Annotated in this window: 56 protein-coding genes and 1 pseudogene (2 of these 57 cut by a window edge); 18 read left to right on the top strand and 39 right to left on the bottom strand. The window is 39.0% G+C overall.

From position 1 onward, the window contains the following. Positions 1-1,046, top strand: the 3' portion of a protein-coding gene (locus DC53_RS18025; protein WP_024596152.1) for a pyridoxal-phosphate-dependent aminotransferase family protein. The gene continues 184 nt to the left of window position 1, outside the view; 1,046 of the gene's 1,230 nt are visible here — the last part of the coding sequence; its start codon lies off the left edge, out of view; the stop codon is at positions 1,044-1,046. A gap of 14 nt (positions 1,047-1,060) precedes the next feature. Next, on the top strand, positions 1,061-2,344 hold the full coding sequence (locus DC53_RS18030; RefSeq protein WP_033028491.1) for an allantoate amidohydrolase: 1,284 nt from the start codon (positions 1,061-1,063) through the stop codon (positions 2,342-2,344). Between the two features lie 127 nt (positions 2,345-2,471). Here the strand turns inward: DC53_RS18030 and DC53_RS18035 are convergent, their stop codons facing one another. The 7 genes from DC53_RS18035 to DC53_RS18065 all read right to left on the bottom strand — a co-directional run bounded on the left by DC53_RS18035 (position 2,472) and on the right by DC53_RS18065 (position 8,089). Further along, positions 2,472-2,774, bottom strand: a complete 303-nt coding sequence (locus tag DC53_RS18035; RefSeq protein WP_004334655.1) for a hypothetical protein — start codon at positions 2,772-2,774, stop codon at positions 2,472-2,474. A gap of 44 nt (positions 2,775-2,818) precedes the next feature. Continuing rightward, complete coding sequence (locus DC53_RS18040; RefSeq protein WP_033028490.1) at positions 2,819-3,067, bottom strand: DUF1272 domain-containing protein; 249 nt, start codon at positions 3,065-3,067, stop codon at positions 2,819-2,821. Next, positions 3,061-3,423 carry a 2OG-Fe(II) oxygenase gene (locus DC53_RS18045; RefSeq protein WP_033028489.1) on the bottom strand — a complete coding sequence of 121 codons (363 nt, stop codon included), beginning with the start codon at positions 3,421-3,423 and terminating at the stop codon, positions 3,061-3,063. Before DC53_RS18045 ends, DC53_RS18040 begins: the two co-directional genes overlap by 7 nt. 223 nt (positions 3,424-3,646) lie before the next feature. Then, complete coding sequence (locus DC53_RS18050; RefSeq protein WP_033028488.1) at positions 3,647-5,185, bottom strand: OpgD/OpgG family glucan biosynthesis protein; 1,539 nt, start codon at positions 5,183-5,185, stop codon at positions 3,647-3,649. A 469-nt stretch (positions 5,186-5,654) separates the two neighbouring features. Next, positions 5,655-6,488 (bottom strand): hypothetical protein, encoded by an 834-nt coding sequence (locus DC53_RS18055; RefSeq protein ID WP_033028486.1) that lies wholly within the window; start codon positions 6,486-6,488, stop codon positions 5,655-5,657. 499 nt (positions 6,489-6,987) lie between these two features. Then, entirely contained in the window at positions 6,988-7,239 is a 252-nt protein-coding gene (locus tag DC53_RS18060; RefSeq protein ID WP_033028485.1) for a Rho-binding antiterminator, read from the bottom strand. A gap of 10 nt (positions 7,240-7,249) precedes the next feature. Then, positions 7,250-8,089, bottom strand: coding sequence for a DUF417 family protein (locus DC53_RS18065; RefSeq protein ID WP_033028484.1), 840 nt, complete (start codon positions 8,087-8,089; stop codon positions 7,250-7,252). Between the two features lie 250 nt (positions 8,090-8,339). Here DC53_RS18065 and DC53_RS22710 point away from each other — a divergent pair. Further along, positions 8,340-9,838, top strand: a pseudogene (locus DC53_RS22710) (DASS family sodium-coupled anion symporter). A 97-nt stretch (positions 9,839-9,935) separates the two neighbouring features. After that, complete coding sequence (locus tag DC53_RS18070) at positions 9,936-10,370, top strand: GNAT family N-acetyltransferase (RefSeq protein ID WP_033028483.1); 435 nt, start codon at positions 9,936-9,938, stop codon at positions 10,368-10,370. A 2-nt stretch (positions 10,371-10,372) separates the two neighbouring features. On the opposite strand, the gene DC53_RS18075 is transcribed toward DC53_RS18070, so the two are convergent. The 3 genes from DC53_RS18075 to DC53_RS21575 form a co-directional block, all read right to left on the bottom strand. Continuing rightward, entirely contained in the window at positions 10,373-11,008 is a 636-nt protein-coding gene (locus DC53_RS18075; RefSeq protein WP_033028482.1) for a trimeric intracellular cation channel family protein, read from the bottom strand. 744 nt (positions 11,009-11,752) lie between these two features. Next, positions 11,753-12,349 (bottom strand): RDD family protein, encoded by a 597-nt coding sequence (locus DC53_RS18085; protein ID WP_033028481.1) that lies wholly within the window; start codon positions 12,347-12,349, stop codon positions 11,753-11,755. 105 nt (positions 12,350-12,454) lie between these two features. Next, entirely contained in the window at positions 12,455-12,625 is a 171-nt protein-coding gene (locus DC53_RS21575) for an ATP-binding cassette domain-containing protein (protein WP_081824533.1), read from the bottom strand. 224 nt (positions 12,626-12,849) lie between these two features. Between DC53_RS21575 and xdhA the strand changes: the two genes are divergently transcribed. The 8 genes from xdhA to puuE are packed head-to-tail and all read left to right on the top strand — an operon-like array spanning position 12,850 to position 21,920. Continuing rightward, the gene (xdhA, locus tag DC53_RS18090) at positions 12,850-14,349 is read left to right on the top strand and encodes a xanthine dehydrogenase small subunit (RefSeq protein WP_007378415.1); all 1,500 of its coding nucleotides are present in this window, start codon (positions 12,850-12,852) and stop codon (positions 14,347-14,349) included. Then, on the top strand, positions 14,336-16,675 hold the full coding sequence (gene xdhB, locus DC53_RS18095; protein WP_007378416.1) for a xanthine dehydrogenase molybdopterin binding subunit: 2,340 nt from the start codon (positions 14,336-14,338) through the stop codon (positions 16,673-16,675). The genes xdhA and xdhB overlap by 14 nt, the downstream gene beginning before the upstream one ends. After that, on the top strand, positions 16,668-17,558 hold the full coding sequence (xdhC, locus tag DC53_RS18100; protein WP_033028480.1) for a xanthine dehydrogenase accessory protein XdhC: 891 nt from the start codon (positions 16,668-16,670) through the stop codon (positions 17,556-17,558). The genes xdhB and xdhC overlap by 8 nt, the downstream gene beginning before the upstream one ends. Further along, on the top strand, positions 17,555-18,055 hold the full coding sequence (gene uraD, locus DC53_RS18105; RefSeq protein ID WP_004334571.1) for a 2-oxo-4-hydroxy-4-carboxy-5-ureidoimidazoline decarboxylase: 501 nt from the start codon (positions 17,555-17,557) through the stop codon (positions 18,053-18,055). Before xdhC ends, uraD begins: the two co-directional genes overlap by 4 nt. Beyond that, a complete protein-coding gene (gene uraH, locus DC53_RS18110) occupies positions 18,052-18,402 on the top strand; it encodes a hydroxyisourate hydrolase (protein WP_033028479.1) in 351 nt (116 codons plus the stop codon). Before uraD ends, uraH begins: the two co-directional genes overlap by 4 nt. Before the next feature lie 2 nt (positions 18,403-18,404). After that, entirely contained in the window at positions 18,405-19,769 is a 1,365-nt protein-coding gene (gene guaD, locus DC53_RS18115; RefSeq protein WP_033028478.1) for a guanine deaminase, read from the top strand. Between the two features lie 5 nt (positions 19,770-19,774). Continuing rightward, positions 19,775-20,986, top strand: a complete 1,212-nt coding sequence (locus DC53_RS18120; RefSeq protein WP_033028477.1) for a urate hydroxylase PuuD — start codon at positions 19,775-19,777, stop codon at positions 20,984-20,986. Between the two features lies 1 nt (position 20,987). Further along, positions 20,988-21,920, top strand: coding sequence for an allantoinase PuuE (puuE, locus tag DC53_RS18125; RefSeq protein WP_033028476.1), 933 nt, complete (start codon positions 20,988-20,990; stop codon positions 21,918-21,920). 102 nt (positions 21,921-22,022) lie between these two features. On the opposite strand, the gene DC53_RS18130 is transcribed toward puuE, so the two are convergent. Then, on the bottom strand, positions 22,023-24,527 hold the full coding sequence (locus tag DC53_RS18130) for a S8 family serine peptidase (protein ID WP_033028474.1): 2,505 nt from the start codon (positions 24,525-24,527) through the stop codon (positions 22,023-22,025). Between the two features lie 582 nt (positions 24,528-25,109). On the opposite strand from DC53_RS18130, the gene DC53_RS18135 reads away from it, so the two are divergent. Genes DC53_RS18135 through DC53_RS18150 form a run of 4 tightly spaced genes read left to right on the top strand, consistent with a single transcriptional unit; the run spans position 25,110 to position 28,237 of the window. Then, complete coding sequence (locus tag DC53_RS18135; RefSeq protein WP_007378425.1) at positions 25,110-26,612, top strand: curlin; 1,503 nt, start codon at positions 25,110-25,112, stop codon at positions 26,610-26,612. Between the two features lie 38 nt (positions 26,613-26,650). Then, entirely contained in the window at positions 26,651-27,052 is a 402-nt protein-coding gene (locus DC53_RS18140) for a curli production assembly/transport protein CsgE (RefSeq protein ID WP_007378426.1), read from the top strand. After that, on the top strand, positions 27,042-27,464 hold the full coding sequence (locus DC53_RS18145; RefSeq protein WP_033015061.1) for a curli assembly protein CsgF: 423 nt from the start codon (positions 27,042-27,044) through the stop codon (positions 27,462-27,464). Before DC53_RS18140 ends, DC53_RS18145 begins: the two co-directional genes overlap by 11 nt. After that, complete coding sequence (locus DC53_RS18150; protein ID WP_007378428.1) at positions 27,464-28,237, top strand: CsgG/HfaB family protein; 774 nt, start codon at positions 27,464-27,466, stop codon at positions 28,235-28,237. The genes DC53_RS18145 and DC53_RS18150 overlap by 1 nt, the downstream gene beginning before the upstream one ends. A gap of 65 nt (positions 28,238-28,302) precedes the next feature. Here DC53_RS18150 and DC53_RS18155 read toward each other — a convergent pair whose 3' ends face one another. The 4 genes from DC53_RS18155 to DC53_RS18170 all read right to left on the bottom strand — a co-directional run bounded on the left by DC53_RS18155 (position 28,303) and on the right by DC53_RS18170 (position 33,036). Beyond that, a complete protein-coding gene (locus DC53_RS18155; RefSeq protein ID WP_008134135.1) occupies positions 28,303-28,992 on the bottom strand; it encodes a helix-turn-helix transcriptional regulator in 690 nt (229 codons plus the stop codon). A 96-nt stretch (positions 28,993-29,088) separates the two neighbouring features. Further along, complete coding sequence (locus DC53_RS18160; RefSeq protein ID WP_033028473.1) at positions 29,089-30,600, bottom strand: trehalase family glycosidase; 1,512 nt, start codon at positions 30,598-30,600, stop codon at positions 29,089-29,091. 14 nt (positions 30,601-30,614) lie between these two features. Continuing rightward, the gene (locus DC53_RS18165; protein WP_033028472.1) at positions 30,615-31,853 is read right to left on the bottom strand and encodes an MFS transporter; all 1,239 of its coding nucleotides are present in this window, start codon (positions 31,851-31,853) and stop codon (positions 30,615-30,617) included. Positions 31,854-32,028: 175 nt separating this feature from the next. Further along, a complete protein-coding gene (locus tag DC53_RS18170) occupies positions 32,029-33,036 on the bottom strand; it encodes a LacI family DNA-binding transcriptional regulator (protein ID WP_007378432.1) in 1,008 nt (335 codons plus the stop codon). 285 nt (positions 33,037-33,321) lie between these two features. On the opposite strand from DC53_RS18170, the gene DC53_RS18175 reads away from it, so the two are divergent. Beyond that, complete coding sequence (locus DC53_RS18175) at positions 33,322-35,574, top strand: TonB-dependent receptor (protein ID WP_033028471.1); 2,253 nt, start codon at positions 33,322-33,324, stop codon at positions 35,572-35,574. 80 nt (positions 35,575-35,654) lie between these two features. On the opposite strand, the gene DC53_RS18180 is transcribed toward DC53_RS18175, so the two are convergent. The 5 genes from DC53_RS18180 to DC53_RS18200 all read right to left on the bottom strand — a co-directional run bounded on the left by DC53_RS18180 (position 35,655) and on the right by DC53_RS18200 (position 39,754). Then, a complete protein-coding gene (locus DC53_RS18180; protein WP_033028470.1) occupies positions 35,655-36,173 on the bottom strand; it encodes a hypothetical protein in 519 nt (172 codons plus the stop codon). Between the two features lie 75 nt (positions 36,174-36,248). Next, complete coding sequence (locus DC53_RS18185; RefSeq protein WP_033028469.1) at positions 36,249-37,787, bottom strand: EAL domain-containing protein; 1,539 nt, start codon at positions 37,785-37,787, stop codon at positions 36,249-36,251. An 88-nt stretch (positions 37,788-37,875) separates the two neighbouring features. Continuing rightward, positions 37,876-38,499, bottom strand: coding sequence for a GDSL-type esterase/lipase family protein (locus DC53_RS18190; RefSeq protein WP_033028468.1), 624 nt, complete (start codon positions 38,497-38,499; stop codon positions 37,876-37,878). Continuing rightward, positions 38,499-39,008: a DsrE family protein gene (locus DC53_RS18195; RefSeq protein WP_033028467.1), complete on the bottom strand. Its 510-nt coding sequence runs from the start codon at positions 39,006-39,008 to the stop codon at positions 38,499-38,501. Before DC53_RS18195 ends, DC53_RS18190 begins: the two co-directional genes overlap by 1 nt. A gap of 272 nt (positions 39,009-39,280) precedes the next feature. After that, positions 39,281-39,754 (bottom strand): flavodoxin family protein, encoded by a 474-nt coding sequence (locus DC53_RS18200; RefSeq protein ID WP_007377069.1) that lies wholly within the window; start codon positions 39,752-39,754, stop codon positions 39,281-39,283. Positions 39,755-39,828: 74 nt separating this feature from the next. Between DC53_RS18200 and soxR the strand changes: the two genes are divergently transcribed. Continuing rightward, positions 39,829-40,311 (top strand): redox-sensitive transcriptional activator SoxR, encoded by a 483-nt coding sequence (soxR, locus tag DC53_RS18205; RefSeq protein WP_007377070.1) that lies wholly within the window; start codon positions 39,829-39,831, stop codon positions 40,309-40,311. A 533-nt stretch (positions 40,312-40,844) separates the two neighbouring features. Here the strand turns inward: soxR and DC53_RS18210 are convergent. The 19 genes from DC53_RS18210 to DC53_RS18285 form a co-directional block, all read right to left on the bottom strand. Next, positions 40,845-42,011 carry a lipase family protein gene (locus tag DC53_RS18210; protein WP_008134123.1) on the bottom strand — a complete coding sequence of 389 codons (1,167 nt, stop codon included), beginning with the start codon at positions 42,009-42,011 and terminating at the stop codon, positions 40,845-40,847. 27 nt (positions 42,012-42,038) lie between these two features. Further along, the gene (locus DC53_RS18215; protein WP_008134122.1) at positions 42,039-42,557 is read right to left on the bottom strand and encodes a DUF6795 domain-containing protein; all 519 of its coding nucleotides are present in this window, start codon (positions 42,555-42,557) and stop codon (positions 42,039-42,041) included. A 321-nt stretch (positions 42,558-42,878) separates the two neighbouring features. Then, a complete protein-coding gene (locus DC53_RS18220) occupies positions 42,879-43,145 on the bottom strand; it encodes a hypothetical protein (RefSeq protein WP_008134121.1) in 267 nt (88 codons plus the stop codon). A gap of 49 nt (positions 43,146-43,194) precedes the next feature. Then, a complete protein-coding gene (locus tag DC53_RS18225; protein ID WP_033028466.1) occupies positions 43,195-43,791 on the bottom strand; it encodes a tetratricopeptide repeat protein in 597 nt (198 codons plus the stop codon). Further along, on the bottom strand, positions 43,785-44,558 hold the full coding sequence (locus DC53_RS18230) for a ChaN family lipoprotein (protein WP_033028465.1): 774 nt from the start codon (positions 44,556-44,558) through the stop codon (positions 43,785-43,787). The genes DC53_RS18225 and DC53_RS18230 overlap by 7 nt, the downstream gene beginning before the upstream one ends. A gap of 47 nt (positions 44,559-44,605) precedes the next feature. Continuing rightward, complete coding sequence (locus DC53_RS18235; protein WP_033028464.1) at positions 44,606-45,064, bottom strand: hypothetical protein; 459 nt, start codon at positions 45,062-45,064, stop codon at positions 44,606-44,608. Next, positions 45,051-45,485: a hypothetical protein gene (locus DC53_RS21345; protein ID WP_050484116.1), complete on the bottom strand. Its 435-nt coding sequence runs from the start codon at positions 45,483-45,485 to the stop codon at positions 45,051-45,053. Before DC53_RS21345 ends, DC53_RS18235 begins: the two co-directional genes overlap by 14 nt. 55 nt (positions 45,486-45,540) lie before the next feature. Continuing rightward, a complete protein-coding gene (locus DC53_RS18240; RefSeq protein ID WP_045984406.1) occupies positions 45,541-46,173 on the bottom strand; it encodes a hypothetical protein in 633 nt (210 codons plus the stop codon). Positions 46,174-46,464: 291 nt separating this feature from the next. Beyond that, positions 46,465-47,190, bottom strand: coding sequence for a hypothetical protein (locus DC53_RS0120305; RefSeq protein ID WP_050484115.1), 726 nt, complete (start codon positions 47,188-47,190; stop codon positions 46,465-46,467). Continuing rightward, the gene (locus DC53_RS0120300) at positions 47,187-48,056 is read right to left on the bottom strand and encodes a hypothetical protein (protein WP_033028461.1); all 870 of its coding nucleotides are present in this window, start codon (positions 48,054-48,056) and stop codon (positions 47,187-47,189) included. Before DC53_RS0120300 ends, DC53_RS0120305 begins: the two co-directional genes overlap by 4 nt. A gap of 156 nt (positions 48,057-48,212) precedes the next feature. Next, complete coding sequence (locus DC53_RS18250; protein ID WP_033028460.1) at positions 48,213-48,692, bottom strand: hypothetical protein; 480 nt, start codon at positions 48,690-48,692, stop codon at positions 48,213-48,215. Then, a complete protein-coding gene (gene ssp4 / locus DC53_RS18255) occupies positions 48,692-49,603 on the bottom strand; it encodes an Ssp4 family T6SS effector (RefSeq protein WP_033028459.1) in 912 nt (303 codons plus the stop codon). The genes DC53_RS18250 and ssp4 overlap by 1 nt, the downstream gene beginning before the upstream one ends. Positions 49,604-49,745: 142 nt before the next feature. After that, on the bottom strand, positions 49,746-50,246 hold the full coding sequence (locus tag DC53_RS18260) for a hypothetical protein (protein WP_033028458.1): 501 nt from the start codon (positions 50,244-50,246) through the stop codon (positions 49,746-49,748). A gap of 11 nt (positions 50,247-50,257) precedes the next feature. Continuing rightward, positions 50,258-55,051 (bottom strand): RHS repeat-associated core domain-containing protein, encoded by a 4,794-nt coding sequence (locus tag DC53_RS0120295; RefSeq protein WP_239462832.1) that lies wholly within the window; start codon positions 55,049-55,051, stop codon positions 50,258-50,260. Next, a complete protein-coding gene (locus tag DC53_RS18265) occupies positions 55,051-55,902 on the bottom strand; it encodes a hypothetical protein (RefSeq protein ID WP_033028457.1) in 852 nt (283 codons plus the stop codon). The genes DC53_RS0120295 and DC53_RS18265 overlap by 1 nt, the downstream gene beginning before the upstream one ends. Next, positions 55,899-56,927: a hypothetical protein gene (locus tag DC53_RS18270; RefSeq protein ID WP_033028456.1), complete on the bottom strand. Its 1,029-nt coding sequence runs from the start codon at positions 56,925-56,927 to the stop codon at positions 55,899-55,901. The genes DC53_RS18265 and DC53_RS18270 overlap by 4 nt, the downstream gene beginning before the upstream one ends. Positions 56,928-56,929: 2 nt before the next feature. Beyond that, positions 56,930-57,220, bottom strand: a complete 291-nt coding sequence (locus DC53_RS18275; protein WP_033028455.1) for a PAAR domain-containing protein — start codon at positions 57,218-57,220, stop codon at positions 56,930-56,932. Positions 57,221-57,260: 40 nt separating this feature from the next. Continuing rightward, positions 57,261-57,617: a hypothetical protein gene (locus DC53_RS18280; protein WP_007377084.1), complete on the bottom strand. Its 357-nt coding sequence runs from the start codon at positions 57,615-57,617 to the stop codon at positions 57,261-57,263. 7 nt (positions 57,618-57,624) lie between these two features. Then, positions 57,625-57,671, bottom strand: partial view of a type VI secretion system Vgr family protein gene (locus DC53_RS18285; protein ID WP_033028454.1) — the 3' end only. It continues 1,831 nt past the right edge of the window; only the last 47 of its 1,878 coding nucleotides appear in the window; its start codon lies beyond the right edge, outside the window — the gene reads right to left on this strand; its stop codon occupies positions 57,625-57,627.

Raw genomic sequence — 57,671 nt, 5'->3', positions numbered from 1 at the left:
CTAAAAACGAATGGACCATGCTAATAGATGGCACATCGCGCGCAGGGATTGAAGCCGTGTTATGCTCAATTTTACGCCCAGGCGATAAAGTACTTGTGCCAATTATGGGGCGCTTTGGCCACCTACTTGCTGAAATAGCAGAACGCGTTGGCGCAAAGGTGCACACAATAGAAGTACCGTGGGGCGAAGTGTTTACGCCCGAACAAATCGAAAAAGCTATTGTTGATGTAAAACCCCATGTACTTGCTATGGTACAAGGCGATACATCCACCACCATGAACCAACCTCTTGAGCATATTGGCGATATTTGCCAAAAGCACGATGTACTATTTTATTGTGATGCTACCGCCTCTATTGTGGGTAACGAACTTCCTGCCGATGAGTGGAAACTCGATGCACTTTCGGTTGGTCTGCAAAAGTGTTTAGGCGGACCTTCTGGATCAGCGCCATTAACACTGAGCGACAAATGCGCTGATTGGATCCAAAAACGTAAAAAAGTAGAGGCGGGTATTCGTACAGCGGAGCATACCGACGGCACCGAGCCATTTGTACGCTCAAACTACTTTGATTTAGGCATGATCATGAATTACTGGGGGGAGGAGCGCCTTAACCACCACACCGAAGCCACCAGCATGCTGTATTGCGCCTCAGAATGTGCTCGCATTGTTATTGAAGAAGGCGTGGATAACTGCGTAGCGCGCCACAAATTACATGGCGATGCCATGCTAACAGGCATTCAAGCGCTCGGCTTAAATGTATTTGGTGATTTAACACATAAAATGAACAACGTACTGGGTGTGTATATACCCGAGGGCATTAATGCCGATCACGTACGCGGACAAATGCTAACCGATTTCGGAATAGAAATTGGCACCTCGTTTGGCCCATTGCATGGAAAAATTTGGCGTATTGGCACTATGGGCTACAACGCCCGAAAAGATGCTGTATTACAAACACTTGCAAGCTTAGACGCTTGCCTACATGCCAACGGTTACAAAGGCCCTAAAGGCGAAGCCGCCATTGCCGCCCTTGCTCACTATAAATAAAAAAAGGATTTAGCATGACGATTGTAAGCCCACAACACAGCCCTTTATTAGATAAAGAGCTTGCTGATGAATACGCAACACGCGCTTTATCTCGCTGTAAAACTCTCAGCGCACTATCGCAAATGCAAGGCGGTATTCACCGCGTGTACTTATCAAAAGAGCACAAAGAGTGTAACGCTGTTACTGCATCGTGGATGGTTGAGGCAGGCATGCAATCGTGGCAAGACGAAGTGGGCAACCTTTGGGGGCGGCTTAAATCATCAAACCCACATGCTAAACGTTTAATTATAGGATCGCACCTCGACACAGTACCAAACGCAGGTGCGTTTGATGGTATTTTAGGTGTACTACTGGGGATAGAAATTGCAGCGCTTGCACATAAGTTAAAGCTCGACCTGCCCTTTCATTTAGATGTAGTGGGCTTTTGCGATGAAGAAGGCACCCGCTTTGCCACAACTTTAATTGGCTCAAAAGCCCTCGCTAACGAATTTGACCCACAGTGGCTAAATATACAAGACACAAACGGCATAACTATGCGCCAAGCCATGCTGGACTTTGGTTTAAATCCCAACGACTATGCAAAGGCCGCACTAAACAAAAACGAATTACTAGGTTACTGGGAAACTCATATTGAACAAGGTCCTGTACTCGAATCGGTTAATCAGGCGTTAGGGGTTGTAACTGCAATCGCAGGAGCAAAGCGCGCCATGCTTACCCTAACAGGCCAAAGCGGTCATGCGGGTACAACCCCAATGAACTTGAGGCAGGATTCACTAGCAGGCTGCGCTGAATTAATAACCGAAATTGAAAAACTAGCAAGTAATGCTAAAAATGGCGAAGTTGCCACCGTAGGGAAAATACAGTCTCGCCCTGGGGCTACAAACGTGATTGCAGGCAAAACAACCATAAGCCTAGACGCACGCGCACAAAGCGACACCGATCTCGCTAACTTACTAAGCGCCATACAAAGCAGCGCACAATCTATAGCAAGCAAACGCAATTTAACGCTTGATTGGCAGTGGACGCATGCCGCCGATGCCGTAGCGTGCGACACCACTATCCAGCATTTGTTCTCAAGCGCATGTAAACTCAATAACCAAACATCACCTTCACTTGCCTCAGGCGCAGGGCACGATGCAATGGCAATCGCTCCAATTTGCCCCGTTGGCATGTTGTTTATACGCAGCCCTGGCGGTATAAGCCATCACCCAGCAGAAGCGGTTATCGACAGCGATGTAACAAAGGCACTAAGTGTAATGTACAGCGCGCTTTTACTTTATGTGAAAGAGTGTGAGTGATTTAAGGTAATCGAGTAAACCAAGTATATTAACTTGGTATGCTTAGGGGCTTAAACCTCCTCAAAGTCATTTGGAGGTTATTACTGAAGGCAGGTAAATGCAGAAATATACGTTATTTAAAGTAGCTTTATCGAGCTGCCCTTTGCTCTTTTAGGCTAAGGCGTTTATGTGAGCTATATACATGTTGAATGTTTGTACCATTAACCAAATATGCATCCATTTCGACGGTAATTAAACCCGATAATGGCTTGATTTCGAGAACACCCAACTCACCTAAATTTGCAGATAGTAAAGTATTATTCCTAATAGCTAACAAAGTTTTGTCAGTATCTCGTAAGTCACCATTCACATATAATTTAGCACCACTAAACCAAGTGTTAATTATTTTAACTTTGATTGACTTAATAGTAAATTCAAAGGATTTTCTCATCAGATCTCCATATTCAGAAAATGTAATTATTATACTTTGTGTTCTTATGTGTTTGGCGCACAACCACTTTCTTTTAATACCCGCTTAGTCGATGCTGGGTAATCTTTTAGTGCAGCCAAAGGGCGAATTGGCCGCTGAACCAAATTACCTGAGCAGTTTGGGCACACGTTATTTAATACCGTTTGAGCACAGCCAGAACAAAATGTGCATTCAAATGAACAAATAAAAGCCTCTGTGGACTGTGCAGGTAGATTCTTATCACAACATTCACAATTAGGTCTTAAATCTAGCATTTAGAGCCCCCTTTTATCCACCCAATGCTGAGTAAATATCTATTACCTTTTATAACTTTTGATACCTGATGCTCACTTACATCAGGGCGGAATAGCTTAACTCGCTTTGTTTCAAATATCGGATCACTGCAAATAAACTCACCACCTAAATCTGCTTTTTTAAGCACTATATTCAATCGATAGTGTTTACCAGATTCAACTTTGTCTGTGTGTGGTGCTATTTCACTTCCTTGTGGGAATTTAAGCAAATATGTATCAAATTTAATTGGCCACGTAGCACCACAAATCAACATTTTATCGTAGCCTGATTTTTGTCGGCCTCGCTCCCAACAACATAATTTACTCAAAAAAAACATACAATCCCTCAAAACAACTAACAAGCTGCAGGTTAACTCGTTTTTTTATTTTTATTGATAAACAAACCATAGCCGAGTTCATATTTTGATTCAATCGATTACTGTATTTTACGTGGGATATAAAAGGGAGTTTTAATGGTGTTTTGATTGGCGTTTTAAAAGACATTATGGTGGCTATAATTGACAGAAAATCAAAATATAGCCACCCGTTTTACTTTAATGCTTATTTAATCGTTACCTTTGCATCACTTACCCATGTTTCAGTTATAGCTTCATCATTTTTATCAACTAAATACGCGCGTATGTTCACCGGATTGTTGTTAGCTTGTTTGTAGTCAAACGCTAATCGCCATTGGTTTGTACCAACTACCGGATAAACTCCAATAGGTTCTAGTATTTCACCGTTGCTGGCTTCAACAATCGGCTTTATACCACTTTTGTTATCTAAGCCTTTAAATACTGGACCTTCAAAATCAATCACCATCTTGTTAACGCCTTCAGGAATAGGCTGGCCGGGAATTCCGCCTAAGCCTTGGCGAGTATTTACAACGCTTGCAAGCGTTTTTGATTTTGGATCGAGTGGACGCCATTCAATATCATAAGAAAAGGTAAACTCATCACCTTTGCGCGCCTCTTTTTCGGGCACCCAATAGGCCACAATGTTGTCAAACGTTTCATCTTTTGTTGGAATCTCTATTAACTGTACTGCGCCTTTGCCCCAATCGTCAGTAGGTTTAATCCACGCTGATGAACGCTTATTGTAAAATACGCCATCGTCTTGGTAGTTATTAAAGTCACGATCTCTTTGGATTAAACCAAACCCTTTTGGGTTCTCATCAATAAAGCTATTGGTCGACACCGACTGAGGATTATTTAATGGGCGCCAAACGTATTGGCCCGATCCTGTGTGAATAGCTAGGCCATCGCTGTCGTGAATTTCTGGGCGCCAATCTTTAGCTTCTGTTTTATCTTTTTGTGAGTACCAATACATACTGGTTAACGGTGCTACGCCTAAGCGTTCAACATCGGCGCGCATATACAAATTAGCCGTTACAGAGGTAATATGGCCTTTGGCTTCTTTGTTATCTTTACTTAAACCAAATCGATAAGCACCAGTGATAGAAGGCCCTTCAAGCAATGCCCAAACAGACACACTTTCACCTTTTTTCTCTGCGGGGCCAATCCAAAATGCAGAAAAGCGCGGAAATTCTTCTGGCTGATTCATGCCCGTATTAATTGCAATACCTCGAGCCGACAGTCCATATTGCCCCTCTGGCCCGTCGGTACGAAAATAAGACGCGCCTAAAAAAGATATCCAATCTGGTTTCATATCTGGGCGCATTATTCTAAAGCCTGCAAATCCAAACCCCTCTGGGAGATCGTGAGCTGGGCTGTCATCAGGCATATCAAAAACGTCATTACTAAAAGGTACATTTTGTACCTGATTTTCATCGTCTCTGATGTAAATACTTACTGGCTCTGGAAAATATCGCCCAGGGTAAAATAATTGTACAGGTGCCTTTTTTCCACTTGGATATAAAGTTTCATCTTCTTTAAAACGTATTTTCCAATGTTCGTCATACGTAATTTTATCGATAAGCTCAGGGGCTGGCACCTTAGTTAGCGTATAGGGCTTTTTGGCTGAGGCTTTTGCTAGGGCTTTTAAGTCTTCGAATGAAAACTCCGTTTTATCTACTGCTTCTGTCGCGTAAGACGACATCGAAGTGCTAAAAATAATTGCGATAAATAACTTTAATTTCATAAAAAGAATGTCCAATAAATTGAGTCAAATAAAAATGGGAACGCTGCACGAACGTATGTTTAACTTAAAGTTCTGTATAGATATTACGTGACGTAATATGAACTAGCGTTTACTAAAGTATTGTTATTTAACTCTTAGTTAATCTTTTTAGGGGCGGCGCGTTTGATGATATCGCTGAAGTGAAAATAAGCGGGGATAGCGCAATTTATTGGACGAAGCCATCAAGAGGTATGGATATATTTAGGTTTTAGTTGCCCACTATTCCAAGGCAAATATTTGTAGAGTGGCTGGTTTTTCTATTCGTTGTAGTTACATAGTTGATTTGGGCTAAAGCGTATAATAAGCAGTAAAAAGTGAAGGGTAAGCCTATATAGAACTCTGGTATTTAAATCGATAAGGATTACATTTAAGTGTTGAAAAACAAAGAGGCTCACCACTTTTAAAATTTGCAATTAATAGCTAAATTTGACTAGTCGTCCACCTCAGGGCGTGTTGTTACGTGTTTGATACGCTCTTTCAGTAACCGACCCTTTGCAACTGATTCATTTTTTAAAAAGTTAACCATAAAATGATAATCAGGGTGTGTTTTTAAACTACGACTAACAAAATACACGTTAGTTGTATTAATAGAGAATGTTTCTCTAATACCCGCTCCTGGATTTTTGCCTGCTAACAGGCTTAGTTTTAGACCAGGAATGTTAAACACTATATGTTGATAGCCATCATGATTTTTAATAGTTGGAAAGCCCATTGATGGTGTATCTACTATTTGATTATCAACATATACAGCTAGATAAGTATTTGCAGGAAGTTCAGTATTTCCTAATAGGTAATCTGAAAAAGCAATCATGCTTTCTTCACGAATTGAATTCTTTGTATCAGGAATACCGAACCCACTCCAATCTGTTGCAGACAACCTCCAAGCAATGCTTACAGCAAAGTACATGAAATTAAACGCTATTTCGTCGCTTGGTGGAAAATACCATATTTCATCTTTTACATGAGACAACGTTTTAAACTTTTTTATCTTTGTAGCTAGTTTAAAACCGTTAGGACGAGCCATAAAAGATATTACTTTATCTTCCCCATTTTTGGAGAATTTCAATTCACAACGCTCACAAAGTAAATACTTTTTAGCTTGCTTGTCAGTATAGGCTGCTGATTTATTAGAACCATTAATCACAACAATGTTTTTTCCGTGTTCAGGGAAACCTTTACTAATTGATCGGTAAACAGCTTTAGGCATAAAGTGACTATCTTTAAGCTTCGCTGATTTCGTACACAATGCACAGATTCCGTTCACCAAACCTCCTAAACGTATAACTTATTGAACAACACTTTGAGAGTTATAACGCCCCAAAACGGCGTATATTACAGTGTTCAATAATTCCACTAAACAACTTCAGTGTAAACAAGTAATTAAATATGTTACAAAAAACCCTTTGTAATTTTTTCACCAAAACGGTGTTTAATAATGTTATTGGACAAAACAAAAATAGAGCTTTATTTATGTAGCTACCTTTAGACCATAATTAACAAACGGACGGATACTAAGGGCTAGTTAAGGCTTATTGAGGCTTACTTATACTGGTTTAGCATTTTTATACGCTTTAATAGTTGGCGTTTAGACTTGTTCGGTGGAAAAACTCGAGTAAAGAATAAAAGAAAGTAATAGGAAAATTTTGGCTTTATGTATTTAGCACGTAATTAGCTAAAGCATTGGTTAGATAAGCGAGCCATAAACATATTGATTGATACAGACTCGCTGAGATATTTATGATAAAAACGAATGAGTGAGGTATTTACTTTACTTCAAAATTCACATGATCAAAGTATGGGTTTTTCTCACGCGCTTTAAGTATACTAATTGTAGTGAGCACAATGAGTTGCAACTCGCTATTTACACTAACAACTATGCATTCGTCTCTATTAGCATTGCGCTTTGTGTCAGTTGCTATCCCGCATACACCATCACCATTTTTTAATATAAGCTCAATGCTTAAATGGTGCATACAAGCAATTTCGATGTAGTCGTATTGGTTGCAACTGATCATAACGTCCTCTTTATTTAGTCGGTTTAAAAACCATTAAAAAAGCAATAACAACAAGGTTGGCTATATACCACAAATCTTTAATTACAAATTGCCCTAAACGATCCAATAAAGTGGAAGAGCTAAATGCACCGGTGGCGGTAATTAAGAATGTTTGGGTCATCATAAATACGCTTAAACACGCTAAGCCACTTACAATAATTAGCTTTTTATTATTTAAAAATAGCCCTAAGCCCAATAACACAGCAAATAATACATCAAACCCGCCAATCACGTTAGACGCGCCTTGTACGCTAAATACCGTGTATAACCACGACATAAACGGTGAGGTTTCTACTAAACTTACAATGCCTTTTGCTTCAAATTCATAAAACTTCATGCCGCCAATCCACAATAAAACCATAGCAACCGGTATAAAGTTTAAAAGTACGTGTTGTTTGTCGGTAAGTTTGTCTTTATAAAACAAAAATACATACAAAGGCACTACAGCAAAGTATTTAATTATGCCCTGCCCGCTACCAATGATTGGAAAGCCACCAAGTTGCGCCATCCAACGGTTACTGGCAAACAAGGTAAGTAATGCAACTAAACTTATAATTGCTGCAAGTAAAAGTGCTGGCGTAGGTTTCATTAGTTTAAGGCGAGCGAGCACGGTGGCAAACGCTAGAGCAACCATAAATGAGCCACTAATTAAACCTAACGCAGATACAGACATTAGCGAATCAACGCCATAAAAACTAAACGTAGCCGTTAACGTATTAGGGTTTGCTCCTAACGCAAACGATAAGCCAAGTAACAAAAAGCTACTCGCTAATAAAAAAGTAATCACGTTGTTGGTTAATTTTAAGTTCATTGTATTTCCAAGTATTCGTTGAGGTTTATAAAGACCTTACGAACCTATAAAACAATTCAAGCTAACTCTTAATAATCATAGTTGATTAAGCACACTGTAAGCTCTTATCGGGTAATGTAATCAATCACTTTAGTTTATAGTTTATTTCCTCTTTATTAATAAAATTAAATAAGTCTAATATTCATGTGATGTGCGTCATCTTTTTTATTATTAAATGAAGTAGAATAACGTTGCCTTTTCAATACACAGAATGCATGCATTTCTAAAACTTAGGGATATTTTAATGAAGGGTACTGATATTCGAGTTACCTCTGGACTGATTTCTGTAGCCATTGTTTTACTACTTTGGTTTGCTGTACCGCCTCCGCAAGGTGTTACCGAAAACGCATGGCATTTGCTCGCTTTATTTATTGGTACTGTAGTTGCCATTATTGGTAAAGCAATGCCTATCGGCGCCATTGCTATTTTAGCTATTACTTCTGTTGCGTTAACCGGCGTAACTAATGACAGCCCATCTGGCGCTATTAAAGATGCATTAAGTGGCTTTTCTAATTCATTAATTTGGTTGATTGGTATTGCTATTATTATTTCTCGGGGTTTAGCTAAAACTGGTCTGGGAAATCGTATTGGCTATAATTTTATTTCTCTTTTTGGTAAAAAAACAGTTGGTATTGGCTATGCACTCGCACTTTCTGAACTTGTTATAGCACCTGTAACGCCAAGTAATACCGCGCGAGGCGGCGCTATTATTCACCCAATTATGAAGTCGATAGCAACAAGCTTTGGCTCGTCCCCGAGGAAGGCACCTCTCGTAAAATTGGGCACTACCTTGCTTTAGTGAGCTACCATATAAACCCTATTACATCAGCTATGTTTATTACGGCGACTGCGCCAAACCCTCTAATTGTAAAGCTGATTGCTGATGCTACCGGTGCAAATATTAGTATTACTTGGAGTACGTGGGCGCTCGCAGCGCTTGTTCCTGGTTTGCTATGTATTGCCCTTGTGCCTTTGGTTGTTTATGCCATTTACCCACCTGAAGTTAAAAGTACGCCCGACGCTAAAACCTACGCAGAATCTAAATTAACTGAAATGGGCCCAATGAGTTATGGCGAAAAAATAATGGTGGGTGTTTTTGCTATGCTGCTTGTTTTATGGGCCGACGTACCTGCAATGATTTTAGGGGCTGACTACGCAGTTAACACAACCGCAGTGGCCTTTTTAGGTTTATCGGTTTTATTAGTGACTGGTGTATTAAGCTGGGACGATGTACTTAAAGAAAAGTCTGCGTGGGATACCGTTGTTTGGTTTTCAGCATTAGTAATGATGGCCACTTTTTTAAATAAACTAGGTTTGGTAACGTGGTTTTCAACACTTGTTGAGAGCAATATTGCACAACTGGGTTTTGACTGGATTGTATCGGCTATTATATTGGTAGCTGTGTATTTTTACGCTCATTACTTTTTTGCCAGTACCACAGCACATATTACTGCTATGTTTGCCGCATTTTACGCCGCAGGTTTAGCGCTTGGCGCTCCGCCTTTATTTTTAGGTTTACTATTAGCTGGCGCCTCATCACTCATGATGTCGTTAACGCATTACGCAACAGGCACATCACCCATAGTGTTTGGCTCAGGCTATGTATCGTTAAAAGACTGGTGGGTAATGGGCCTTATAATGAGCGTTATTAATTTAAGTGTATGGGGAATTATTGGCGGGCTTTGGTGGAAAGCACTTGGGTATTGGTAGTATTGCCTTTGTTAGCTTGGCTTGCACATTTAATACTGCGCACTTATTTTGATTAGTTCTACAAATATAAACATTAAGGCTGTTGCAAGGGAGCACTATGGTTTTTAAATTTATAAAGGCAGCATATTCAGACAGAGACTACTTATTAAGCCTCAGAAAACTGACTATGGTCGAACACTTAGAAAATGCTGGGTTATTTTTAACAGATCAACAGCATGTTTTAAGGCTTGATGATCAATATGACTGCTCCCATCTTATAGTTATAAATGAGGTACCAATTGGTACTTTAAAATACCAAACGCACGCTCAACACGTTGAAATAATGCAATTACAAATACATCCATTGCATCAAAATAAAGGGTATGGGAAAGCGGTTATTGAACAAGTAATTACAAATGCGCAGTCAAAACCCATTAAACTCACTGTGCTTAAAAACAACCCAGCATTAGGACTTTATAAGCGGCTGGGTTTTACTATAACGGATGAGGATAATTACGAGTACCACATGCAAACGCGAGCTACTCGTAACTAAAATTAGTCGCTTTGATCTCTGAAGTCTTTTTTTCTGAAAATAGTTAAATGCCAACCCCAATGCAAAGAACCTAATCTTAAAAAAATAGTCGTGAAAAATGAGCCTAAAATACACCAAATGTAATCTACATTAAGGCTAAATAAAGCAGCATAGACTGCACCACCCGCTAAACACGCAGAGGCGTAAGGTTCGCTGCGCATAACAGTTGGCACCTCACGGCAAATTACGTCGCGTATTAAACCACCAAATATACCTGTAGTAATGCCCATGGTAATTGCGACCACCATGCCAGAGCCATTAATGAGTGCTTTTTCTATCCCCATAATATTAAATAACGCCATACCAACAGCGTCTACCAATAAAAAGTAGTAGTTATTAACGCGCGGTAAATATCGAATAAAGGCAATTGTTGCTATAACGGCCCCATAGGTTGAATATAAATACTCTGGGCTTGCAATCCAAAATACCGGTTTGTTTAAAAGTATATCTCTGAGGGTACCGCCCCCTAGTGCAGTAACGGTTGCAACCACTACGACGCCAAAGCCACTAATGTTTTTTTCATACCCAAGCAATGCCCCTGCAACAGCAAAAAATGCAACACCGAGTAACCCTAGTACCATAAAGTATTCAGCAGTCATGGTAATTCCTTTTTAAAGTTTATTAGGAGTTGTATCAACTTACGTGCCAAAAAACTGAGTAAATATAAATAAACCAACAACTTAAGTAACTGAAATTTATAAGCTTATTTAATTTATTAAAAAACGTTAGCTATGTGATATTTAGTGAAGGATTAACAAGAGTAATTATTTTAATTATGGGTAGTTTTTACACGTTAAAGTACAGAGGGATTTTGTTACAGAGTTGCAGTCGAGCACTTTTAAATTTTAAGCAAAAATTAAATGAACAATAAAGCTATTACCAATATTACAAAAATAATAGGCAATATTGCATGTTGCCAGTTTTGTTCTTTATTTTGATTATAGAGTGTTTGCATTGAGCTTTTATCATTATTGGTAAAACTATGCTGGCACTGCATACAGTTTTGGGCTTTTATGCTCACCCAAGTACCACATTTAATACATGCGTAACACCTCGACAGTTTATCAAACTCGTTTGTGTTCCTAAATATTCTCATTTATCACCTCATTGATTTTCGCCGCGGTAAGAAAACCAATGAATAATATATATGTTGAGTAACAAATTAAAGAAGCCGCTAGTGCTAAAATTAGCTGTGTGTTGTTTTTCATAATCATCCTTGGTTACTAGTCAAAAAAATCGGTAAGGTTTTTTAATTATATTACCAATTTAGTGAAATACGCCATTTTGTAACTTTTGTTAATCAAACTTAAATCCGGGCAAAGTTGCCATAATTAATATCCTGATTAATCTACATAACTCACTTTTGTTCCCGCTAAATGATCATGTAAACATCGTTTATCTTTTCCAAGTATAAATAATGGATTAACAAGACCTGCTATAAACTGACCTACCGAAGGTGCAAGTGATAATAGTTGCATAGAAAGCATGCGTTTAAAGTAAATTGTAGTAAAGCTTGCTTGTGTACCATCTAAATTTTCAATACGGATAGACATTAAAGATTTACCAATTGTTTGTCCGCGTTGGTACATAAGGTAACCATGAAGCACTAACGTGCTTAATATGCCATAACCTAGCAAACCTGCAGATAAAGTAAGTGTTGGTTGGCTTAAATTATCAAACCCTACGAGCATGAATACAGGTATAAAACAAACAACACCTAAAACGCCATCAACAATAGCAGCCACTAGCCTATCTGAGCGCGTTGCTTTTTCTCCTGCTACTTTTGATACAATATTTTCAGATGGGCTCTGTGCTTCTCGCGTTTTAATTAAGTTGTCTATTTCCTTTGCTCGATCTGGGTAGGCTTCGCGATCTATAGCTTCCGCTGATGAGTAAAGCTCATCTAAAGTGTAGGTAGAAAAATCAATTTGAGAGTCCATTTAAATCAAGTCCGCATTTTCATTTAATCGTAATTTAACACAATTAATTTAGGTTATTCAAATGTTTATGTGATTTTAATAACATACCATAACGTGTTGACGTTGTTATAACTCGAACCGCAAGCGTGCTGCTAAATCGCGCGTATCAGCAAGTTCTTTTATATTCATTATAAAAAACATGTCCCCTTGGTCAGGTTTAATCACACCATAAAGCATTTTCATTAATGTGTTTTTACCAGCACCATTTTCACCTTTGGACCCACATATTAAAAGCATCCACTTTACCTAGCTTTATTTTTAAGGCTACGCCGTTATTACCTACACCTCGACAATTTTGCCGCTTCGAATCACCAACTGACCAAGCGGTCAACAATGGCATAGTAACTGCAATAAGCTAACTAAAGATGAAAAAGTATTTTTGTTACCCGTGCGCAAACAACAAGAGAAAACATACGCCAAGCCTTTATGTATCAGGCTTTATAAAAGTTAAGGGGGTCTGTGTGATTCAATTTTTATTAAATAACACGCCAATTGAAGTACAAGAATGTTCGCCAAGTCTCACCATTTTGGACTGGCTACGCACCAAAAAAGGGAAAGTGGGCACCAAAGAAGGGTGTGCAACTGGCGACTGTGGCGCGTGCACAATTTTAGTGGGTGAAGAGCGTATAAATGCAAACGGGCAAACTAGTTGGCAATACAAAACAATGAACAGCTGTTTATTGTTATTAGGTAATGCGCATGCAAAACATATAGTAACGGTAGAAGCTGTGACTACTGGCTTATACCCAAACTTAACCGATTTACACCCCGTACAACGTGCACTGGTGGAGTGTCATGGTTCGCAATGTGGTTTTTGCACGCCCGGTATAATAATGAGTTTGTTGGCTCTTTATATTAATGAACCAACGTACCCTGGTAAAAAAGCGGTTATTCATGCACTTGGTGGTAACTTATGCCGTTGTACAGGTTATAGCCCAATATTACTTGCAGCCGAAAAAGCCTATAGCTATGAGCGTAAAGCTGAACCGTACTCAGCAATGGCCGCTCAATTTAAAGCATCACTTAATACGCAATATGATGACGATATTCCATTTTTAAAAAATGGTCCTCGCAAATTTTACTTACCACAAACTGCCCAACAACTTGTTGAGCTAAAAGCGCTTTATCCTTATGCACATTTAGTTGCTGGTGGCACCGACTTTGCCATTGAGCTTAGCCAAAACATGCTCTTACCGGATGTAATTATCTCCCTTAGCCAAGTAAAGGATCTTTGCACCTTGGCAGATAACAACGGTGAGTTACACATTGGTGCAGCACTACCTTATAGCCAATTTGTTGAGGTGTTTTATAACCATTACCCAGAGTCAAAAGAGCTATTTGAACGCTTAGGCTCAAGCCAAGTACGTAACAGCGGCACACTCGGTGGCAGCATAGGGAATGCCTCTCCTATTGGCGATCCCGCCCCCCTTTTAATCGCTCTTAATGCATCAATGGATTTATTAAGCAGCGCTGGTACGCGCACTATTAAAGTTACCGACTACTTTATTGATTACAAAAAAACAGTTCTTAAAAGCGATGAAGTAATTAGTAAGTTCACCATCCCAAAGCGCCCAGAGTCACTAAAACTGGCGTGTCATAAAATATCAAAACGCTTTGAAGACGATATATCTACCGTGTGTTTGGTGCTTGCTATAGAGCATTCACAAAACATGATTACTCAAGCCCGCTGCGCTATGGGCGGTATGGCAGCTATTCCTAAGCGCGCGCAGCATATTGAGCAAAAGCTGATATCTCAATCATTACAAGTAAGTAGTTTTATAGACGCAGCAACGGCTATTAACGATGACTTTACGCCTATGAGCGATGTAAGAAGCAGTGCGCATTATCGCACTACGGTAAGCAAAAACTTATTACAACGCATTGGTATTGAGTTTTGTGAGCCGCAAGCACGCAACAATAACAACATTGCCATTACGAGGATCTCACATGCGTCACTTTGAAATGGATAAACTAAAAGCGCAAGGTGGTAGCGTTGGAGAATCTAAATATCACGAAAGCGCTATTAAACAAGTTTGTGGCAGTGCAAATTTTGCCGACGATAATCCTGAGCCTTACGGTTGCCTGCATGCATACCCAGTGCTCGCCCCTGTTACAAGCGGCTTTATTAAATCAATTGATACCAGTCACGCACTAGCAGTTAAAGGCGTTAAACGTATTTTATCTGCCGAAGATGTTCCGGGTAAATTAGATATTGGCCCAGTATTTCCAGGTGATGTACTGCTGACCAGCCATGAAATTCAATACCACGGGCAACCTGTGCTGGTAGTAGTTGCCGACACCTATGAAATAGCGCGCCGCGCTGCACGTTTAGTGGTTATAGAGTGCGAGCAAACTACACCCATACTTGATATTAAAGAAGCCATTAGCAAAGAGCACTGGGTAAGGCCGCCCCATTCACTTAACCGTGGTAACAGCGAACAAGCCATTAATAACGCAATCCACCAGCTTAAAGGCGAAATAAACATAGGCGGGCAAGAACACTTTTATTTAGAAGGCCAAATAGCGCTGGCGCAACCTGATAACGACGGGGGCATTCATGTTCAGTGTTCTACGCAACACCCTACTGAGGTTCAACACTTAGTTGCTAAAATTTTAAAAAAGCCATTTAGCTTTGTAAACGTAGAAACCCGCCGTATGGGCGGTGCTTTTGGCGGCAAAGAAACCCAAGGCGCACCATGGGCATGCCTTGCAGCCCTTGCGGTTTACCACCTTGGCTGCGCAGTAAAAATGCGCCTAGCCCGTAGCGACGATTTTAAATTAACCGGTAAACGCCACCCGTTTTATAATCACTATCATGTTGGTTTTGACGAAAATGGTTTAATAGAAGGTGCCGACATTACCGTAAACGGATTTTGTGGCTACTCCCCCGATTTATCAGATGCAATAGTAGACCGCGCCATGTTTCATGCCGATAACGCCTACTACTACCCAGCCGCCACAATTAAGGGTAATCGCTGTAAAGTAAATACCGTAAGCCATACCGCATTTAGAGGATTTGGTGGCCCGCAAGGAATGATTATGGGCGAGCTAATAATGGACGATATAGCCGCTAAATTAGGTAAAGATCCGCTTGAGATCCGAAAACTCAATTTATATAAAAAAGGCCGCGATACCACGCCGTACCATCAAACCGTAGAGCAACATATTTTAATAGATATGATTGCTCAGCTTGAGGAGTCGGGTGACTACTGGGCACGTAAAGAGGCTATTAAAGCATTTAACGTATCGTCACCTATTATCAAAAAAGGCCTTGCGATGACGCCGGTTAAATACGGTATATCGTTTACGGTACAACACTTAAACCAAGCCGGTGCATTAGTACATGTATATAGCGATGGTTCTATACATTTAAACCACGGCGGCACCGAAATGGGCCAAGGACTAAACACCAAAATTGCGCAAATTGTGGCCCACGGCTTTGGGGTGGATTTTAACGCGGTAAGTATTAGTGCTACGCGTACCGACAAAGTGCCAAACACCTCGCCAACAGCAGCTTCAAGCGGTACCGACTTAAACGGTATGGCGGCGCTAAATGCAGTAAACACAATAAAAGAGCGCTTAATTGATTTTATTACCGAGCACTTTGAAGTAGACAGCAACACTGTTGTATTTAAAGATAACCTCATTACTTTTAGTAAAGGGGAAATTAGCTTTAGCGAACTTGCAAATCTTGCTTATATGAATCGTATATCGCTTTCATCTACCGGTTATTACGCCACACCAAAAATTCATTACGATAGAGCTAAAGGTGAAGGCCGCCCATTTTTTTACTACGCTCACGGCGTAGCGCTCAGCGAAGTAGAAGTAGATACCCTAACTGGCGAAAACACGGTAACCCGCGTTGATATACTGCACGATGTAGGCAGTTCAATTAATCCAGCACTTGATATAGGGCAAATTGAAGGCGCCTTTGTGCAAGGTATGGGCTGGCTAACAACTGAAGACTTACAATGGAATGATAAAGGCCAGCTTGCAAGCTTTGGCCCAGCCAACTACAAAATACCAGCCATTGGCGATACACCTGCCGAATTTAACGTCAATCTTTATAACTCAGCAAATCCAGAAACCACCGTGTTTAGATCAAAAGCCGTAGGCGAGCCGCCATTTATGCTGGCCTTTAGTGTATGGAGCGCTATTCGTAATGCCATAAGTAGTGTGGCTGATTACAAATACACAGCCCCACTGGATACACCCGCAACCCCAGAGCGAGTATTGAGTGCAATTGAGCAAACCGCTAGTTGGTTTAAGGAGCATCAACATGACTAATTTAAATGAGTCGTTTCAGGGTTTTCATACTCAAAACTGGGCGCAGGCTATAAACGAGCACGAACAAAGCGGCACTAATTATGTAATTGCCACGGTACTTGGCACAAATGGCTCAACCCCACGCGGCACAGGCTCAAAAATGGTAATAAGCGGCGAGCATATTTACGACACTCTTGGCGGTGGCCACCTTGAATACGTAGTAATAGAAAAAGCCCGCGAACTACTTGCCAAAGGCGAAGCCGCCCAAGTAATTGAGCAATTTAACCTAGGTGCAAATTTAGGCCAGTGCTGCGGCGGAGCTGCCACCGTTATGCTTGAATGCATGCAATGCGAGCGCTTTACCCTCGACATTTATGGCGCAGGCCATGTAGCACAAGCGCTTATTGGTATATTGGCACAGCTGCCTATGCGCATACGTTGGATAGATAGCCGCGCAGATGTATTCCCACAGACTATTCCAAATAACGTAGTAAAAGTGGTTGATGAAGAGCCCACAGAACAAGTAAAGCGTGCACCTAAGTCTAACAACTACTTAATATTGACCCATAACCACCAGCTCGATTTTGCCCTCACCCAAGCCATTATTAAACGCGCTGATGCCAATTGGCTTGGTGTAATTGGCTCTGACACTAAAGCCAAACGTTTTAAGCAACGCCTAGCCCATCGCGATTTTACAGCCGACCAAATACAGCAAATGACCTGCCCTGTTGGGCTTAATAACATTACGGGCAAATTGCCAATGGAAGTGGCTATTTCGATTAGTGGACAGCTAATTGGCCTTTATCAGGCTATGCAAACCCAAGCGCCAAAACGCCAAGGCTTGCAATGGCGCACACTAAAAAATGCCTTAATTAGCACCACGCAGGAGGAAGTAAACGCATGAGCAGTTTACAAATAAATACGCTAAATGATGCACAAGCAAAACAAGCACTTGAGCATTGCTGCGCGGCCCCTAACTGGGTAGCGGGCATGATAAAAGCAATGCCATTTAAAAGTGCTCAACAGCTGTTTGAATGCGCACAAAGCATATGGGATAGCCTTGGCGAGAGCGACTATTTAGCTGCCTTTGAAGGCCACCCGCAAATAGGCGACTTATCAACCCTTAGCAAAAAATACGCTGCTACCGCACAAAAAGCGGGGCATGAGCAATCAGGTATGAGCAAAGCAAACGAGGCCGTACTTACCAAAATGATTGCCCTTAATAAAGAGTACCTTAGCAAGTTTGGCTTTATTTTTATTGTGTGCGCCACCGGTAAAACGGCCGAACAAATGCTCGAACTCATAGAGCAGCGCATACACAACACCCGCAGTACAGAGCTAAATATAGCCGCGGGCGAACAAGCCAAAATAACAAAAATAAGATTGGAGTCACTGCTATGAATAAAAGTATGAACAAAAGCCCTATTACCACCCATATACTTGATACCAGCACCGGAAAACCTGCGGCAAACGTTGCTGTTAAGCTATTTAAACTTACAAATAACGAATGGGTACAACTAACCCAAGGCACAACCGATACCGATGGGCGAATTACCGACTGGCTAAATACAGAAGTAGAATTTGCAACCTATAAGCTAGTATTTGATTTAGATAGCTACTACCAAAACCAACCTACCCCTGCGTTTTACCCAGAGGCGCAAATAACGTTTAGATTACAAGATACTAAACATCACCATATCCCATTGTTGCTTAGCCCGTTTGGCTACTCTACATACAGAGGTAGCTAACTATGAGCACACAAAACAATAATAACTTAACAGTAGTTTGTGCCGATATACTCGACTTTGTTGACGACCCTGCCATTACTGGCGAAAACGCCCATCGTTTTTTTGAAAAGGGCGCATTAGTTATCAAGCACGGCAAAGTAGTTAAACTTGGCTACGAGCACGACATACTGCCAACAATTGATAAATCAGCGCGTGTTATCCGCCACGATGGCAAACTCGTTATGCCTGGTATGATTGACACACACATACATTTGCCGCAAACCGAAATGGTAGGCGCGTATGGCGAGCAACTGCTAAGTTGGCTCACCGAATACGCGTTTCCGACAGAGAAAAAGTTTACATGTAAGCATTATTCAAAAGAGATCTCTAATCGCTTTTTAGACGAGCTGCTGCGCAATGGCACAACCACTGCCCTTGTATTTGGCACAGTGCATCCGCAATCGGTTGATGCGTTTTTTAAAGAATCACAAAAACGCAATTTACGCATGATTGCCGGTAAAGTAATGATGGATCGTAACTGCCCTGACGACTTATCTGATTGCGCGCAAACAAGTTATGACGAATCTAAAGCCCTCATTGAAAAATGGCACAATGTTGACAGGTTAAGCTACGCAGTTACACCGCGTTTTGCTCCTACATCAACCCCTGAGCAACTTCAAAAATGTACTCAATTGCTTGAAGAATACCCAGACACCTACCTGCATACACACCTATCGGAAAACAAAGACGAGTGCGAATGGGTAAAAGGGCTATTTCCAGAAGCCAAAGACTACTTAGGCGTGTACGAGCAAGCAAAAATGGTACGTAAACGCTCAGTATTTGCCCATAGTATTCATTTATCTGAGCGCGAGCTATGCTGCCTTGCAGATAACAATGCGGCAATATCGCACTGCCCTACCTCAAACCTATTTTTAGGATCAGGACTTTTAAATTTAAAAGCCTGTGAAGAGCACGGCATAAACGTAGGCATGGGTACCGATGTAGGCGCAGGAACAAGCTTTTCTATGCTACAAACAGGTAACGAAGCGTACAAAATCCAACAGTTACAAGGTCAAAAGTTTTCAGCATTTAAAGGGCTGTATTTAGCAACACTCGGCGGGGCTAGAGCACTTGATTTAGAAGGGACAATTGGTAATTTTGAAGCCGGTTGTGAAGCCGATTTTATTGTAATGGATTGTTCAGCAACCCCATTTTTAAAATTTAGAATACAGCATGCCAAAACCCTACATGAAAAACTATTTGCAATGATGATGTTAGGCGACGACCGCTGCGTTGAGCAAACCTACATTATGGGTAAAAGTGTGTATAAGCGCGATGATAACAATCAATTTTCAGACACCCGCTCACCGGTATTAGAAGAGGCTTAACCGTTATGGAAAACTATTTATTTGAGCTTGCTCATTTAGTACTGCGTTACTTTCATGTTATTGCTGGTATAGCATGGATTGGCGCTTCATTTTATTTTGCATGGCTTGATAACAACCTACAAACACCACCGCAGTGGAAAATAGATAAAGGCATAAAAGGCGATTTATGGGCCGTGCATGGTGGTGGCTTTTACGAAGTGGCTAAGTATCAAAATGGCCCTGAACAAATGCCTCATACCCTGCATTGGTTTAAGTGGGAAGCGTACACAACCTGGATCACCGGTATATTACTATTTAGCTTACTTTATTATGTTGGCGCCGATGTGTACTTAATTGATAACAGTAAAAGTGAGCTAAGTAAATTTGCAGCTATTGGCGCATCCCTTGGTTTTATTGGCTTAGGTTATGGTATTTATCGTTTATTGTGTAAAACCCCGCTGGTTGAAAACGGCAAAGTGTTTATTGCTGTAGTTATTGGTTTATTAGCTCTGTGGACTTTTGGGGTTGATCAATTATTTAGCGACCGCGCTGTGTATATTCATGTAGGCGCACTCATTGGCACGTGTATGGTTGGCAATGTGTATCACATTATTATGCCAGGGCAGCGCTACATGGTGAGTGAAGTAGAAGCTGGTAGAATCCCTGATTCAGCGCCAGGTTTAAAGGCAAAGCTGTGTTCTATTCATAATAACTACGCCACATTACCTGTAGTATTTATTATGCTTAGCAATCACTTTCCTTATACGTATAGCCACAACTTTGGCTGGCTTATTTTAATTGCGCTGTTTGGTATTGGTATGTGGATACGCCATTACTTTAACTTAAAGCATCAAGGCGTTAATAAGCCCTCAGTACTTGTAAGCGGTATTGCCGCCTTTTTTGCTCTTATGCTCGCCATAGCCCCTTGGCCCAGTACACCAACAAATGCAGGCGAAAGCGCGCCTTTACAAGCAAGTATTACCGACGCACAAGCGTGGGATATAATTAGTAAGCACTGTACACAGTGCCACAGCGAAACACCTACCTCTGAGCTTTTTCAAACAGCGCCGCTAGGCTTTAAGCTCGACTCTATTAGTGATGTAAAAAAAGCCAGCACGCTTATTCATACCCGCGCGGTTATAACCAAAGATATGCCACTGGCTAATATGACCAAAATGACTGACACAGAGCGCGAAACGCTCGGGTCTTGGCTCACAGCACTTAAAAAGGAGCAATAAAATGAGTGAGCATTTTAAAAACTACCCGCGCGATTTAATTGGTTATGGTCCAGATGTACCCCATGCAAACTGGCCTAATAAAGCCCGCATTGCCGTGCAAGTAGTATTAAATTACGAAGAAGGCGGCGAAAATTGTGTATTACATGGTGATGCAGCCGCTGAAACGTTTTTATCAGAAATAGTCAGTGCCCCCCATGTTGAAGACCGCCATATAAGCATGGAGTCTATTTACGAATATGGCTCGCGCGCGGGCGTGTGGAGGCTACTGCGTTTATTTAAAAAATACGATATACCGGTCACCATTTTTGCAGTGGCGATGGCCCTTGAGCGCCACCCCGATGTAGCTAAAGCCTTTGTTGAAGCAAGCCACGAAATTGCAAGCCATGGCCTGCGCTGGATTAATTATCAAAATATAGATAAGCAAACCGAACGCGAGCATATGCAACAAGCCATTGAAATCATTCAAGCGCTTACCGGTAAAAAGCCCAAAGGTTGGTACACAGGGCGCACAAGCCCTAACACAGCAGCCCTTGTAGTTGAAAATGGTAATTTTTTATATGATGCCGACGATTACAGCGACGACCTACCTTTTTACAGTATTAAAGAAGGTAAACCACAGTTAATAGTGCCCTACACGCTTGATGTAAACGACATGCGCTTTGCTGCCGTGCAGGGTTTTAACGCAGGCGATCAATTTTATAATTACTTAAAAGATGCCTTTGATACACTATACGAGGAAGGCGCTCCAGAAGGTGAAAACGCCCCAAAAATGATGTCGATAGGTTTGCATTGTCGCTTAATTGGCAGACCAGGAAGAATAAAAGCATTAGCACGGTTTTTAGAATATGCCCGATCGCATGAGCAAGTTTGGTTTGCCACGCGTGAACAAATAGCCGAGCACTGGCTTAAAACCCACCCGTATAAAAAAGCATAGCTGTAATCCATTAAAAATAAATTCTAATTACTTATTACCCTCATCGTAAACATAAAAAAGCCCAGCTTTGCTGGGCTTAAATTACTTTAGATGTAATAAAATTTATTCAAAAGAAACGGTGATGATATTCGAACACACATTTTCTGTTACACATAATTGGTAATCGTACGATGGTAACGTAGCTCCACGCACGTAATCACGGTAACGACCGTTATCTGAAACGGTATCAACTAACTCGCCATTACGGTAAACGCTTAATGACTCTGCACCCACTTCTTCCCAGCTAAGTTCTACACGCATTGTACCTAAACGTGTTTTGTTAGCGCGTTTTAAGTTCAGCTCAAGGGTCACGTCACTTACAACAACCGTTTGAGTAAATGAATCAGTATTACCTTCACTATCTGTAACCGTTAACTCTACATCGTAACTACCTGATTGGGCATAGGCATGTACTGGTCTTGAGTCAGTTGATGTTGCACCATCACCAAAGTTCCAGCTCCACTGTGTTATATCATTATTAGCATCACTGCTTGTGTCTACAAATGCAGCGGTTAACCCTTGTGTATCAACAGTGAAACTAGCAAGAGGTGGTTGTGTACCTACTTCACCAATAGCACTGAACGTAAGTGACCAACTATTAATATTACCTGTATCTATACCTGCCGTATCGACAACATTTAATGTCCAATCACCGGTTCCTACTTCGCCATTAAATACACTTGATGTAAACGTTTTAACAATATCGTCTTCGCTACCACCTTGATTACTTTGTAGAGTGACTTCAGAGCCTTGCGGTGAAGTAAGTGTAAGTACTAAATCGCCAGACCACGTGTGTGTGATATTTACATCTGCTGAAGTACCAAAAATAGTTAAATCATCAGCAACTGTGATAACCGAATTAACGCCTAATGGATCGTTATCAGGGATCGGTAGATTTTCTTCATTACTATACGTAAAGTCATTTAAACCAGCAGGTTGTAACATTAAACTTACTGTTTTTTCTTTAACAATATCATCTGATGTTGCTGTAACAGTAAACTCATAATCACCCCATGGCGTATTTTCATCGGTCTCAACACTAAGCTGTACTGTTTCGCCTGGACGTGCTGTTAATGCAGATAAATATGCACCACCAAGACTAGATGTTAGATCAAGTGTTACTTCACCATCCCACTGTGCAATAGAACCTATTTCAAATGTATACGATGCAGTTTCGCCTACTGTTTTTTGCTGTGATACAGGTGTCACAGACATTATAAAACTCGGGGTTGGGTCTGCATCAAGTAATGCTTGGTTTGCATTGAGTCGAGTGCCAGCAACCGTTTTACCTTGTAATGCAGTATTTACATCACCACTGCTCATCAATAACTGTTTAAGTTCTGTGGTTGTTAAATCTGGGTTGATTGACAACACAAGTGCAGCAACACCTGCAACATGAGGTGTTGCCATTGAAGTGCCTGAGTAAGTAGCATAACCGTTACCCGGGACTGTTGATAAAATAGCACTACCGGGTGCCCCCATATCAACACTGGTTAAACCCCATTGTGAGAAGTCAGATAAATTATCGCTGCTATCAGTGCTCGCAATAGAAAAAACACTCTCGTGTTCATAGCTTGATGGGTAATGCGGGTTTGCATCATTATCAACTGCATCATTACCGGCAGCGGCAACAAATAAAATGTCAGCTTGCTCACTTACTGTAATTGCATCAGCTAAAGCTTGGCTAAAACCACCACCACCCCAACTATTGTTTAGAACACGTAAATTAACACCTGAATTTTTAAGGTTAACCATATAGTCAATACACTTAATTGCATCTGATGTTGAGCCATTACCAGCCGCATCTAAAAACTTACAACCAACAATAGATACTTCTTGGTTTACACCTACAATACCCGTTGAATTGTTACCGCTTGCACCGATTGTGCCTGACACATGAGAACCATGTCCTTGGTCATCCATTGGGTCGCCAGCATCTGTAATCGCGTTAATACCATGAATATCATCAATATAACCATTGCCGTCATTATCAATACCATCACCAGCAATTTCGCCCGCATTAACCCATGCGTTATCAACTAAATCGGGATGACTATAATCAACACCTGTATCAATAACACCCACTACAATATCGCGGCTACCGATAGAAATGTCCCACGCTTCAGGTGCATCAATATCGGCATCTGTAACACCACCTGTTTGGCCCTCATTATTTAAACCCCATAGTTCATCAAAACGAGGATCATTAGGAGAGCTTGTAGCAATACTCACTCGGTAATCTGGCTCTACATATTCAATAGCTTGATTTGACTTCAAACGCTCAATAGCTTCTTTGGTACTCATACCAGAGACTTTAAACTTAGCTAAACGGCCCGAAAATAATGACGTAAAGTTATCATCAACCTCATCATTATTTAAATCCGATATTTTAGCTTTAACCATAGCGCGTACTTGTTTACGCATTTGTGGCGTTGTATTTTTTTTATATTTAACAATTATAGAGTCACTACTTGCAGTAACTTGTTGCAGTGCACCTGCATCAGGTAACTTTGCAGAAGCTAAACAAGGTAGTAGCGCGAGCGTAATAATAGATAATTTTGTTTTCATTGTTCTATCCATAGTAGGGAAGGCTTAGAAACACTAAGCAAGTTTTTCACTACTTCAAGTACAAGGGATCACATGGCAAGATATAAGCAAACAACCAAACACCAAATTAAACAAGTAATAAAGATTAAAAATAACAAAAAACCATTATTTTTAACTAGAATTGGCAAAAAAAAACACCTAATACAGTCATTATAATGAATTTATTACACTTACCTCTACCCAATATAGGGTCATGTTTTTTTACTGCTTTTTTCGAATAAAATCTAAAAAAGCAAGGTTATAAGCTTAACCATTTGAAATATAAAATAAAAAAAATTGGTAAAAAATGATGATTTAAGAAATTCATATTGAGGAATACAGTTAGTACTTGATTATGAATTTAAGCTTAAACTTTGTCAGTGTTAGCTTTATGACAAGACTCGTTTTTACTCAATAATCATATATTTCGCTTCACTCACTTACATAAGTAACTAAAGCGGATCACAAAACATTATATCGGCACGGCATGCTGAGACAGCAAATACCTTATTAAAACCTATAACATTTAAGGTGTTTGATTTTATCATTTCAAGGAGAAAAATAATGAAGTTGAACAAATCAATTCTAAGCTGCGCGGTTGCAATTGCAATGAGTACTAGCTTTGCCTCATATGCTGAAACAGGTAATAAATCAGTATCTAGCTCTGAACTTAACACCAAGGTATCTATTGCAAGTACAGCTAATTCAATGACACTTGCTCAAACATTAAACAACAATACGGCATTGTTAATACAAAATGGCGATAGCAATACCATGCTTGTCACAACAACAGGCAATAATAACGATACAGAAGTAACCCAAGCACAGTTTGGTAACTATGCTGAAGTAACTACAATTGGTGATAGCAACTCACAAGCATACGCTCAAGATGGTACTGCGAATGGATTAATAACCGAAGTTACTGGTAATAATAACCTCTTACTTGTAACACAGGTTGGCCAAGGTGTTTTGGTCAATAACGAAGCTATAAATACAGTAACTGGTGATGACAACTTGATTGAAGTAGAACAAGGCACTGGCGGTCATTGGTTCTACAACATGGATATGCAAGGTAATGGCAACGAAATAACTTCGCTGCAAACTGGTGAATGGCATGAAGCTGAAATAACAATGCTCACTGGCGATCAGAATACACTCGATTTAGAGCAAGCAGGTTACTGGAACACCTTTAAAGTCAGTTCTTTACAAGGTAACGACAACGAGCTTGATATTGAGCAAGATGGCGATCGTAATGCGGTAACACTCAGTGCTATTTCTGGCGACGCTAACGAGTTTTCCATTGAACAAGATGGCAATACAAATGCTGTAACATTTGCAGCGGTTGTGGGTAATGATAACGAAATAGACATTGACCAAGAAGGCAGTAACAACACCGCAGACTCAGCGTTATTTGAAGGTCAAAACAATGAAGTAACCATTACTCAAGTAGATACATACAACACTGCTACCGCTGAACTTATTGGTGATAATAATGAGCTAACAAGTAATCAAAATGGTTTGTTCAATGACGCTTACATGGGCGTGTTAGGTTCTGATAATGAATTTACGATTGATCAGGTAGGTGAATTTAACTCAGCACATTTAGTTAACTTTAATGGCTCTGATAACGACATAAATCTAACACAAACAGGCCAAGATAATACCGCTGTTGTGGAGTCGTCTTACCCAGACACTTCACTTACTTCAAACGATAACGATATTGATATTGTTCAAGATGGTTCTCTAAATGAAACAATGCTAACACTTGCTGGCATTTTAGACAGTAACGGTAGTCAAATTGATATTGCTCAAACTGGCGAAATGAATGTTATTGATTTAATGGTTGAAGGCAACGACCACAGCATTGATATTTCACAACAAGGTGAAAATAACTGGGTTGGCGGAACAGAGCAATCAGCCTTTTTAGTTGGCGGTGAAAACGTATCATTTAGCGTAACTCAGCTGGGTAACGATAATATTGTTGAAGGCGCTGTCATTGGCTTTAACAGTACAGTATCTGTTACTCAAATGGGTGATGGTAATACGGCAACAATTACACAAATGTAATTGCAAAGGTTGGGGAGAGTAACTCTCCCCTTTTAATTATGAACAATAAAAAAAATAGCTTCGCTGGTTTCTTATTCGTAATTTCATTATCTTTTAGCACTGCAGGTTATGCAGCTGATGAGTTGGAAATAGACGGTTTATTACTCGATAGAAGCATTAGTCGCTTTGGTCATCAATTTTATTACGAGTTCTCAAATTACTGGCGAGACTTACCCTCAACTGCAGGGTTTAATATTGAAATTAAAGAAACAGTAATCCCAAAAGCAGGCACTAAACTTTCTTTAATAATGAACAATAGACTGGTGTATGCAACATACTTAGGCCGAAGGTTAGAGCCACTAGATCAACGTGTTGAACAAGCCGTGTATACCGTAATTGATGCAATGGCTCGTGAAAATATGGCAGTGTCGTCTCCCGATATGGCCATAAATGGATGGTAAAATGAGAATAATAATATTTATAATAACAACATTAAGCTTTTCAGCCGCCGCGACTGAAATAATTTATACCCCAATTAACCCAAGCTTTGGCGGTAATCCTCTCAATGCGAATATGCTACTTAGCAAAGCACAAGCTCAAAATAAACATAAAGCGCCAGTAATAGAAAAAAGTTACACCGAGCAATTTCAAGATTCTTTAGAACGCACTTACTTAAATCGAATGGTAAGAGAAATAACAGATATGGCGTTTGGTGAAAACATAGACGACAGTATTTTCAATCAAGATTCCATATTTATGAGTGGCGATTACCAAATAGAAGTTATAACCAGTACCACAGATAGCATTACCGTAAGAATAACAAATATAATTGATGACACCGTGGTGATCATTGAAGTACCGAGGTTTGGATAATGTATAAACTACTTATAACAATTGTAGTTCTTAGCTTAACGGGCTGCGCAAGTTTGGGAAATTTAATACCACCACAGCAGCAGCAAGCAATGAGCTTAGAACCCACAGAAATTTTTTCTGATTTAAAAAACCTACCCAAACCCATGGGTAGTATTCCTGTTTCAGTTTATTCATTTAGAGATCAAACAGGTCAATATAAACCGCAAACAAATGTGAGCTCATTTTCTACCGCTGTAACTCAGGGGGCTAATTCAATACTAATACAAGCCTTACATGAGTCGGATTGGTTTACACCGGTTGAACGTGAGGGTCTGCAAAATATACTAACAGAGCGAAAAATCATTCGGGCGGCTCAATCAGATAATCCAAATCAACCAGATTTACCCCCATTAACAACCGCCAAAATAATTTTAGAAGGCGGTATTATTAGCTACGACACCAATGTAAAAACAGGTGGTTTAGGTATGGAATACTTTGGAATAGGCGCATCAGAGCTTTACCGTGAAGATGCTATTTCAATATACTTACGTGCTGTTGATGTACGAACAGGGCAAGTCTTACTATCGGTAGCAACCAGCAAAAAAGTACTGAGCCAAGAAATGCGTGCCGGATTTTTTAGGTACGTAAGTTACAAACGATTAGCTGAAGCAGAAGCTGGCTTTAGTGATAACGAACCTATGAGTATTTGTGTTACCCAAGCAATAGAAAAAGCACTTACAGACCTAATAACAAAGGGCATTGATAAAGGGTTATGGGCCAAAAAAGTAAGTTAATAATTAAGATAAATAAGGCTACTTTTAAGTCGCCTTATTTATACAAAAATTTGATCCTGAAAAGGTTATTTAGCCATTGGCAGTAAAACAGAAATATAACGTTGTGCCCAATTAGCTAGCTCTACTCGATTACGCGAACTAGTTTTTTTAAACGCACTGTATAAATGGGTTTTTACTGTGTGATCACTTATATTAAGTTTATCGGCAATAGCATTATTACTGGCACCTTGCGCTATGAGATAAATAACCGATTTTTCTCGTTTAGTTAAATGATCATAATCATCTTTTTTTATTTCTATACCATCGTACAAACTGTTAAATGATGATGCTACAGCCAAAATATCATTGAATGCGATTGAAATAATTTTTCGTGCAAACCAGAGTTCACCAGCATTTATTTTAACTAACCCTTTAAAAATAACTTCTGGAGGATCCGATTTATAAAATACGCCATTGAAATGATTGAGAAGTAAGTTCTTTTCACATACCGTTTCTCGCTCAACATTAAAGACAACAACGTTACAGTGCTTCGCTAAGCAAATTAAATCGGTGGGAATAAGGTCTTGCCAATTATTTTTAGTGCCATCAATCAAAAACAAATCATAATGCGATCGTTCTTCTAGCTGAGGTACTGTGTCATCCATTTTTATATCGGTAAACAGCGCTTGTAGTGTTCTTAATATAGCGGTGTAACTATGAGAGTGGAAAGATGACTGAAAAGTTGTTCTTACAAACACGTGATTTTTATGTGACATAAATTTCATCCATGAAACGTTTATGCAACATTACCTAAGTTATAGGTAACATACAATCCGATAATGGTATTAAAAAATTATAAGTAACCCAATTATTTAAAACTCTGGATTATTTAATAACGTATAAAATCTTGCCGTTACACCATTAGTCCAACCAAAACCCTGCTGTACTTGATATTCACCACCACCGGCTAAAACCGCTGGTGTGCACACATTGTATTTTTCGAGTAAGCACCTATTTGCTGCAAAGTTTTGCTCAACCATATTTACCCAATTTTGCATTATATGTGTACTCAATTGTGTTATACCGTAGTTATTAAGCCCTTTTACCGCAAACCATTGTAGTGGAGCCCAACCATTTGGACTATCCCACTGCTGAGCCGTTTGAGTAATAGTTGTAACAATGCCACCCTCTTTTAAAAATTCATTGGCTAATCTTGTAGCTACCTTAGTTGCTTGCTCATTACTGGCTAAATTAACAAATAAAGCAGTAGTTGCCGCTGCACTAAGTATTGGAGATTGAGTCGTTGTACGGCAGTTATAATCAACAAAAAAACCGGTTGGTTCATTCCAAAGGTAAGCATTAATAAGCGCCTTGCGATTGCTAGCAAGTAATTGGTAATGCTCTGCTTGTTCACTATTGCCGAGCAATTGAAAGAATTTGCTTAACTGATTCTCTAAGTTATACATAAGGCAGTTTAAATCTATAGGAACAATATCAGTTGTTTGAATAGAGCTTAGTAAATTAGATTCACCAAGCCAACGAGAACTAAAGTCCCAACCCGACTCACACGCTGCGCGAATATTACGATAAAAATCAGATTTTTTCTCCTTCGCCAACCCTTCCGCTAGCGCTAAATCTTCACGCAATGACTCTGCCCTTGGCTCACTTACATCGTCCCAATAACGATTTAAAATACCACCACAAGGCATTCTTACTACCCGCTTTGAGCTCAATACATTAGTCGAAAGCAACTGAGCGCCTTGCATCCAAAATATATATTCTTTTTCAAGTGCTGCAACACACATGGCAAGCCATTGCGTATTGAGTGATTTACTATGCGTATGTTCCCATAATAATTCGACCATGAGTGCTAAAACCGGTGGCTGCGAGCGTGATAAATAATAGCGACGGTTACCATTTGGAATACAACCATAATCGTTAATTAAATCGACAAAGTTAAGTAGCATATCTTCAACTACATCACCTTTATCTGCATCGATTAAACCCAATGCTGTAAAATAACTATCCCAATAGTAAATCTCTTGAAAGCGCCCGCCAGGCACAATATAGCTGTGCTTTAGTGCTAGTAATGAATCTTGCTTTGGGGTATCAGCCTCTCTTCTAAGGCCATTCCATAACGAGTCTATATAATGTTTAACCGATGACGTATCAGCCTCAGTGCCCATTGCTAGCACTGGGGAAGTAATAAAGTGTGCGTTTACAAACTCACTAAGCTGCGTATTAGTTAAAGGCGCTAATTGTTCATAGCTTTTACATGCACTTTGCCAATTAACACGCGCAATTGCATCTGCGAATGTTTTACAGTCGCTAAATACATGCTGCATTTGAACATCTTTAAATAATTGGCTGTCAAAAAAACTCATAACTTTCCTTACTGTTAAGCTGTCGTTGCGTGTTGTGAGATAGCGTCGGTTCGCTTTTTGAAAAAAATCACGCTAATAAAAATCAAACTAATGGGAACCAAAGAAAGGTAAAACGCATGCTGGCCACTAAAGTGCTCAAACACATAACCAGTTATTATTGAGCCTGTTGTGCCACCAAGTGCTGAAAAAACTACAATTAAACCAGTCATAGCTGCATGGCGATGTTTTTCAAGAGCGCTGAGCATAACTGAGTTAAGTACCGGATAAATAGGCGCCATGAAAAAACCAATTAACGGTAAAATAAATGCAGCAAGTGGTGCATCAAATAAACTAATTACTGTATTTTCAGTAACATTCTCAGTAAGCGGTAGGGTAATAAGTATGAGGCCAGCCATCGCAATTAAACAACTGCTCAATACAACAAACCAGTGAATGTGTTTAAGTACTTGCCCTGCCACTAAGCGCCCAAATGCAAGTGCCGCAGCAAAAATACTGGCCAGCTGGATACTAATAGCCACAGGGAGTTTTAAAACTTCATTATTGAATGTGGGTAGCCAAGTACCTACGCCCTGCTCAATTAATACGTATAAAAAAGCGCTAATTATAAATATGAGTACCAACGGTTGATATGTTAGCTTAAGCATGGCGATAAAATCGAACCAACCGGAGCGTTTAGTTTTACTTATAATGGCGGGCTTTATAGGCGCAGCAATTACGCTCGCTATAACAATTAGGGTTAGCGCTGCCAGTAAGTAATAAACGTTGAGCCACGCGGTTGAATCGTTTGGATCTATAAAAGCAGTAAAAATCCAATAGCCACTTAACACACCAACCATGAAAATGCCTTCAATGGTGTTTAACAATGAAGAGTGGCTATTTGCATCATCTGTCACTTGGCCGATAATAGAGTAAACCGACACTTTAACCACAGCAAAGCCACAACCAATGGCGGCAAATAAAATTTTAAACGCATAAAAGTCACTAATTAAAGCCGTACTTACACAAGCAAGGGCAACAACAGTAAGTGCCCCAAGCATGGCCAGTTTATAGCCTAGGCGAGGAATAAACGAAGCCACTACAAATGACATTATCGCAATGGATAAATCTTTAAACCCCTCAAGCACTGAAGCTTCTGTTTTACTTACCCCAAGGGTATTTATTGCCTGCAAAATAACGGTGCCCACGCTATTTAACAAAATAGCGAAAATAAAGTAACTTGCTGCAATTGCCAGTGTGACTTTTGTTTTACTCATAATTACCCTCGCTTTAAAGCGTTATTTAAACGCTATAACGACCTTTATTGTATGCCCATAACAAGTGCATACACAGTGTGTGTTTATATCAGTGAGGTTTGAGTTTAGTTTAGAACAGCCCCCAATGCAATCGTTTGCATTTTAAATTTAACATTAACTCAACATGATTTATAAACTATCGTTTACTTGATTGGCGGGTAATCAGTTCAATATCAATTACTTGTGATTCAACTTTTTCACCAGCTAGTTGCTGCATCAACTTTTGAACTAATAGCGTGGCTGCGTACTGTGTGTTTTGTCGGATAGTTGATAATGAAGGGTGGCTAATGTCGGCCATAGCAATATCATCAAAACCTACTAGAGCGACATCATTAGGAATGCTTACATAACGCTCTTTTAAGGCTTTCATGGCACCTAAGGCAACCATATCACTACATGCAACTATAGCATCAAAATAAAGGCCTTTTTCACGCAGTAATTGGTTAATTGACTGATACGCTGAGCTACTTGTAATATCAATAGATACAACATGTTGCTCTAATTTATGGGATGCTAATGCGGCAGAGTACCCTCTGTGACGCTCACTAATTTCACCATGTTCTGGATCGCCTAAAAATACAATGTTTTTAGCTCCGTGCTCTATTAAATGCGTGGTTGCTTGCAAGCCTCCCAAGTAATTGTCACTTCCTACAATGGGGTAGTTGCTAGGTGTTTTAGGATCTCCCCATACCACCAGCGGAATACCTGCGTTAGCTGCATTTTCTATATTGGTTTGGTTTTTACCTTGACCTACAACAATAATACCGTCTGCACGGCGGCTATTAATAAAATAATTAGCCCAATCATCTTGCGCCATGATTGAATTAGATAGTAAAAGCTCTAATCCTTGCTGATTAAGTGCAAGATTAATTTCGCTCACTACTTTAAGTAAAAACGGATCGCTAATCGACTGCTCTGTTTGTTCGTCAAGGTTAATTATAACCGCAACTACATTGGTTTTTTGTGTCCGCAACCGACTTGCAGCCGTATTAAGACTAAAGTTATGCTCTTTAGCTAAGCGCTGAAGTTTGTCGCGGGTTTCTTGTTTAATTAGCGGGTTATCATTAAGCGCACGCGAAACTGTAGAGGTAGACACGCCTGCTAGTTTCGCTAAATCAGTTAATTTAATTTTTTTGTTATTCATGATCTTCCTAAATAGTCGCTTACCACTGATCAATACAATTATCTAACTCGCTGACAATATAGCATTATTATTTTTTGCTGGCGCGAACAACGAGCTAAAAAGTGTTTAACATATAAATAAGCTCAATAAATAAACTATATAAATTCATAAATAATTTACAAATAAATATTGCAAACGTTTGCATTTATCTCTAAGGTTTCAATATACACAGCCTATTTACAATGTTCTTTAGTAAAAAGACTGCAGAAATACACTGTTTAATACACTAAAAACGGGATCACACACATGAAAATCAGTAAAGCAAAAAGTACACTAGCGTGTGCCATTACTTTAGCGCTTAGCACTCAATGCGCATTTGCTGCAGAGCAAACACAAGAAAAACAAAAAGTTGAGCGTATTGTAGTATCAGGAACACCCACAGGTGTTGGAATAAGAAAAATAGATGCCAGCTATGCGGTAACTAATATCGATAGTGAACAAATTATTAAATTGTCTCCAAAAAGCACCGCTGACTTATTTAAAGCAATACCTGGAGTTTGGGTAGAAAGCTCAGGTGGTGAGTCAGGCGCGAATGTATTTGTTCGTGGTTTTCCTGGCGGTGGAGATGCCCCATTTTTAACGCTAAGTATTGAAGGTTCACCAATTTACCCAGCGTCAACCTTATCGTTTTTAGAAAATTCATCAATGTTTCGTGTTGATGAAACCATTGAAACTGTAGAAGCACTACGTGGTGGGCCAAACCCTGTTTTATCAAACGGACAACCTGGGCTAACAACCAACTTTAGGTTAAAACGTGGTGGCGAAGAAACAGAAGGCTTATTTAAATACACAACTTCTGATTACGACTTACAGCGCATTGATGCTGTAATGAGTGGTGAAATTACTGACGATTTATACTTTATGGTTGGCGGGTATGTAAAAAGTTCACCAGGTATTCGTGATGCGGGCTTTACGTCAGAAAAAGGCAGCCAATTTACAATTAACATCACTAAAAACTTAGATAACGGCGAGCTTAACTTTTATACCCGCCAAACTGACGACCACGGCGCGTGGTACTTACCAACGCCACTCAATGTTGATGGTATTGACGCACAATACACACAACTAGGCACGCTAAATCGCCAAGCAACAATATTTACAGGGCCAGATTCGCAAGCACACGATATTGACTTAGGTGATGGCCGAGGCTGGGACGGTCATGTTTCAGGCGGTAGTATTAAGCTCGAACTTAAAAATGGTTGGCACTTTTCAGACCGTTTTAACATTACTAAAGGCGATGCAAACACCTACGGTTTAGTACCAAGTGGCTCAGCAACAACCATTGGCGCAGTCGCTGATAACGGTCAAACGGCGTTTGGGTCAGTAACAAATACTGAATATGCAAGCGCTACACCTGTTCAACAGCTTGGACGATGGGTGGTGCTTAAAGAAATTAGCTCATTTACTAATGATTTAGCTTTTTCAAAAAAGTTTGGTGATTTATCAACAACATTTGGTTACTACACCGCAAGCACTTCGGCAAAAGATTGGTGGAGCTTAGGTAACACTGCATACCATGTACTTGAATCAGGTGGCGAAGCATTAACCGGTATTGAATGCAACCAAAGCACCGATGGCTGTGATTTTAACTACGATATTAGCTCAACAGGTGATGCCCGAACTCACGCGTTTTATGTTACTGGTGAATACAAATTTGCTGATGCATTCACACTGGATGTTGGCGTACGTCAAGAAAACCACGAAGTACATTACAGTGTAGATGAAGGCCTTGACGGCATTATTACTAAAGCCGTTAGCTACGATGAAAGTAAAACCTCTTGGACTACAGGTTTAAACTACTCAATTAACAATGATATGGGTGTGTTTGCCCGTGTTAACCGTGGTTATAAAATGCCGTATTTTGATGATTTTAGAGATAATTTTGATGCTTACCAAGGTGGCGAAAAGCTTATTAAAGAAATTACTCAAGGTGAACTAGGTTATAAATTAATTACTGAATCAACCGACTTTTATGCAACCGTATTTGTAAACGAAGTAAAAGGCGACACCTTTGTACGTCGCCCAGGTGTACCAGCAGAAATTTTAACAAATGAAGCGTACGGTATAGAGCTCGATTATAACTTTAACCATGAGTCTGGTTTTTCTGTTAATTTAAACACCACATTACAAGATGCTGAAATTACTCAAAGTCCAACAAACGATGGCAACCAATCCCAGCGCCAACCAAAATGGCAAGTACGTGTAACGCCAAGTTACGACTTTGAGCTACAAGGTATGTATGCAACTTTATACGGTACACTTTCAGCGGTTGATGATCGCTTTGGCAATAACGAAAACACTGTAACACTCGATGGCTACGAAAAAGTTGATTTAGGTTTAATACTAGAACCAATGGAAGGCATTAAGCTTCAAGTAGCAATAGATAACTTAACGGATGAGCAAGGCATTACAGAAGGTGATCCACGTAATGCTGATGCACCAAATGGTCGTTACATTATGCCTCGTACAACGCGCTTTAGTGTAAGTTACGCGTTTTAAATAAAATACAATATAAAGGGAGCATTCGCTCCCTTTCACTTTAATTAACCTAAGAAAATAAATTTAAAGGATAAAGTGAATTACTCAATACTCGCTTTTAATTTATTTAACGCATCAACCGAAAAACCTCGGTCATAAAAATATAAAATTTCGCCGCTGTTATTTATAAGTACCACACGTGAGTTATTTGGGCTTTGATTACCCGTAAACTTTTGTACCGCTTCACCATCTTTATAAATAGTAATTACCCCGCCCCATAATTCTTTAGGTATGCCTTTGCGCATACCGCTGTCTATAAATGTGCTAAACATACGTGGTGCCATACCTGCAATGGTTGGTAGTTCGTAAGTTGGAAGCGTTACACCCGCCATATCTAAACCAATTAACCAACGGTCTATATCAAACTGGCTGTCTTGCTTGTAACCAATAAGCAGCAGTGTTTTATCTGCGTTAAAGTCGCGGGGTATAGTCACTATGTTTTGCTCTAAGCTTTCACCGCTAATATTGGGAAACTGCTTACCTGTAACGTGCTGATTTGGGTACTGCGATGTACATGCGCTCAGTAATATAAAAATAAAAACACTTAGTATTGATTTCATTATGATTAAGTTCCTAACATTTTGGTTTTATAATAACGTTTGTTTATATGTTTTAAAAATTACAAATATCTAAATTCAAACACTCTGTTTTGCCATATATTCATGAAACTTATCAACCTTCATTGGTTGGCCGTACTTCCAACCTTGCCCGTAATGCACTCCCGCAGTTTTTAAAATAGCTTCTTGCTCACTAGTTTCGATGCCCTCTGCAACACAGGTATAATTAAACTTTTTCACAAGCTCCATAATGTTCGGGATCATAGAAGCCTTTAAACCCTCAGTTGCTATATCTTGCACAAATGTACGGTCTATTTTTAACTGATGAAAGCTCAAATTTTGTAAATTTTTTAAATTAGAATAACCCGTACCAAAATCGTCTAATGACAAGTTAAAACCCGATTTAACCAACGTTCTAAAATGTGCATGAGCAATACTGGTATCAAGGTATTCATCTTCGGTAATTTCAAGACAAATAATAAATCGAGAATTAGTAAGTTCAGAAACTTGCGTTAAAGATGATACATTTCCTTGCTCTACATCACATGGAAATATATTAAGCGATACTTTAAAACCCTCAGGTAAAATATCAATAGCTGTAAGTTCCTTGAGCACCTTTGCAATCATTGCTTCAGTGAATTTCCAAGTTAAATTATTTTTTCTGAGTAACGGAATAAACTGATCTGGGTAGAGTGTTCCATATTTATCTTTAAAACGAGCAAGTACTTCACAACCTATTACTGTGCCTGTTTGCAAACAAATAATAGGTTGGTAGGTCCAATAAAAAGAGTTTTTATTTAAGCCTAAACGAATACGATTAAATGTAGAACGACGATCGGCAATCAGATTATCAACAAGTAATGCACTCGATACTCCAGCCAAGCAGGTTAAAATGAGGGATATAATTAGTAAAAAGTGATTTTTAGCAAAAAAATTATTCCAAGGCATATGAAGTGCAACGCAGTAATTGCTATTTTGTTCACTGCATATCAGCTGCCTTTCATAAGGAAGATAAACATTATTGACTAACGTATCGTAAACACCACTTTGCCCTGCCAAATGATTAATAGAACGCTTATGTTTATAAACAACTTCCCACATGGGTGAGCTAATTACGTCATCATTGAATACTTTAGTATCTATTATTAGATTGTAGTCACCTTGACGCACTATAATAACTTCCATTGGGCGGTCACTAAACAACAATAAATACAATTGAGGTTCAAAGCGTACTCGAATATTTTCATCTACAATAATATAATCTGGGCTTTTATCATTAATAACTTTATCTAACAACCCAGCTCCTGTAGTACATACAAGCTGATCGTTCTTGAAAAAACCTATATCTATTACATATTTTGCATCAAATAAAGCACGACGCATCTCAAGCAACGTTGCTTGGTCACATTGTTTAAAACCGAGGTTATTTAATGGAGTAAGAATTCTGCGCCGTTCTTGTACTGCGGTATCGATATGCTTAACTAGGTGTGTAGCGTCTTCACTTATTGTAGCTGCTAGCTTTTGGCCTGCAAAATAAAGTAGTATCAAGCTCCCTGTCACAAAAACCAAGATGCCAGTTAGCAGTGCTATTATTGATTTCTTATGGCCTTTTTTCATCGTATCCTTACTAATATAGTGTGTGCTTTAAATACACATTTTATAAATACATAATGACTTAAAAAATAAATAAATGGCTTAACCAAGTTTACTTTTTCACAACGTCGTAAAGCGTTTTGGCTATTACTTGATGCTGACTCTCACAAATATGAATTCCATCTTCTAGTGATACGTGCACTAAAGATTGAAGATCAATAAATATAATTTTTTTATTTTGTGCAATATTTTTGAATTGCTCTTTTAGCGCAACGTTTTTGCACTCCGCACCTTCATAAACATGCTTGTAAGGGCCTCTACAACGTACAAAGGCCGGGCTCAAAATAATTATTTTTGGCTTTTCATCATGTTGATTATTTAAACTATAAAAATCACAAATATCATTAATTAAATTATTTAGCCCCAGAGCAATGCATTCTGGAGCTAAATTAAAACGCTTTTTCAGATCGTTTGTCCCAAGTGCAATAATAATTACATCGAGCGCATACTCTTCCAAATAAGGTTTTAAATAACTAACACCCGAAAGTGAACCGTTATACGGCGGATGGTTTACTAAGGTACGATTGGGTTGCCCTGCTTCAATAATATTAAAGCCTGACCCTAATTTTGTGGCTAATTGTGATGTCCAGCGAATACTTTCGTCAAAACGCCCTCCTGTAACGGGGTTTAAACCCCAAGTATTAGAGTCGCCAAAGCATAAAATGTTTTTTATCATTAAAATGGATTCAACGTATAGCCTTGCTGTTGTAGTTGGGCATGAGCAGTCATCGCAGAAAGTGACATTTTAACGCCTGGAATAAGCTGTTCAGGAGTAACTTTAAAATGTGTAGCTGACTGACCACACACAAAAACCTGTGTATTATTTACGAGTAATTGTTCAATTAAGTACCGGTTTTTATTATCAATATTAAACCGCTTTTTATATTCGCTATTAGCTAACACGTCAACACTTGCGCTACCGTGCACAACTAAAGCGAGTTGTATATTTTCAGGCTTTACACCATGCGCTACATGCATGTTAATAAAACGCGCTAACGAATTTATTGAATTATTTTGCGCGCCTTCTTTGGCTCCCTCGCTAACATCAAAAGCTATTCTAAACGAGGTAGAAGCACTAATTGGCTCGTGTTTTGGTACATTATAGAAGCTGCCAAACCCTTTGATCGGGAGTTTATTAGCTTGTGAAAGCGGACTAATAAGTAAAAGTAATAGTAAATATTTCATAAATCCTGTGTTTTTAAGTAATCAAGCCTATTTAATATACTACCAAAAGCAGGGCGTGTTGATCTTTTTGGATGAAGTTCGTTCAAATTAAAGACTGTTTAATTACGATGCAAAACTTGTAATCAATAAATGAAAGAAGTGCAACACCTTCGCTCTGCTCGAACAGCGTTTATGGGATGTTATTTCTATAAAGGAGTAATAACACGCAGCCGCTATATTGCCTGCGTGTTAACATCTAAAAATAAACACCCCGTCGAGGAATAGGTTGTTTATTATGCTGCCGATTGCGTATTTTTATGGCTATGGCTTACAAAGCGCATACCTAAATAACCAAAGGTTTGCTTAAACATCTGTACAAAGGCATCAGGGGCTTCAAAAGAAGAGGCATTTGATAGCAACGAGAACTCTTTTGTACGTAACGCGCGTAACTTAGGCTTTAAGTTTTCGTCGTCCATGTAATCTGTGATCCGATCGATAAACGATTTCATTTGTACCGTGGTGTTATACCAATACACGGGGGATGCAAAAATCCAATGTTCATAATCGAGTAACGACTCAAAAACAGTATAAAAATCATCATTTTTATAGTTCTTACTATAGCAGTATGGCGGTATTTTATAGTCATCAAGACAAATAACGCGAATATCATTTTGCTCTGCATAACTATTAGCATGTGCTGATGTATTTCCTTCTCTACGTGCACTTGAATAAATTATTACTGAATTTTTTTTAATTTTATATTGCATTTAACTCGCTCCTTTTTTATGTTGGGAGCAGCTTAAAACCTCAACCATTATTGAGGTCAATATATGGATTTAAAATGAGCACAGAACAAAAAAAATTAACAGAAGCTAACCTAACCGTCGGCTATGTGGCAAAAAGAAGTGGTGTAAAAGTATCAACCCTACATTTTTACGAAACTAAGTATTTAATAAGAAGTTGGCGAAATAGTGGTAATCAGCGTAGATATAAACCCGATGTACTTCGCCGTGTGGCGGTCATAAAGGCAGCGCAAACAATGGGAATTACGCTAGAGGAAATTAAAAACACGCTAGCCACACTACCAGACAACAGAACCCCGACCAAGCAAGACTGGTCAGCGCTTTCTAAGCATTGGCAAGCACAGCTCGACGATCGCATTGCTTATATGCAGCGTTTACGTGACAAAGTAGATGGCTGTATTGGTTGTGGCTGTTTATCACTTAAAAACTGCCCTATTTACAATAAGGATGATCATTTAGGAGAGCAACAAAGTGGTGCTGTATTGTTAGATAAAGTTGATAATACCAATTCACCTAATTAAGTGATCTATTTTGAGGTAAAAAAATCGTGTCGATAACAAGACAGAAATTTTTAACGCAGTTAGCGTCAGATTTAACCCCTCAAATTGATTAAGTATTTTTGCGGGTTGGTATAGCAAGAGTAAAAACGTTTGAAATTATTTGTCAGTGCTTTAAAGCACTAGGGCTATTTGAGGCTTGTAACCGAGTGAGCTCGGTAACTGCTCATGCGTACTTATTCTTACATCGATGAAAGAATAAGTAAAAATAGAGCAAAGTTTCCGCGTCCTGTTCACGCCCTTACCTGCATTTATGTAAGCAAATACCCCCTAGGACGAACCCAAGGAGAAACGCATGCTTGGCATTTATATTACTTTATCACCTATTTGTGGGAAATAACCACATTGCATAGGCTCTGCCTTGTCTAAAAATAAAACATACTGGTGTAAATTGAACTCCAAAAGATAAACAAGCCCTGAAAGTAGTAACTAACCTGAACTCTGGATAATAAATCAATCTCGAGCAGCTATTTTCAGCGTTAACTAAATTATCTCTTTTAACCTAAACCATTTAAGCCATCTCTAGCAGCTCGGTATAAAGCACCTAACGTAGAATCAAACACCCATTTAATAAAGCTGTAAGTAAGCTCTACAGCTTTATTAATAACTTTACCGGCAAACACTAACATATGCCCTAATAAGCCTAGCGTTTGTACTGCAAATGATGCAGACGCCTTTGCTATTTTATCGATAGTACGAGCAAGCATATCGTAAAACGTTAATCCGGTTCCAATAGCTGCTTGTGCAGCGACAGCGCTGTAATAGCCCGCATCTTTTAACAAGGTGATTAATGCCGCACTTAATTTATCAGACCAATGCGCATTAAATGAAGCTTGGTTTCTATCTTCAAACTTTAAACGCACTGGTGTGCTTAGAAAATGATTAGCTTTTACGGTTAAGTTATTCCAATCACTGCTGTTTGCCGTATTAATATAACCAGGCGTTCCGTCCAACTTATGAGCAGCACCTTTAAGGCCTTGCCCATTATCTAAACGGATTTCTTGCCCATTATACGGTGCATGTGAAAATGGCCATAAAGGGACTTTAGCAACTGGATCAGCGCCATGGGTACAACGGTAAATTTTATCAATTCTCGATGTCGCTGCCCTTGAAAAACCTTCAAGCCCTACTCGCGGTGAGCCAAATGTATACAGCTTTACTGGTAATGAATATTCCGCTTTGATCCAATCAGCGGATAACGTAGCTAAAGCACCACCTAAACTATGACCAACAACATGAACACCACCCGTCATTTTATTCTTAATATTAGCAGTGACAAACTCTTGTAGCTTAGGCTTCATAGTATAAAATGTTTTATTAAACCCCGCATGCACCATACTACCGTTTGAACCACCACTTAAACCAAAATGAGCATCAGTTAAGCCATCACGTATTGTATCGGTCCCTCTAATAGCAATTACAGACTCCCCTTTAAAAGCCCCCGTTCCGTGACCAACTAGGCCAAAACCAGAACTTAATCCAAATAGGTGCGAAATAAAGCCGCCTGATACACCTTGTACTGAACTAGGACTTACAGAAAAGTCAAACTTTCCACGTAAAGCCGGAGATAAAGAGTTATTAATTAGATCCGTACTTTTGATATCTTTGGCATCATAAGCAAGTAACGCGAGTTGTACCGCTTGTGCAGGTGTTAATGTATTCATGCTAAATCCTTTTAAATTGTTTATAAACTAAATTTTACAGGCTGTATAAACTGTAAAAACGTGTTCTTTATCTTCAACAACCGGTATATCGTAAGTTTGAGGCTCTTTTGCAATGTCGCACACTAGATTATTTAAATACTCATTCAAAGTTTTACTTTGCTTATGTAAACCAATTCTGGCAAACCATAAAACAATATCTTTCGAGTTATCTTTTTTTATGTAGATGTGCTGAATTAGAGACCCATTATCGAACATATTCGCTGGCTTAGAGGTTTTAATAACTCGCTCAGGAAAAGAAAAATTACCATTATCGTCTGACGTCGTTTCATCTAAATACTCATCACCAAAAGTGAATGACTTAAATATGGTAATATTCGCAAGTGGTTTACCATCATTTAGCAGTTGACCACTAATCGGAACTGATAAAGTAAAATCCTGCTTTTTTGAAAAGCCAAACATATCTGCAAAAGCCTGTGTTGTAGTAAAAAAAATAACGGTAATAGACACTACTACCAGTAAAGAAATCTTTAAACGTGATAATAACAAAGCAAACTATCTCCCAAGTTTTAGCTATACATTACGTAATATATATTTCTATTTAATTACACTCTTTAAGTGCTTTTTATTTTAAATAAAAAGCGATAATCAAACTTATTAAAACTAAAAACTCTAATAAAATACAATTATACTGCATGCATTTGGAACAAAAAACAACCAGTTTGTTTTTTATCCGTACTGCGCTATACATCAGGGCAAAATCGTAGATTTAACTCTGATTTAAAAGTATGTTCTTATACTGTTTAATGAATGAATATACCGACCTATAACAACCATTGATTTAAGTACTCAACGTTAAAAAATAAGTCGTTAACGGTTTATTTTTTGAAAGTAAGTTTTAAGTTTTAATAACCCAGATTCAAGTTCAAACTTTTGTATTTTAGGATTTTTAAACTTAAAGCCGTTTGAAATATGAGTATTAATCATCGTCGCCATACCTTCAAAGCCATCTGGCGCTGTAGCCACTAAATCAAGAAGTAAAGGCTGAATAAGCGGTCGATGCCCTTCTATTAAAGTGGGGGTCTCGTATATATCGTAAACGAGGTTGGTTAGTGTGTTCTGTTTTTTTTGTTCCATGTAATTTCTATAGCGCTTTAAATTAAAGCGTTAATAGCTCCTTTATATTTCAGTTTTCATTTAATGATTCATTTTCAGCTAATGATGCTTTGGCTTGCTTTTGTATATATTGAGCGCGATGCTCCCAATCGGTCCTATTTGCATAATTTATTACATAATCTGTATGAGAAATCACTTTATTCCACATACCAAGCTTTTGGTAAATAGTTGATAGTTCAAAATGTGCCGAAACAGTTTGAAAATTCATTTCATTATCATGGAGTAAATATAATTCATATAATCGTGCAGATTCTTTTAAATCCTTTTTTACAAAGTGGCCACTTCGGTATATCCAAGCAAGTTTTTTTAAAGCACTATACTCGTTATTTGCAATACGAGAATTAATTTCCTCTAAATAACGAGACCCATCTCCAGTGTGCACGCCTATGTAATACAAAGCCTCCCAATCACCAAGACTATATGCTTTTTCACACCATGCTTCTAATTGATCAGGTGCATGCATTAAGCTCTTTTCGCATTGCTTAGCGGCTTTCTCTACAGTTAGGTTAGAGGAGTTAATATCTATACTAGGAAAAAGTGATGCTCTCAAAACCGAAGAAAATACAAAACACCAAGTAAAGATAATTATTGATATTATTTTTACCATTGTAGTGAACCATCACTATTCACACGCTTTTCAGGTATATGCACTTGAAAAGATTTAACAGATGATTCGTACGGGTAGCCTTCTCGATAAAAATAGCGTTCTTTTAAGAATTTATCCTGATTAGAGTCACCTGAGCAGCGTCTATCACTTATGCAACTTAACCCTCCGATAAAGTCGATAAAGCGTACATTGAAAATATTGTGATCTTTAAGAAATACATCAACACCAGGCTGGTCTGCTGCATTTAGTACAGCATGAAAGCGATGCATAAAAGCAACAACCCTATTCTGACTTGAACGGTTTAATATAGTAGCTAAATTAACTGCCCAAAGTGCGTTTCTATAAGTATGAGTATCAAAGCAATCGCCTCCTATACCCTTCTCTGAAGAGCATACACTATCCATTATATCCATTGTTTCAACTAACACGTCGAGCGCGACTATTTTCATTCCAATATCGCGCGCAGCCTTAACAAGTTCACCATAAGCATGAGGTGTTAAATAGCCATGGGTCCAATACTTATTAAAATACTGCTGTATAACATTAAAGCCTTTACCTGTGCGCTGATAAAAGTCTATTTTTTCCTGCATAGCTCTTGGTAACATTTCGATTGCAAAATGCGTGAAACCAGCAGCTTTTAGCTGTTTGATTGCCTTTATTGCTTCATACTTATAACCAGCAGTGCTATGACTCGATTCACCAAGCATCACTAAGCGCGCATTACCGGCCATTGTTTTATAATTTACATCCGTGTTTATCTTATTCACTGTATTTCCTTATGTTTAATATTCTTAATGTTATTCAAAAAACCAAGTTAGTCACACCAAGCTGCAGGCTTGCGTGTAAGCTTAATCGAATCTCTATTTTCATTTACCCAAGCATCAATTACAGGTGTAGGTTTAAACTCTGAACCCGTACCAGGCCAATAATAAGACCCGCTTAAACTCTTACAAAGTGCTAAGTAAATAGGTGCAGAGTTAAACATTACATCTTCACCTTTCTCAACAAACATATCATAAGAAATCTGTTTATGAGTTGTCCCTTTATAGGTTGTAATTACATCTGCAATAAAAATATGCCTTTGGAAACCATCGGCCTCTTGAAAAGAGTCTACTTTAATAATTTTTACTTTAGCTAAATAGTCAGCACGACTAACCGCTTTTCTAAAGCCATCAAGCTCTAATAAATCAGTATGTTGAGCATTAGCACAAAAATTAAGACTTAATAAAATAGTGTGCGCGATCAGCGCTTTTAATTGGCTAAAAATCTTCAATAGAAGCTAATTTACTAATAGCAGTACTGTCACAAACCCAATATTTCTTTATTTCATTTTTTTGTAGTGTGACTGTTTTTTCCTTTGTTACTGTATCAAGCTCTTCGCTATAGTAATCACTTACTATAACTTCACTTTCCCCCTCATTAAAAGTCAAACTGTGTTCAGTAACTAAAAAGCGATGATAGCTTGATTTTTCTACAGCTTTAAAGTCTGCTGAATCAATAACTGTGGCTGCATTTATAGTGAATTTAGCTAAGTGAAATTTATTACCTACTTTGCTAATAATCAGCTCAATAGGTGTTGGCACATCCGCATTACATTTAAATATAACTTGCGAGGTACCTTGAGCTGCATTACATGACGCAATGAAAAACAAAGGAGTAGTCAGAACAAGCTTACCAAGGTTACTTTTTATCATGCTTTTTAAATACCCTTGGTAGTTCAATATTCTAGTTATTTAGTAAATACATTACTTAATGCTTAACTGATACACCTGATAAATCAAAGTTATAAAGCGTAACTGAATCAATGGAGTGATCTTCAACTAACTTAGTATTCTTTACGCTAATAACCCCTTCATCAATACTAATATTGCTTACATTACTACTTAGAGTGAAATTAGTGAGTGCGTATAGCTCTGAGTTGATGATTTGATATCCCTTTAGCACTTGCAATTTGTTACCTGCATAAAACTTTATTAATGCATAATAATTTTTGCTTTTTTCGAGCAATGTTATTTCTGGCGTATGGCCTTTTAATCGAGTGGCAATAAAAGGGCTCCCTTCACTAAAAGACAAGATGTAAGTATCCCTTGTAGGCAAGCAAATACCTGACTTATCTTTGTGGAGTAATTTAACTTGCTCAAACTTCAATGACTGCAATAGCCCTGTTTTGTCATCAATTTTTATAGGCTTAGTTACTTTTATATTAAAGCATTCTGACGCTAAAGCGGTATGACTTATCGCAAGTAATAAAACACAAATTAAAGCTTGTGTAAGCGAGGTAAGCCTTAGTGATTTATTTAGCACGGTTTGTACCGCTTCTACATCAGTTAAACTATTAAAGCCGTCCAACCTAACCGGTTGTACTATTCTTATTGTTGACATCAAAAAGTCCATTTTTTAACGTTATCTCTTTTAGATGCAATTTGTCAGCGATAAGTGAACACCCATCATTTAAGGTGGATGTCTTTATTATTTTATTTTTAATACATGCAAGTAAAATTAATTTCTTCGTCATTTTGTACTTAGAAATAAGCATTACATTAAGTAGTATATCTCTTTTAGGTCAACTCAATAACCGCTTTATAAAGTAACATACCTTGTAAAAACTAAACCACATACCCAACTTAACCAAACAAAAATTAAGATGGGTGTCATTGTTATATTTTTAAGTGATTAAAACTGCTTGATTAACGTATATGGTGCATCGGCGGCTAGTCGTGTCACAATATAACTATAAGAAGAAGAATAACTACCACGTTCGACTGCATTTGCCATATGCAGAACTATGTCCTCAATATCATCATGGTTATAGTCACCCTTGGCCATTATCGTTAACCTTTGAATACCACCACTGTTGTCGTAATAAATAGCTTGGTCATCATTTACAGGTTCCACTTTTTTAATGTGGCTCATTTCGCCCCAGCTACTCGCTTTTGCTAAACGGCGCTCGTCATCGTTCGAGATAATTAAAGACAACTCAGGCGGCATCTGTTTAGGCAATGCTAAACTGTGCTTAAATGAACTTAAAAAGCTTTCTTTTGAAGGCTTCAATTTCCCCATATCAACCCATGTGGAACAAATTTTATTAGTAGCAATTAACGCGACATGCTCTTTATAATCTGCTGATTTATAGCCCTCTTGCAATGCTTTAGATAAAACTTTGCAACTATCAACTTTAATAGCTGGCTTACTACCTAAAACAACCTCATAGGAATAAAACCAGTTTTTACTAAATAAAGCATTAACCTGCTCCGGCGTTTCCAACACTTCCGGTTCCATAAAATACCCATTAGTTTTATTCTCTAAACTATATGTTGGAGCTATTTTATTTTCTTTTATATTTGCACATGCTGTACTAGAGATACTAATACATATAAGTAAAGTCGTTTTTTTTATCATTTGGCACTCTTGAATAGGTTGCGGACATAAGTATTACGCTCAGCTGATACATCTTTTCTATTTGATTCAATGGCTGCTTGTTTGAAATCACATACTTTCATATGTTTATTAAAATTTGGAAACTCGTCTTTAAGCTCAGGCATACCTAAATTAAAAATCATATCAAATAGCGCTAATTTTACATCGTTAGGGTAACTTGAAAATTCTGACGCACCGTAAATAATTTTAAGCTCACTTTCAAATGTTTTTATATGCTGTTCAACTTGAGCTTCCCTTACGGCCTCTGTAATGACCAATTTAGTGAAAGGCTTATAAAAAGGAGCCGCTTGACTCCCAAAAGGCTTTGATTTAATTAGTTTAAATTCATCTTCAATTTGTTTTACCGAGGCAATGGCACCCGTATCACGAAAGGTAAAAGGTACTTTTTTTGCCGCTTCAACATCTTTTAATAAATGACCAACGCCAACTGTTACTTTGCCCTTTGTGTCTAAATACATATGAGGAATATTACCTTCATATTTCTTCATATTTTGTTTTAATGTTACTTTTAAATTGCCAGATATTGGAACAATCGCAGCTGTTACAGCACTCGCCAGCTTTTCATTGATTTTTCTATGGGTGCGGCCATTTGGATCTATTTTTCCATCAGGGCGTACCATATTTACCACTTTACTTTGAAAGAGCTTTATAGCCGCTACTGTTTTAGAGTTTTCAGGGCGTGAGCCTAAACGACCGTCTACAGTAAGTTTTCTAGTAGTCGCTATGAGGGAAAGAAGTGAATTTAAAGCGTTTTGCACTGCCTTGATATCGTCTGGCTTATTTGCGCCGCCCATCCCTACAGATTGGATTAATTTCATTGCTGGCATCGAAGTGTCCTTTTCTTTTGTGTTATGTTTTTTAAGTACAACGTGTTAGTAGTAAATTAACACCCATTAATTAAAGTGGATGTCTTAGTTGTTTTTTTAAATTAAAGCGTTAATAGCTCCTTTACTTATCAGTAAAGTAAGTACATCAATACGGCCTTATTTTTTTTTCTTATTATTTCCTTTTGCCATTTCTTTTTCGACAGCTGCACGAGCGTCTCTTATATCTTTAAAAAAATCATACTGATATTTAATAAGACCTTGGTATTTTTCTCCTTTAATTAAATAAAAAGAGAGCAACATAAAGGCTATATTGATAGCTGTAGCAATGTAATAACCATTACCTTCTAAAATTATAAAAGTCGGTAAGCAAATCAAAGCTAAAAATAAAGCATAGAATTTTAATATATTTGCGCAAAAAAAAGAGCCTTGACTTACTTTAAAATTTATAAGGCAAAATGCTATCCCTGTAGAAAATAAAATGCCTAACAGCCACTCAGGTTCTGCATCGAAGTATTGCGTTAACACAGTCATTCCGGAGTATACAGTCCCCAAAAGTAAGAGCACTGTTACTAATAGAAACCTACGTAAAAGCTTCCATGGTGGAAATAATAGAAATACCTCATCGTTTTTAGACACTACTTACTCAACTCCTCATATATTCCAATTGCGAGTGAATTCACTGTTCCAGATAACGCACTTCCCCCAAAACTAAAAGATGCGCCAATAGTATCCTTAAGCTGTAATCTCAATGCTTGGGTAATTTGAACACCGCTATAGCGCTTAGGGAATTGTCCGCTTCTGACCATCCTCTTCAATACTTGGTTAGAAACGCCAGGGTGGTTCAACCTAATTATATCTTGGGTTAAACGTTTTCTTTCACTACTAGAAAGACCTTTTAGAAGAGCCTCAGTAGTTTTATTGGTATTTGCTTTTAGTAGTTTAACTGCTTTTAGAGTTGCGGCACCGGCAGCGGCAGCTCCAGCCAATGAAACTACATCAAGTGCCATAGTTACATTCTGATACCATTCCTTAGAGTCATATAAGTCGTTTAATTCAGGGTTTACACTTTCGTTATAGGTTCTGACACCACCGTTAATGCATTGAAGTGAACTCGCTGTACTGGCAGCCACTGCTAAATATGTAACGGCAGAACTTGTTCCGCCAGAAATTGGGATCGCCGCAGCACTACCAAAAACGACTATCCAGCCTAACACAGCTGCACTACAACTTAAAACTGTACCGGCAACCTCCCCAACTAAACGTGACTCTCGTGCACTACTCTGACTATTTTTCAAATGACCTGCAAACTCTTGCTGATTCATATTTTTGGGTTGTTCGCGAAGTATTATTTTCGGACGAGTTAAAGATGAGCCACTATAAGATCTCAACTCTACAACCGTAAAGCTTGAGTCAATGTACATAACCCCAGCACCAGTCAAGCCTGGAAGTTTGTCAATATCTTTAAATAGCCTTGCTTGATTTATTTCATGACTAAGTCGAACTTTTAACTGTCTTTCTTTGTGGCGTTGGTATTCATTTCCAAACATTAAATAACTCCTTTTAATTTAATTACATTTTTCAAGCTTATCTGCAGCATTGAACTTATTTACTCTGTTAAACTAGACTTCCGAAGCCTATTTCTTTAATAACCTAATACCCTTTTCATCTATGATAAAAATGAAGCTACATCTATGAATATTTATCAGCTATTTTTTTCAATTCTTCTAGCAGACTATTTTTTAACATGTAGTGAGGTATGTCCCATTTTTGAGGTGTATTGTTAGAAATATAGCTTTTTCTATTCCCATTCCAAATATTCAAGCCAGGAGTATTTTCAGCACAGCAGTGAACCATCATATTGATACCAATAGTCTCTTCGCTAAACTCAGCGGTTATACTGCGCTCAAAGTTTGAAAAGCCACCTTCATCCTTCTTTTTAAAAAAACCATTTTCAATTTGATTAATTATCCAAGGTAAAGCAGTTAGTGGGTACTCAGATTGTGTGAGGCGTCTTTTCTTTTTCATTTTTGAATAAAAATCAGTCGATATAACCAAATAATTTCCTTTCTTTATAAGAAGGTTTTTTTCATCTGGAAACATTTCATAATTAATAGTTGAAAGGATTTCTTCACCTGTTTTCAAGTTATTATGGTCTACTAATCCCAAAGGTGGCTGTATTTTTTTATTCAATGTATTTACCCTTAAATAGGTGTTAAACGGACTGTGGTTACATTTTTCATTTCTGCAATCGATGGGGGATCATTTTCCAAAGTTAAAGTCTCTACCACACCATGATTGTTTCCTGAATGTCGGCACTGTGTCATACCATCACCAGTAAACTCACTATTTGCACCGAACTCGGTTCTAAGAGCATGCCTTGCTGCAAACTTATCCTCTTGCTCCTGATCGTTCATGGCTTCTATAAACTCATCTTGATCTTTTGAATTAAATTCATTTAAACCATTAGCCCAATACTCTTGCATGAGCGCCGCATAATGTTTTTGGTAATCAGAGTTCAGTACGCTATTTATTGCATCATGATATTTTGGCTTAAGTTGTTTCTTAGCTGGTTCTTCAAGTTCATTCCATGTAGGCACGAAGGTATTTTCACCAAAATCACTCAAATCTTCACCACGGTCAACAATATGAAGTACATAATCTTTTTTTGGATCGCAACCAGTTGCCAATAAATCAGCAATTATCTGAGGATCACTATCTGCATTTTCTAGCATATCAAAGCTAGTAGCCCACATAGCAACTAAACCATTTGGTTTTTTGAAAGCTAGTTTTGCATTAATATCTTCATTAACTGGTTGGAAGCTGACTAGAAAACGTGATTTGCCAACAGAGCCATCTTTTGATTTTTTCACTAACTCGCTATCAGTATATTTAGCTTTATAACCATTTTTAATAATATTTTCACGTGCAATATCTAATCTTTCTAAACATTCCTCGAGAGATTTTGGTTCTGGCTTGAAGTCAAGGTTTGCTTCTGAAACTAATTGTTCAGCAGTGCCTTGGTTAATATGATTAACCATTTCATCTGCTGTATAAGGAGATGCATCCTCTGGGAGTTGAGACAGTTTAATTAGCTTTTCTTTTAATTCTGGCGAAATAGCTGAATTAGCATCAAGTGCAGCTTTTACTTTTGCCTGCCCCTCTTTACACAACAACCCAAACGGATCGACCCAATTCACCGGATTTGGCGTATATTGATAGTGGTTTATCCCGCCCACTAACCCTATCGGGTCTTGGTTTATAAAGCGTTGCTGCTTGGGGCTGTAGTAGCGGTAGCGGTTGTAATGTAGGCCACTTTCCTCGTCTAAATACTGCCCCTGAAAACGGATTGGCTGAGTGAAGCTGCTTTCTTTATTAAAGTCAGGCTCGGCTTCTGGCTCTTCATAACCATATACATCGGCTTGGTTTTCCCATACGACTTCTGCTTTGTTGTTGGTTACAAAGCGTGGGGTATTAAGCTGGTCTAGGTGGTAATAGTAAACCTCGCCTTTTTTAATTAGTGCTACTGGGTGAAATTGATTTGGTAGGTTGATATACCAAGTATATTCACCGTGTTGGCATTCGCCGATTAACTGGTCGTTATCCCAAATGTAGTCAATTTTACCGTGCTCGGTGTGCTTAGCGATACGACGACCGAGTGGGTCGTAGTCGTATTGGGTGAGCGTGCCGTTGTTGTTAAAGCAACTTAGCTGGTTAAACGCGTTGTATTCACGGCGGGTTTTTATACCTTTGCCGGTTTCGCGTATTTGGTTACCAAACTCGTCGTAGTAAAAGTCGCTGTCGCCAAATTGTGTTAGGCGGTCGGCGTCGGTGGCACTGTTTATTGTGGTGTTGTTCGTACTTTCATTGTTTATTACTGAGTCAGCGTTGCTACTGTTTTTACTACTATTTGGCGCTAAATCGCTGTATTCGTTATGGGTGGCGCGCGTTAAATCAATAGAAGAGCTGGCTGTATACTCGTTACTGGCTGCATCATGTTCTATACCCTGCTCGCCTGTATCACTAGTGTCTGTACCGCTAATGCCCGCATCGTTTGTGTTTGATTGAACAGTCTGGCTTTGCGGGTTACCAAAGCTATCCCACTGGAAGTGTGTGGTTGTATCAGTACGTGAGCTTGCCATTGTTTGTTGTATTAACTGGCCAAGGCTGTTGTATTCAAAATTGATATTTTGGCTGCTTACGCCTTCATTTTTACGGGCTATCAGCTGATTTACGCTGTCATAATTATACGTACAGGTATCAAATAATGCTTGCGCTGGATGTGTAAGCTGCTGCTGCGTTAAACGGTTGAATACATCAAACTGTTGAGTAAGGGTAATGCTGTTACCAAACTGCTGGGTTTTAATATTACCTTGGCTGTCGTAACTTAAGGTTACAAGCGGCTGTGCGAGCTCAACCTCTTTGCTATTGGTTTGCAGTAAATGAATAGCACTTAGCTGACCAAACTGGTTGTAGCTGTATTTAAGCGTGGTTGAGTCTGGCAGAGTAAGTGATTGCCGTCTGCCGTATTCGTCGTAACTGTATTTTAAAGTATGCGCTTGTTGCTGGTTATGTACTTGCTCGGCGCGCAGTAATCGCCCGCCTTTATCAAACGTTTGTTTAAGTGTTGATTGCGCATTATGTGCACGCGCTATTTTACCTTGCTTTGTGTAGCTGTAATAATTGGCGTTATTAACAATATGTGAGTCGCTTGCAAGGCTTGCATGCTGCGCTGTTACACGGCCTAGGCTGTCGCGCTCTATTTTCACGTGGCGTTTGTTGCTTTGCGTTACTGAGGCTAGGCGGTTACAGGCATCATATTTATACTGCTGTAGCGTGCCATCAAACCCAGTTACTTGCGTTGGGTTTTCGTTCGCGTCGTAACTTATGCGGTATACGTGGCCGTCGCTTCGCTCGATGGCTGTTAAGTTTCGCTCTTTGTCGTACGTTAAATGCAGTGCGCTGCCATCGGGCTGAATAACACAATGCGGTTGGCTTAGCCCTTCAAAGTGTTGCTCTGTGGTATCGCCTTTGCTGTTTTGCGAGCTAATTAACCGCCCTGCTTCGTCGTAACTAAAATATTGATGCTGTTTATTTTCAGGCTCTTTTTCATCAAAGGCAATTGTTTGTGTAAGCTGACCGTGCTCATTGTACTTATATTGAGTTAGTAAACCTGCGTTATTAAGTGTGGCATTTACGCGGCCTAAATTGTCGTAGCTGTAACGTATTAGCTCATCGTTAAGATGTTTGGCTAACAGCTCGCCTTGCTCGTTCCAAATAAATTTGGTGATTTGACCATTTTTATTAATATGCTGGGTTAACTGGCCGAGCTTATCGTAGCTGTATAATGTGGTGCGGCCATCGCCAAAGGTTTCGCTTTGTAATAAGCCAGCCACACTGTATTTACGCGTAATGGTTTGGCCATCAGGTAAGGTCGTTAATACACGTTGCCCAAGTTGGTTGTAAGCAAAATGGGTTTGGCTACCATCTGGCTGCGTTATTGCTTCTAATTGGCCGAAAGGTGTATAGCTATAGCGCGTTGTGCTGCTGTCGGGCTTTATTTCACTGAGCTTTTGCCCTTGCGCATTGTATGTATATTGCCATACGTTGCCGTTAGGGTCGGTATGTTTTACCAGCTTACCTTGTGCGTTATGTACAAAGTGCTCTTTGTGGCCGCGAGAATCTATACAGGTTGTTTCACCAGCCTCTAAGTTGTATTCAAACTGGTAAGTATAGGTATTGTTATCGCCCCACTGTTTTATACATTTAGCGCTGGGTGAGTAGCTATCCCACTCAAAATGGTGGCTAAAGCCACTGGCTCGGGTACGCTTTGTTAATAAATTAGCGGCGTTGTAGGCGTAACGCTCAGTTTCGTTTTGCTGATTAGTTGCTTGAATAAGGTTGTTGTTTTCGTCATATTCATAGCTTGCAAGTACAGGGTATATAAGCTGCTGTTTATTATTTTTATCTGTGTGGTAAGCCGCAATTTTACTTAGTAAACCCTGTTGGTTGTAACTAATAATACAGCCACGTGCTTTATTTACTTCTATACGATTTATGCGCTCTTTAGCATCGTAATAAAAACCAATACTTTGGCCTTTTTCATTGATTATTTTTTCAAGTAACCATGAATTTTCACCGGCTTTAAAGGTCAAGTGTTGATCGTCTGGCGTAACGAGGACTTGCTTACCATTAGTTTGATAATGCAGTGCAAGGTTACTGCTTAACTGATAACTCGATTGCCCAGGCTTTACTTTTTCAAAGCGGTGTTTAGCGCCGTGCTCATCTTGGTACTCTAACCAGTAAGTCCCTTTTTGCTTAGGGCCTACTTTTGGTGGCGGCAGGTAATGCTCAGTAAGGCTTGCCATAAAATCGTGGCGCCAACCATTTCCCATAACACTGCACACATCGGCATGGGATGAGCGGTACAAACGTCGCCATATTAATTGGCGACTGCCTGCTAAAGTAAAATCAATTAGCGGCAGTATTTCTTCACCCGATAGCATTGAAACCGGATCTGAACGGCATTCTTGCTCAGTAATGGGTGTTTCACTTGGCGTCGAATCGCTTACCCCCCCCGTATTTGTTACCGGTGCTTGCGCGGCACTTTTTCCTGACGCGGGTGACTCGCCCTTTTTAGGTGATTTTTTACCTGCTGAGCCAGCATTTGTATTATCGCTGACTTGAATAGCCGACTTTGCTTTTTGGTGATAGCAACTCACAGTACCTGCAACTAACGCTTGCGAAAGTACACTGGCAGTTTCACGTGCTGTGGCACTACGAGGACATTTCACACCGGCAGTGTTGAGCAAGTTAATTACGTCGAGACGTTTAGTTGCATCGCTCGTTAATGTACTGCCAACTTGAGCAATTTGCTTTTTAGCACTTTCAGGCGTGTTAGCTACTACAGGAGCATAACCAGATGGCGTTTGACCTTTACCAGCAACGAGGCAAATAGGGTAACTTTTTCCTTGTAAAACAACTGTATTACTTTGCATTAGTTGTGTGCTTCCTCACTTATCCATAAGTATGATGCTACTGCTTGGTGCTTTGCTTGTTCTTGCGAAATCATAAGAGCGTGTTTGCAATGATTTTCAATAACGGGACTCGTTGTTAATTGATATAAATTAACAACGCCTTCCAGCGCACCAATTTGGCCTAACTTATAATTAGGCAGCTCATAATGTGTCTGCTCATAAATTAACGCACTGAGCAGCTGTAAATCGTTTAACCACACTTCACTGTCGTGGTTAATGCCATTTCCTGGCGCAAAAATAATATCAATAGACTGCTGAGCTTGCTCAGCCACTCGAGTAAACATACCGTTTAATTGATTATGTTTAACAAAATCAATTGAGGGTGTTATTTCGTAGTTTACTTGCGACCACCCAGTTTTTTTTGCCCCAAGTGTTGCAAATGCTCCGCCAACACCTTGGTAGCTGTATTGCCCTGATGCATCAGCTTTAAAAGTTGCATCAAGCGCAATTATATTTACTTTTTTCCAATGATTTTTTTTAGTTAAAGCAACTGCGACATGTGCACTCGTTACACCATAAAATAATAAGTGTTCAACATGATCTGGGTATAACTGCTTTAAACTGCTTTCAAGTAATTGCTTAAGCTCACTTTGATAAGATAATGCAGGCAAAAGCCAAACAAGCGGCGTATTAAAGTCTTCTACTTTATTAATTAGCTCTTTCGATTTTACGATGCAATCGTAAATACATACATCCCACGACTGCCATTTTTTCCCTTCTAGGGCGGCAGTCACATCACCATATAGTAATTCATCTACACTTGTCGTCGCAGGCATTGATAAATAATCTATTGATACACTAAAAGCACTCATAACAATGTTCCTGAGTTTTCTTTTCTAGCGGCAACAGACTGATAATAAGTATATAGATTAAATACCGCTTGGCTTTGACAATCCATTGCTGACATCTCTATCGCATTTAATGGCTCATTTAATGTTCTGCCTGCAAGTAACCTCAGCGAAGACATCTGGCTTTCATAGCTTGGCCAGTTAACCTGTAACTGCCGCTGAAAATCTAAACAGGCTTGTTCATTACCATTTCTCGCTTGCATTTGTGTTTCAAAGTTTACGAGTACATCTAATTTTTCACCAAGAATACGTTTAATCAAGGCAACTATTTGCTCTGGCTTTTTTACTTGATGCAGCACCGTATTAGCAAGCGGGATAAGCTTTACAAACCCACTTTGTAGTAATACTTGCAAAGTATGATCAACAGATACAATGTTGCTTGCATAGTTACTAACAGCATTAACTTGTTCAAGACTTAGCGATAGTAAAAAAAGAGACATTAACGGTGAGTTAACAAGTCCATTTTTGGTTAAATTATCAAAAATATTTATTAGTTCTTTGGTATTCGATTTACTTGTGACGAATAAAATCTCTTCAATTGCACTCAAAGCTTGGTCTGAAATTTTATCCTCAGTGCTATAAGCTAAAAACAAAGTGCTTATATCAATTAAAGGCACAAGGTTGAGGCTGTGTTGCTGTAATAAAACTTTACGTATAATTAACTTTGCAACCGCGTGTAACTCAGGCTCGTTAAGCACACAGTTGATAAACTTAATATTTACGGTTTGAGGAAGGTTTGCCATTATTTCTATACAAGCTTGAGAAATAGAATTATGGGTCTGTCCACTTTCCTGAAATACAATTAGCTGCTCTAAATTTGGCTTAACAAATACTTGGCTTAAGTTATTACGTTTAGCATTTAACCAACATAACTCTAGTAGCCTTTTTTTGAGTGTTTTAACATGCCCTACAGAAGTAAACGGGCAAAGCTGCGCATTACTAATTACCAGCAATTGAGCTTCATAGTTACTTAAGTAATTAGATAGCAACGTTAGCCACCTATTAATACAGTCGGATTACCAACAACAATTTTTCCACCATGGGAGCTATCATCACCCATTCTTGCGGCTGGTTTTTCATTAATTTTAACTGAGCCAGATCCTGACTTAATGCTATCGGGTGGACCAATACATACCATCATGTCGCCTTTGCGAGCTGCGGGCATACTTCCAATTAATACATTGCTAGAGCCTAGAACAACAGGACCACCAACATGCGGAACTGTGCCGGTAGTTTTAGGACACACATGCATATGACCAATTGTAGCTGCTGGCTTACCCATTTAGACTCCTTGTCTTATTACTGATTTTTAAGTAATTCTATTATTCGTATAAAGGAATAATTAATAATTTATTATGTGCAACTAAGCGAGATAATTCATCAATTAGTTCACTTTTAGTATAATCCGAAAGCGCCACAGGGCTTTGCATTACATACTGATATAACCCTGATACAACATCCTCACTATTTAACGAGGTATGTAAGTATACAAAAAACTGTTGTGCATAGTAGCCATCCATTGCCTTTAAATGACTTAATGCAGGATTTAGCAATGGATCATCAGGCCTATTAACTGGTAAACAAATCAAATGAGGCAACCCATAACGACAATATACAACATGCCCATTGTTATTAATGCCATTTCTCAAACCTGTTTGAAAACTATTTATTATTTCCATAATTGCATTAATTTAATTTAATTAAACCGGCAGATAAAGTAATGGCACTGCCAT

Origin of the sequence: Pseudoalteromonas fuliginea (assembly GCF_000690055.1) — a bacterium.
Classification (GTDB): Bacteria; Pseudomonadota; Gammaproteobacteria; order Enterobacterales; family Alteromonadaceae; genus Pseudoalteromonas; species Pseudoalteromonas fuliginea.
This window is presented reverse-complemented; position numbering and strand designations above follow the sequence as displayed.

Excerpts from the sequence above, each read along its gene's own strand:
- DC53_RS18265 (WP_033028457.1), bottom strand. The coding sequence starts at position 55,902 with ATGAGTGCTTTTAGTGTATCAATAGATTATTTATCAATGCCTGCGACG.
- soxR (WP_007377070.1), top strand. The coding sequence starts at position 39,829 with ATGAGCACAGAACAAAAAAAATTAACAGAAGCTAACCTAACCGTCGGC.
- DC53_RS18145 (WP_033015061.1), top strand. The coding sequence starts at position 27,042 with ATGGATGGTAAAATGAGAATAATAATATTTATAATAACAACATTAAGC.
- DC53_RS18150 (WP_007378428.1), top strand. The coding sequence starts at position 27,464 with ATGTATAAACTACTTATAACAATTGTAGTTCTTAGCTTAACGGGCTGC.
- ssp4 (WP_033028459.1), bottom strand. The coding sequence starts at position 49,603 with ATGTTTGGAAATGAATACCAACGCCACAAAGAAAGACAGTTAAAAGTT.
- DC53_RS18075 (WP_033028482.1), bottom strand. The coding sequence starts at position 11,008 with ATGACTGCTGAATACTTTATGGTACTAGGGTTACTCGGTGTTGCATTT.
- DC53_RS18180 (WP_033028470.1), bottom strand. The coding sequence starts at position 36,173 with ATGAAATCAATACTAAGTGTTTTTATTTTTATATTACTGAGCGCATGT.
- DC53_RS18035 (WP_004334655.1), bottom strand. The coding sequence starts at position 2,774 with ATGAGAAAATCCTTTGAATTTACTATTAAGTCAATCAAAGTTAAAATA.
- DC53_RS18280 (WP_007377084.1), bottom strand. The coding sequence starts at position 57,617 with ATGGAAATAATAAATAGTTTTCAAACAGGTTTGAGAAATGGCATTAAT.
- DC53_RS18045 (WP_033028489.1), bottom strand. The coding sequence starts at position 3,423 with ATGTTTTTTTTGAGTAAATTATGTTGTTGGGAGCGAGGCCGACAAAAA.
- DC53_RS18065 (WP_033028484.1), bottom strand. The coding sequence starts at position 8,089 with ATGAACTTAAAATTAACCAACAACGTGATTACTTTTTTATTAGCGAGT.
- DC53_RS18190 (WP_033028468.1), bottom strand. The coding sequence starts at position 38,499 with ATGATAAAAAACATTTTATGCTTTGGCGACTCTAATACTTGGGGTTTA.
- DC53_RS18135 (WP_007378425.1), top strand. The coding sequence starts at position 25,110 with ATGAAGTTGAACAAATCAATTCTAAGCTGCGCGGTTGCAATTGCAATG.
- DC53_RS21575 (WP_081824533.1), bottom strand. The coding sequence starts at position 12,625 with ATGCTTTTAATATGTGGGTCCAAAGGTGAAAATGGTGCTGGTAAAAAC.
- DC53_RS18070 (WP_033028483.1), top strand. The coding sequence starts at position 9,936 with ATGGTTTTTAAATTTATAAAGGCAGCATATTCAGACAGAGACTACTTA.
- DC53_RS18165 (WP_033028472.1), bottom strand. The coding sequence starts at position 31,853 with ATGAGTAAAACAAAAGTCACACTGGCAATTGCAGCAAGTTACTTTATT.
- uraH (WP_033028479.1), top strand. The coding sequence starts at position 18,052 with ATGAATAAAAGTATGAACAAAAGCCCTATTACCACCCATATACTTGAT.
- DC53_RS18085 (WP_033028481.1), bottom strand. The coding sequence starts at position 12,349 with ATGGACTCTCAAATTGATTTTTCTACCTACACTTTAGATGAGCTTTAC.
- DC53_RS18130 (WP_033028474.1), bottom strand. The coding sequence starts at position 24,527 with ATGAAAACAAAATTATCTATTATTACGCTCGCGCTACTACCTTGTTTA.
- DC53_RS18275 (WP_033028455.1), bottom strand. The coding sequence starts at position 57,220 with ATGGGTAAGCCAGCAGCTACAATTGGTCATATGCATGTGTGTCCTAAA.
- xdhB (WP_007378416.1), top strand. The coding sequence starts at position 14,336 with ATGCGTCACTTTGAAATGGATAAACTAAAAGCGCAAGGTGGTAGCGTT.
- DC53_RS18040 (WP_033028490.1), bottom strand. The coding sequence starts at position 3,067 with ATGCTAGATTTAAGACCTAATTGTGAATGTTGTGATAAGAATCTACCT.
- DC53_RS0120300 (WP_033028461.1), bottom strand. The coding sequence starts at position 48,056 with ATGCCAGCAATGAAATTAATCCAATCTGTAGGGATGGGCGGCGCAAAT.
- DC53_RS18050 (WP_033028488.1), bottom strand. The coding sequence starts at position 5,185 with ATGAAATTAAAGTTATTTATCGCAATTATTTTTAGCACTTCGATGTCG.
- xdhC (WP_033028480.1), top strand. The coding sequence starts at position 16,668 with ATGACTAATTTAAATGAGTCGTTTCAGGGTTTTCATACTCAAAACTGG.
- DC53_RS18200 (WP_007377069.1), bottom strand. The coding sequence starts at position 39,754 with ATGCAATATAAAATTAAAAAAAATTCAGTAATAATTTATTCAAGTGCA.
- DC53_RS18060 (WP_033028485.1), bottom strand. The coding sequence starts at position 7,239 with ATGATCAGTTGCAACCAATACGACTACATCGAAATTGCTTGTATGCAC.
- puuE (WP_033028476.1), top strand. The coding sequence starts at position 20,988 with ATGAGTGAGCATTTTAAAAACTACCCGCGCGATTTAATTGGTTATGGT.
- DC53_RS0120305 (WP_050484115.1), bottom strand. The coding sequence starts at position 47,190 with ATGATAAAAAAAACGACTTTACTTATATGTATTAGTATCTCTAGTACA.
- DC53_RS18195 (WP_033028467.1), bottom strand. The coding sequence starts at position 39,008 with ATGAAATATTTACTATTACTTTTACTTATTAGTCCGCTTTCACAAGCT.
- DC53_RS18185 (WP_033028469.1), bottom strand. The coding sequence starts at position 37,787 with ATGAAAAAAGGCCATAAGAAATCAATAATAGCACTGCTAACTGGCATC.
- DC53_RS18175 (WP_033028471.1), top strand. The coding sequence starts at position 33,322 with ATGAAAATCAGTAAAGCAAAAAGTACACTAGCGTGTGCCATTACTTTA.
- DC53_RS18225 (WP_033028466.1), bottom strand. The coding sequence starts at position 43,791 with ATGGTAAAAATAATATCAATAATTATCTTTACTTGGTGTTTTGTATTT.
- DC53_RS18030 (WP_033028491.1), top strand. The coding sequence starts at position 1,061 with ATGACGATTGTAAGCCCACAACACAGCCCTTTATTAGATAAAGAGCTT.
- DC53_RS18210 (WP_008134123.1), bottom strand. The coding sequence starts at position 42,011 with ATGAATACATTAACACCTGCACAAGCGGTACAACTCGCGTTACTTGCT.
- DC53_RS18140 (WP_007378426.1), top strand. The coding sequence starts at position 26,651 with ATGAACAATAAAAAAAATAGCTTCGCTGGTTTCTTATTCGTAATTTCA.
- guaD (WP_033028478.1), top strand. The coding sequence starts at position 18,405 with ATGAGCACACAAAACAATAATAACTTAACAGTAGTTTGTGCCGATATA.
- DC53_RS18120 (WP_033028477.1), top strand. The coding sequence starts at position 19,775 with ATGGAAAACTATTTATTTGAGCTTGCTCATTTAGTACTGCGTTACTTT.
- DC53_RS21345 (WP_050484116.1), bottom strand. The coding sequence starts at position 45,485 with ATGATAAAAAGTAACCTTGGTAAGCTTGTTCTGACTACTCCTTTGTTT.
- uraD (WP_004334571.1), top strand. The coding sequence starts at position 17,555 with ATGAGCAGTTTACAAATAAATACGCTAAATGATGCACAAGCAAAACAA.
- DC53_RS0120295 (WP_239462832.1), bottom strand. The coding sequence starts at position 55,051 with ATGCAAAGTAATACAGTTGTTTTACAAGGAAAAAGTTACCCTATTTGC.
- DC53_RS18240 (WP_045984406.1), bottom strand. The coding sequence starts at position 46,173 with ATGTCAACAATAAGAATAGTACAACCGGTTAGGTTGGACGGCTTTAAT.
- DC53_RS18160 (WP_033028473.1), bottom strand. The coding sequence starts at position 30,600 with ATGAGTTTTTTTGACAGCCAATTATTTAAAGATGTTCAAATGCAGCAT.
- DC53_RS18155 (WP_008134135.1), bottom strand. The coding sequence starts at position 28,992 with ATGTCACATAAAAATCACGTGTTTGTAAGAACAACTTTTCAGTCATCT.
- DC53_RS18170 (WP_007378432.1), bottom strand. The coding sequence starts at position 33,036 with ATGAATAACAAAAAAATTAAATTAACTGATTTAGCGAAACTAGCAGGC.
- DC53_RS18220 (WP_008134121.1), bottom strand. The coding sequence starts at position 43,145 with ATGGAACAAAAAAAACAGAACACACTAACCAACCTCGTTTACGATATA.